Raw genomic sequence first — 57,671 nt, 5'->3', positions numbered from 1 at the left:
CGTCGTTGGTGAACCAGTAGTCGCTGTCGGTGTGGTGGAACCGGAGGGTTGCGATGCCACTGCCTTGCTCGATGCGATCGGCGTTGAGAATGCCCGCGGCCCCATCATCGCCGATGGTCAGCGTCCCCCAACTGGTGGAGTTGTCAGCGAGGATGAAGTCGCCCGCGACGTTGACGACGCCACCGTTGGCGATCATCATTTGGCCGTCCGCATTCGATCCGTAGCTGCCGACGTAGAGGTCTTCGTTGACCGTCCAGGTGGAGTCTTCGCCGTGGATCACCGCTTGGCCGGTTGAATGGTTACCCCCGCTGACGAAGGCGTATCCTGATTCCACGGTCGCGCCGCCGGTGACGTAGAGCGTACCCATGCCATTTTCGCCGACGAACAAGTCGGCGGGGCTGATCCAGCTTGTGTCGGCCCCATCGACGATGACGGTTCCGACGCTGTCGGCGTAAACGCCGATGACGCTGTAGTCGGCCGCAATGTTGCCCTGGCCGGAGACGACGGTCGAGCCATCTTCGATCCGCAGGACAGCGTTGTCACCGTCGTCGACGCCAACGAAGAATCGACGGGTGGTCAGGTCGGCGTCGTGGATGCGCAGTGTGCTGTCGTCGTAGAGTTGCGTGCCGCCGGCGTAGTCGTGCGTGCCGGTGAGTGTGGTCCAGCCGGAGCCGAGGGTGTTGACCTCGGTGCTGCCGGTGATGCTGATGGCATCGCCGTCGGCGGTGCCGTCGCTGGTGAACCAGTAGTCGCTGTCAGTGTGATTGAAGTTGAGGATGGCTGGGCCACCGCTGCCAAAACTGCTGCCGCCGTGAACGCTGGCGGTGTCGAGGATGCCGGCCGCGCCGCCGTCGCCGATGTTGAGTATGCCGGTCGAGCCAGGGTATTGCCCCAGCAGGAAGTTGTTCCCGGTGATGACCAGCCCACCATCGCTGATGGTCAGTGTGCCGCTACCATTACTACCAACGTGTGTGTTGCCGAGGTTGTTCCAGACGGAACCATCGCCGTCAACAGTGATCTCGCCGGTGCTGTTTGAAAAACGGCCGAGGACACTGGTCCAGTTCGACCCGTCATCGGAGGTGGTCAACTCGCCACCGCCAGTGATTCGGATAAAGCCCGAGTTGCCATCGGTATCGCCTACGTAGATGTACTGCGCCGTTGCGCCGCCAGACTGGATATTGGCTGTGCCGTCGTTGTCGATGGTCACGGAGCTGCTTGCCGTGGGTTCGTTGTTGCTCCAGTTGGCGTCATCAAACCAGTCGCCGGTGCCGGCGTCCCACTGGGTGTCCTGTGCCACCGCCGGCGGAACCATCACGCCGAGCGATAAGACCGCCGCCCCAAGGGACCAACGGCGGAACGATGTGGCCCGTTGGCCAACGGAACTGAAAAGAATGTGATAATAACCAGGCATAACCAAACCCTTTTTCGTGTGGTAAAAAAACCGGAAAACTTCACACACTGCGGTGGCCATGTGGAGGTGCAAGTTCTCAAAACTGATGAACCGACACGTTGTTCTTCGGTGATCGGCCTGGGGATCCTGAGCAGGTTGTAGGGTTTTTGCTGATTTCCCGGTTATCGGGCTCCGGCATGCGAGACATGACAGATTGACCACACGATCGTCGGCAACATCAAGCACTTCCCCGCTCGGCATCGCCGAGGCGTCCGCGTGATGAACCCGGCGGATTGGGTGCGAACCGTCCAGTCCCCGTGATGGGGGAAGGGGCTAATCACCCCGCCGCTTTGACGATCCGGCTTTCCGCAATTTTCAATGCCGCGAGATATTCGTTGCGTTCCTGATCTTCCAGCACGGTCTTTTCGAATTTGTCCAGATAATACTTGCGACTCACTTCCGGGCTGTGGCCGATGGCCCGCGTGTAGAGCCGTTCACTGAGGCCGAGCTGTAGGAAATCCACTTCAGCACACGCCCGCAGAACCTGGAACGCGGGCGTCCATCGCGACACCTTGGCTCGCTTGAGGATGCGTTGCACCGTTTTGTATTCACTAAGGGCGGCTGGGCAGCAACCCCTTCACTCGCCTGCATTTCTTGGAGCAGTTCCGCCAACTTAAATTGAATGCTAATCGTACTCATCGCTTTCTCAGACGTTGACCTCAAAGTCGATGTCGAAGTCGAAGTCGAAGTCGAAGTCGAAGTCGAAGTCGAAGTCGAAGTCGAAGTCGGTCAACGATACGGCGAAATGCAAGACTACGTCGCACCGACGCAAGTATCACCGAGTTGCATTGCCGCCGTGCTGATGATGTGGCCACCGATGTAACCCGCCCTTTTACTATGTTTCAACAACCGCTGATATGTCGCCGAGGAATCAATGGGATTACAAACCGTGGATATCTTCTCACGCGTACGCGTACGCATTACCAATACTGTATAGGCAGACGTTTCTGGGGACATAGCATTTGCAAAAGACGTCCTGGGTAATGTGGATTTTGGTAATCGCTATTGCGTCGATGGTGGTCATCTGTCTTTCTTTCACCGATGGCCTTGTCATCGATAAGCATTTAGTGCAGTGATTGTCGGTATTGCAGTCAAAATTCTTACATTCTTGCCCAGTCACCCTCGTCGAATATCGGTGGATGTAGCAGGGAGCTCCTCTTGAGGCGGGTTCTTGCATCCCGTGACGCAGACCAATTACATAGACCGTCGCCTGCTCTTTGTTGATGGTGAACAGGATCAGGTGGCTGCCGTGGTTGAGCTTGCGGATTTCGAAGGGGCGATATGCGTTTTCCGGAGCCAGGCTGCAACGCGTGGGCCATGTCTCCAACGTGTCCACGGCATCCCATAACCCCTCAAGCCAACGCTGAGCGTTGAGCGGGGCTTTCTCTTCAATGGCGATTACCGAACGGCGGATCGAATCGCATCCAGCGTCGTCTCGGTGACGACCACCTTGTAGGGATGATCACCGCTCAAGCTTCACACCCTGTTCGTCGGCGATCTGGCGGAGGGCGTCTCGCATCGGCTGGGTGCGACCGGCCTGAATGTCCTGCATGCTCTTGTCGATCATTTCCAGGCTTTGCAGGCGTTCTTCCGCTTCAGCGAGTTGATCGTAGCGTTCGGGGCTGATCACGACGGCAGCGGGCTTGCCATTGGTGGTCACGATCAGGGGGTGGTTGCTGCGTTTCACCTGCTCGAAGTGTTCGCGTAGGTGTTGGCGGTGCTCGGTGAAGGGCATGATGTTGGCGGTTCGCATGGCGGACTCCAATGTACGCAATTCTGTACATATTGTCGGCCGTCCCGGCCCGCCAGTCAAGTGTCTTCTGGGGCAAGGTGTCTGGATGGTCGTTATCCAGAGGCCCTTCCACGGGAAGTGCAACGTTCGCCGAGAACCACATCGGCGGAGGATCGGCCATATCTCCCCCGTCTCCGCCATACTTCCCTTACCCCTCTCCCTACCCCCCCCCCAGGCAGGGCCCCGGTCTGCCTCTGCTGGCGATGCCCAGCAGCAACAACCACATTATCGCTGCCCCCGCGTCGTGCCATGGATGGGTAAGCAGGCACCGGAGACCTGCGAATCTTCCCAACGACGGAGGGCCCCATGGCCGAGACGCACCCCGAATCCGATCCGATCATCTATCGCTACACCCGCCAGCAGGCCCTGGCCGATGGCGTGCTCGTTGATCTCACCGAATGGGCGAAAGAGACCGGCTTCCACTGCCCGGTGGCCTGCACGGCGGCGGTGTGGCACGGCTACGTCGTCCCTCGCGAGGGGTTGCGGTCGCTGGGTCAATCCGAACGCGGGCGTGGGCATGACCTGTTGTGGATGCTCTACCACGCGATCCGTCGCTCCCGCCGCAAGGATCAGCTTCTGTTTCAGGTGATTTTCCTGATGGAGCCGGAACGCCAGGAGACCGTCACGCTCAAGGTCATCTGCGGACCTGGCGACGAAGGCGAGCCGGTACTCACCATCCTGCTGCCTAACGAGGATTGATGCCATGCTCGAACCACGCGATTATCAACAGCGGATCATCGAGCAGGCCCTGGCGGCGGTGGACGAGGGGCACCGCAGCATCCTGATCGAGAGTCCCACCGGCAGCGGCAAGACGATCATGGCCCACTTGATCGCCCAGGCCCTGCACCGCCGCTACGGGTGGCGGTCGGGGTGGACGGCGATGCGGCGTCATCTGCTGCATCAGGCCGAGGCAGACAACCAGCGATTGATTGGTTTCAAACCCATCCGATATTTCAGCCTGTTTGAGCAGAACCCGCCCACCGATTTTGAGGTGCTCATCGAAGACGAGGGACACCATGCCGCCAGCGACAGTTCCGCCTCGGTCTATGCCAAGGTCAAGCCGAAGCTGCACCTGGCCACGACCGCCACGCCGTTTCGCACGAATCAGCTGGCGTTGTGTTTCAGCAAGGTCATCCGCGACGCGGGCTTGTCACAGCTGATTGAAGCGGGCTATCTCTCGCCGTATCACCAGTACATCTTTGACGGGCCGTGGACGCCGGAGCAGTTGGCCCGGCTCTACCTCGAACAGCGGCGGCGGTGGGGCCAGAGCGTAGGCTATTTCCTCTCGCTCGATGAATGCTTCCGCTGTGCCCGGCTGCTTCGCGAAGGCGGCGTCCGCTGCGAGGTGGTGCACGGCCACAGCGAACAGGACCGCCAGATCGACGCGTTCAACCGGGGCGAGGTCGATGTGCTGCTCAACGTGCAGGTGCTTACCGAAGGGTTTAACAACCCGGCCCTGACAACCGTCTTCGCCCGACCGGCTTCCAAAGGACCCACCATTCAGATGGTGGGTCGGGCGTTGCGGCGTCACCGCGACAAGCCGCATGCCCAGGTGGTGCAGAACACCGCCAGCGTCTGGCCGTGCACACGAATCGCCGATCCGGCGGCGAAGTTCCGCTACACCGAAGGTCGCTGGCCAATCCTGCAGGACCGCACGCCCCGGCTGCACGCCGCCCACGGCAACACGCTCTCGGCGATGGCGCGCTGGATGTGGCGTTGCCGCGTTATCTCAAGCGGAAGCATCGACGACGGTAGCCCCCGCATACCCCTCGCTGTGCAATTGTGCCGCCGATTCGCCTGGCATCCAATGGCCGTCATGATTCAACCCCTGCATCCACCATCCGATGATTCGAACCCGGTGCGTCGACTGTCGATCGTTCGCCTGACGCTGCACGGTATGCGGGGAGCGGTGACGGTCGAACGCGTGCATCGCGGCGTGATCCGTCTGATCGATCATCAGGGCGACCGTGAACAAAAGCACGCCGTGGACCATCACCATGGTCATCCGCCGCAACACCGCCGCCGGCCTGGCTTCCGCCAGGGCGGCGGTGGCATTGCAGGGCCAAACGTATCGGGATCACGTCCACGCGGACGGGATCGGGAACGTCACGAGGGAGGAAGGAAGGCAAACATAGGGAAAGGAAGCACCACCATGGTTCGCAATTCTCGCCTGAACGATCTGCCTAGTCACCTGAACAACTACCGTCTTGGCTCGTGGTTTCGACAACAGAAGGTCAAAGCCAACCGCCATGGCGTCCTCGTGGACTGCACGTGGGAGCAGTTCCTTGACCTGATCATCGACCATCAAGGTCATTGTGCCTACTGCAACCGCCTGGCCGTGACCGCGTGCCGTCTGTTTCCCACAACCGAGATGGCACCGCTGGTGCCAGCCAACATCGTCCCTGTCTGCCGGGCCTGCTCCATGCAGCACAACCCGGCCTACCAGCCCCGCTCGATTCTCGATCTCTACTGCGACGGCCAGGTGGAGAAAGCCGTCGTCTTCCGAATCCTCAGCGGGGCGTTGAAGCGACCCGGAGCGGATTTCCTGCTGCGTCGCATCCGCCTCAGTGCCAACCGCCGAATGCCTTGACCGGCTATTCCCGAACGTTCCCCGGCGATCCTCATTCTCGACCTCATCAAATGGCCTTCGGCGTCGCCGTCGCCGGTATTCTCAGACGGTCGTTTGAGAATATGCATGCATGTCGTGCTGGATTATCATCGTTGACAATAGATGAACGTCACTCTTCATAATTTGAAGCAAAGCCGTGAATACGCACACGCCATAACACAGCAAGGATACCATCCTCATGCACCTTGGACCGCAAAGGTTCATATACAATTTGGCAGTAACGTGGTGAACTGGCTTGAGCGGGAGGGAGACCTGCATGCTCCGTAAGCACTGCTGAACTGATTGCGACAGAACATACCTGGAGCCAAGATTCGATTATGCGATTTATAACATGGTCATCGGGATAACGCTTTCGCAATTGAATAGGCAATAGCTGCTTTTGTCAATGCTGCGGGGCGATTAGGGTGATATGTGATATTGCCTTCAGGGTCGATCTGACGCCATTCACCATCCCAGTTTTGAAAGTAGACGGATAAATCGTCTTGCTCGGCACTGCTATAAAGTGTTGGATCGCACATCTTTCATAAACTCTCGAAACGTGTTGACGATTTGAACCGGACGCACCCTCGGATCCGTTAGCCTCATCCAGTTGCCAGCATCAACTCCGTTTGATCGCCTTGGCGGCAAAATCCACGCTCATACTTCCCCTATCGGCAAGATCGAATCTACGCTGAATGAACCATAACCTAGCCGAAATCGTCATCCTGATGTGGGTGATGCCCCGCGTTGTGAATCGTGCTTGCCTAGAATCAGCATGCACATTCACATGGTACATCCCAACGCATCGAAATTTGCTTCTGGAGCTGCTGGCCGTACATGATTTCAAGTGATCATGGATACGTGTCATGGAGGATGGAAACGGCTGTTCATCTTGCGGCCATCATGCACCATCTGTGATTGGAAGCCGTTCCGCAACATCCTTTCCCACGTAATCTGAGCAGAAAATAAAGGAAGAGGTTTCCATTCACCTAGACGGGGCACCTGCTGCCCCGTTGCGTGGGGCTTCACCGCTCGGTGAGCCTGAACAATCTGCTTGAGGGTTTGCACGATCCAGTCTGCGGTCCTGTAGATCGTGGCCACGCCTTGGCGAGGTGCCTGTGCGACGGTCTGCAACTTGTAGCGGCGAGCCAGTTGGCGGACGCGACGCTCAGTCGCTGCTCGCGACGCTGATCGACCAACAACAACCAGGCGAGGCTGACTCAGCTAAGTTCGTCCTGCCGACTGCCAAGCCAACGACCGACTGCCGCCCAAAGAACACCCGTCGCCATTCTCTGGCAGCCGTCGCCCAGCCGGTGGGCGTTGGCCAGTGTCTGAATTCGGTCCTCTGCTTAGCGTACAGCCGTCTCCTGGAGACGCTACGGCCTTGCTTGCGATGGAGGATAACCGTGATATCGTCTGAACGCCCGACTGAAATAGAGTGGGTCATCATATCCTACTTGGGCCGCAATATCCTGGATCGCTGTGTCGGTGTGCTGACATAACTCCAACGCCTGCTGCATGCGTCGTGCGATGAGATACGAGCGGATACCTTGGCCGGTCCACTGAGCGAATAATGTGTTCAGGTAATGGGGACTGTAACAGGTCAGTTCTGCAATGTGATCAACATTGATTGGTTGAGCGTAGTGTTGGTCTAAATAATGGCGGACCCAGTGCAGCACACGCTTGTGTCCCGCAGTGATGATCCCTTGAGGCGTCTGATTCTGCATGTGATTCTGATATGTCATGTCGCCCAGAACCGCCAGAAGCGTCGCTCGCATTGCGTCGAATGCCGAAGCATCAACAAGGCCGGTCGCCCATTTCGCCAAGCGATTCTGATGTTGTGTGGAGAGTGTGGTGGTCCACGGACAAGACCATCCTTCGCCAGGCTCGTAAGCATTCACCAGAAGTCGGACTCCCTCATTTCTCCAAGAAAACCAGATCGTTTCATAACGGTGCCTGTGATGGTCGAATCCCTCGCTGTGCAGCAAGCCAGGATTCAGGACGGCGATCGCCGGTTCGATCATGCGATACTTTCGATCTTCGATCTCCATGATGCCCTGGCCTTGGACAGTTACACACAGTTCCAGATAGTCATGGCAATGCAGACCGCTGAGATAGCGTCTTTGCTGCTGCACATGGCTGTGCGTCGGCTTGAGGTTCCACCCGCACAGGCGTGACGACGCCTTGATCGTCAGCTCAGCCTGGGCCAGCACCGCGAGGACCCGACGCAGCCAGTTGCTGACGCAATCTGCGGGTTCTTGTCGTCCCATTGCTTGCATTTCTCCGTCGTGACGGTGGGCAGAAATCCGGCCTACCACATTCATCGTACAAAAGTCCATGCCATAAGCCACTTTTCCATGGCTGGAACGGGACGAGGTGCTTAGGCTGATGCTCGTGTAAATACAAGGCATCCATGTGATGACCGTGTTTGAGAATCTTACAAAGGAATGCGCGATGTCCTCCAATTTCGAAACCTTGGCCATGCTTGGAGGTAGCCCGGTATCACCTGCACCTTTAGTGCCGCCCAACTGGCCGCCGGTCGACGAAACGACAGCCGATCGGTTGCGGGATCTGTACTTGTCCCGGCAGTGGTCGTTTCATAGCCCCGCCGAGCGGGCGTTCGCTGACGCTTACGCCGCACACCATGACGCCAGCCATGGGATATTCATGGCCAACGGCACGGTCACGCTTGAGTCGGCCCTGGCGGCCATGAAGGTGGGGCCGGGCGATGAGGTAATCGTACCGGCTTTGACATGGATGGCGACCGCCATGGCTGTTCACTATGTCGGTGCGACGCCGGTGTTCGTGGATGTGGAGCCAACCACGCTCTGCCTTGACCCCGCTGCCGCGGAGGCCGCCGTGACCCCGCGAACCAGTGCCATCATTGCGGTACATCTTTATGGCGGGATGACCGATCTTGAAGCGATTGCACGCGTGGCAAAACGGCATGGCCTGGCGCTGATCGAGGATTGTGCTCACATGCAGGGCGGCAAGTGGGCGGGGCGAGGCGTAGGCAGTTGGGGGGACGTGGGGTCGTTCAGTTTCCAGCAGTCCAAAACTTTGTCCAGTGGCGAGGGGGGGATATGCCTGACGAATGATGATCGACTGGCCGAACGGATCTTCCGTATCAAACACATCGGCTATGCTGCCGACGAACAGCAAGGCGTCCCGGGTGTCGGTCCCGGCGTCGGTCTGGTCTGCCACAACTATCGTGCGACCGCTTTTCAGGCAGTGATTCTCCATGAGCAACTTCACGGTATCGACAACCGCCTAAAGCGATACAACGCGACGCGCGACATCATCGAAGCGGAGTTGAGCAACGTGCCTGGATTCCGAGTTCAGTCGCGGGGACGGCAGGCGACCCTCCAAGGCTATTACAATCTGCTCATGCTGGCGGACCAGGAACCGCTGTTGGATGTGCCGCGACCTATTCTGCTGGAAGCTCTGGCGGCCGAGGGGCTTCGCGTGGGAGGGACGTACGGCCCCGTCTACCGGCATGCACTTTATAACCTGCCCATAAACGCCTACCGCGTAGCAGAGGGTCGATGCCCCGTTTCGGAGGAAACGGCAGTTGATCGCGTGTTCGGACTCAGTCATCCCTGGCTTGACGTCGATGCCGAGACCGCGCGAACAATCGGTCGCATTTTTGCGAAAGTCGCCTTGAATGCCGAGTTGCTTGCATCTCACGCAGTGCAGAAAGCATGAAATCTATGATCCCTTTTCTCTGGACGAACGACGACATCAGTTGCGGCCAGTACGACGACATGGCGCGCCAACTTGATTTTCTCACGAAGTACGACCTGAAGGGCACCTTCTTCGTTGTACCGATCCGTGGTGGTGATCGTCATCTGACCAATGACCCCAAGCTTGTTGAATTGCTCAAGCAGGCAATGGCGGACGGGCATGAGGTGCATCAGCACAGCGTCACGCACAAATGCATTGAAAATGGGACGGCGGATCTGCGCATGTTCGACCTTATGGGGGAGGCGGTAAAGATTGACTACAGCCAAAACCGCTTCGTCTATGAACGAATGTGGCAGGTCGATGCGCTTGAAGCGCACATCGGTTGGGGACGTGCGGAATGGATTGACGCGTTTGGCGTGCCGTCGGCAGGCTATCGACCAGGCTGTGGTTCATTCTGTGCCAACATGTATACCGCGGTAGCGAACCTCGGGTTCAAGTGGACCAGCAGCCGCCTGGTGAGCATGACGGGCTGGCGCTGGAGCGCGGGACAGTATGACTATCCCTTGCGATTGGAGGGCCCGAAATGTCCATACCGAGAGGGGGCGCTGGTCGAGATTCCGATTCTTGACGACGTGGCATTTAAAGTACCACGCGAGAAAGTTGAAGACTTTGCCGATCTGGGCTGGCGTTTATGGGAAGCCTGTGTCGAAGCAAAAGTCCCGTACAACCTGGTCTGTCATCCTCAGTATCTCGCGTTCAACAAGGGCACGGGATACGCCGTGCATGAAAAGCTGCTGCCTCGCGTCCTTGCGAGTGGTCGTGCTCAAGCGATGACAATGCACGTTTACTATCAGCAGCTTCAGGCGAACATGTGGCCCATGGCGCGCGATGAGGATCGCTACCCCGGGCCGAACGATCTACCCGAATGGCACGCTCTCGCGCGGCGCAACATGGTTACAGAGGCTTGAACACCTCTGAGTCTGGGAGATGCATAAGCATGGCAACTGACGGTATGGGATATCGATTTTCATTCGGCCCCTGGAACATCCACGAAGGCGCGGATCCATTCGGCCCGGCAGTTCGCGGCGATACGACTGTCGTCGATAAACTCACTCAGTACAAAGCACTGGGTTTCGACGGCGTTCAACTGCACGATGACGACGTTGTCCCCGAACTCGATTCACGGTCGTCATCGCAGATTGCCAACACTGCCAAGGAAATGCGGGATGTGCTGGACAGCGAGGGGCTGGTCGCAGAGTTCGTAGCCCCACGCCTTTGGGAAGCGCCAGAGGGGATCGATGGTGCCTTCACCGCCAATGATCCGCAAGTGCGGACATGGGCATTGAGCCGTAGCCGCCAGGCGGTGGATATCGCCGAAATACTTGGCACTGATTTGATCGTTCTTTGGTTCGCGCGAGAGGGTACATACATCCGCGAATCCAAACAGGCGATCGAAGCACACCATCTGCTTGTTCAGGCGATCAATGCCATTCTTGAGTACAACCCATCCATTCGGGTCGCCATTGAGCCGAAGCCGAATGAACCAATGGATCACACCTACATCCCCACGATTGGACACGCATTGGCGCTGGGATCCCGTACATGCGACCCGAGTCGAGTCGGTGGTTTGATTGAAACTGCCCATGCGATTCTTGCTGGCCTCGATCCTTCCGACGAAATGGCTTTCGCTTTGGCGGCGGACCGACTCTGGGGTGTCCACCTGAACGACCAGAACGGGCTGAAGTTTGATCAGGACAAGTCGTTCGGTTCCGTGAACCTTCGCGCAGCGTTCAACCAGGTCCGCGTGCTGGAGCAAGGGGGCTATGCTCAAACTGATCGATTCATTGGGGTCGATGTTAAGGCGATGCGAACGCAACGAACAGACACCGCCATACAGCACTTGGTCAACAGTCGTCGCATTTTTCTGATGTTGGTCGAGAAAGTGCGGTCACTTGATGAAGATGCCCTTAAACAGCATGTGGCCCAGCGTGATTATGAACAGCTGGAAATGCACATACTTGACCATCTAATGGGATCACCGGCTTAGCTGGCGGGCGCATCGAGCTGCGCACTCGGGCACAAATCATATGTCAATTGTTACAAACACTAAGTCCAGTGATGGACTGGAAAGGGCCAATTATGATTCGAACACTTCATTTGCATCGCATCGGCCACGGTTTCACATTGATCGAACTACTCGTAGTGATCAGTATTATATCGCTCTTAATCGCCATCCTGTTGCCCGCTCTGAGTAAGGCTCGAGAAACAGCACAAGCAGTCCAGTGCCTAAGTCAATTACGTCAGGTGGGATTGGCTGGTCGGAACTACGCATTCGACTCAAATGGCAAGTTTCCTTATAGCGTCTGGTGGCAGACGAGCAATCATCCCACTCAGCCGGGCATGAAAGAATACATTCCGCTGGACGACGCCTTCACGGGAGATACGATCCTTACCTGCCCAACGCTTGGCCCGGGAGCGTATTCGTGGCACAGAACATACACCATGAACAGATGGATGAGCTTCGATTTTGTCAGAACCAATCAACCGTGGGTCCCAAACCTGGCTTCGGATATTGACCAAATCAGGCAGCCGTCTCGGATGTCATTCTTTTTCGACGGCGACCAAGCGTCGTTCGAGGCGAGCGAAAACGCGTGGTACTACACCTCCTCTGTACACGCGAACATGCTCCCCAATTTCGTATATCCGCACAACGACGGTAACAACATCGCGTATGTGGACGGCCACGCCGGGCCGGTGCGACAAGACTTTATGCAAACACAATGGAACGCAGACCCATTCTGGACCGGCGGGAACTGGTAAGCCTCCCCTGCAGTAGGGCGTGGTGAAGTACGGCGGTAGCTACATCTGATATGACTTCAGGCCATCACACGTGGCATGCCTCGGCGTCAAGCGCCGATAAACAAGGGATTCTCGATATGAATAATCTATATTTAACACTTAAACTTTCGATTGGACTGACCATGGCAACAGGGATGTGGCTCGATGTAACACCTTCAAATGCGGAGGTCCCGGACTCAAGCCAATACGGACCAGTCTATCGATACCATGCGGAGGGCAAGAAGATCATCGCGAATGGATGGGATACGCCGGACACAGCGTTTGTGCGGAAACAATTGCACCAGATGGAGCATAATCCGCTTGATGGTACGGCGATTGTCATTCGTGGCCAGACTGGTACGGAATCGCTTGATGAAACATGCAATACACGCAAAATATGGCAGAAATGGACCTGGGAGCGGGATTGGTTCGATCAGGCAAGAGAGGATCTGCATGCCGTTGAGTTCGATCGCTTCAGTGACAATTTTATTCGTATCAACGTTACACCTGGCAATGTGGAGTGGTTCGATGACGAGGGATGGCACGCTGTCGCCAATAATCTCGCGTTGATGGCCGAACTCGCGAAGGATACCGGGCTCACCGGATTTGCGTTCGACCCCGAATCTTATCGACAGCATCAATTCAGGTATTCGATTGACGCAGCTCATTCATTTGCTGAGTATCAGGAGATGGCTCGAATGCGCGGGCGTGAGACCATGTCCGCCATTGCTGAACATTTCCCTGGCATCACTATCTTGGGATTTCGCTTTCTCAGCTACAACATGGCGGCTTTGACCGCCACAGATCCGAATGTGATTCTGGAGCATGACGACTACGGGTTATATCCCGCCTTTTTCAACGGGATGCTCGATGCACTTCCTCCAGACGCCACGCTTGTCGAAGGCGTAGAAGATACGTACCTGACGAACAGCACTCAAGAATTTCTGCGTGTATATCATGACATGCGTTTCGAGGCGATGCGTCTGGTTGCCCCTGAGAATCGCAAAAAATACCAGAACCAGGTGCAGGTCGGAGCAGCGATTTACCTGGACGCTTACATCAATCCGACAGGTGAACGGTGGCGCGTCAACGATTTTGGCCAGCCTCCAGTGGAACGACTTCGCCAGAACCTTACCAACGCCTTGGCCATTGCGGAAGAATACGTCTGGCTCTGGGGTGAAAGATCGCACTGGTTTGAGACATCATCCACGCAGTGGCATGCTGAACGTCAGAGCGGCGTAAGCTGGCAGGACGCGCTGCCGGGTATTGAGCATGCCTTTGCCTGGGCGCGCCATCCCATGCGTACGGCGGCGGACGCGGTCGGCGGACTGAAGGAGAAAGGGAAGCTTTCCAATCTGGCTCGTAATTCTGATTTCACCCAAACAGGTGAAGACCAGCCAGACGTAATGGCCTCCGACTGGGATAGCGAGGGCCTGCCCGCTCACTGGAGCAGTTGGCAAAGAGACTACTCTCACGGAACATTTAAGTGGGATCAAAGCAAAGGGCGAACCCGAGCTGGCTCAGCCAAAGCAGTGGGCGTGCAGCACGGCGCATTTATTCAGGTTCTTGATGTGAAGCCTGGCCAGCAGCTTATTGTCGAAGCTCATGCCCAGTTGCAGGGCGAGGTCACGCCCTTTGTACGGATTCAATGGCGTCAGCACACAGGCCACAGGATCCTGGCGTATTACGACATCACAGCGCAGTTCGATGCGGTTACACAGACCGATGATGATTGGCAGCGTGCGGTCACTGTCTTGACGGTCCCTGACCGAGCTCACGAAATGGCTATCATCCTTTTTGCGACAGGTCGTGCTGGCGAAGAGAATGTGACGTGGTTCGACGACGTTCATGTGTATGAACTTACACCTACCACGCTTTGGGAATAGCAGCGGCATGCGATGCTCGTCGTCCGCAACGCAGGGCACGCTGCTTGCGGCTGACGGCGGTTTGGACACGCTCAAGTGAATTGGCCTAACCCGTGACTGGATCCACTTGGGAGCTCTCCCTTGCCATGAATGTTTGGGGTGCCCAGCTTGAAGCCGTAGCGGGTTTCGACCTGTGGTCCCAAGGTCGCCTGTGTCCAAAACTAGAAGCTGACCCAGACCAGGAGACCGAGGAAAACAATGAAGGGTAGTGCGACGCACATCAGCACCAGCCCCACGAGAGCAAGCAGACCGCCTGGAAACGCTTCCGTCGCCTGAATGGTCACGAACTGATCGGCGACGTGATCGCCGGCATCCGCTTCACCGATGGAGAGAAACAAGCCGCCGCCTGATCATGGCTTCATCCACAGGATTTAACCGTTCCCCCAGCCTCACACCGGTGAATTTACAGAGGACATGTTGCACTAACTCGCCCATCGGAAACGCCGCTCATTTTTGACTCGGATTTCTACAGTTCCTCGGATACTTATGGGCCGCCAGGTTGATGGCTACGCATCATTCGTCTGGACTTCAACGACCAGCCCGGACATTGGACAATCGAATAAACGTCTGCCAACGAAATCACGCAGGGCGTTGAGCGTGCATGGACGCACGGCCCCGGTACTCGATCAGGTATCGCTGGCCCGTCGTCGGTGTCCGATGCCCTTCGCGGGGTCGGCGTCCGCTTCGATATGCTGCTGTCGGTACTGATTGGGTGACTGGCCGACCACGCCTTTGAAAGCGTGACTGAAAGCGTAGATGGAGCTGTAGCCGCAATGGATAGCAATCTGGCCGATGCTCAGGTTCGTGCGGCGCAACTGGTGCTTGGCCATCCCCATGCGGTGGTTGCGAATATATTGGCCAAGGCTGACGCCCATCTCGCTTCGAAAAACCCGCCTCAGATTGCTCGGAGACATTTCCAGTTTCTGAGCAATCGTTTTGATGCCCATCCCGTAGGTGGAAGGGTCATTGATCCAGCGTAGGGTGTCGGCCACCGCGAGCGAAAGCTTCTTCAGGGGAACATCGATCGGCCGGTTGGCGATATCCGTGAGTATCTGCGCCAAGGTGATCGAGCATGTCACCACATCCTGCGCCAGAAAAGCGTCGATCATCTGCCCGACCAGCGGAACCGCCCGCTCGCTCAACTGGTTCAAAGGCGAGTCAGGCAGGTAAGGCTGCGGGGCGGGAACTTCAAACGTGATGAGCAGTCGCTCACAGGATGACGTCTGATGCGGTACGGCGCGATTCTGATACGGCCGAAGAAATATCGCCTGCCCGGGGCTGACATCGATCTGCTGGTGATCCACATAGTACGTCAGCCGTTCAAAGGGAATGACGAGCACATGGCGAGGGTGGACCTGGGCGTGAGCGGTCGGCCAACTGTGGCAAAAAATCAGAATGTTGTTCGGCAGCGCGACCTGTTCAGGCAAAAGCTGGCCGGAAAAAAAACGCTGCGGCAGCGGCAGTTGACCAGCCTTTTTTTTCAACGTCAGAATCGAATGCATTCACTTGCCCTCTTGCCCGGCAACCTGCCCGGGAAGACGAACCTGCCCGGCTGGGCGACAGCCGAACGTGGTGTGCATTCATAGCGAACGCAATCACCCCGCTTGTGCCCGAGCCCTTCGCCTGACCATCCTATCCGCATCGTCGGCGATTGCGAGGATGGGGCGATGGCCGGGTCACGGCTCGGACGTTGGGGCATAGGTTAACGTCCAACTCGCTTCCCAGGTGCTGATCTGGTGCGGGTCGGTCGTGGGGTAAGCGTCAGGGTAAACATGCTCAAGCGTGGCGGTGTTCTCATATCGCCAGCCGAACACCTGATCTACGCCGTCCGCTTCCAGCGTGATGCTCGCGTCGGCCACGCGGTCGCGGGCGATGAACCGCCGACCAGTCAGTTCGTGATGCTCGTCAACATACTCTGACAGAAACGGCTCATCATTCGGCCACTTGGCATCGTCACGGACAAAGCTGACGTGACTGCTGCTGGTGTCGATCATGTCGCCCACCTGATATTCCATGCGCTCCGGCACGGTGCGGTGGTCGTCCACATCATCGCCGATGGTAAGTAACGTCACCGCCCGCAGCCGGAACATGCGGAAGCCGCCTTCCGGAATCACCTCGTAGCGCACGTGTACAGTCGGCTGATCGCGCATAACGGTGAACGTCTTCTGAATCACCAGTCCGTCGTAAGGGCTCTCGCGCACGGTGTACTGGAACGTCGCCTCCACGCGATCCGCAAGAATCTCGCTCGACACCACGTCGGCCTGTCGGCCGGTCAGCCGAAACGCGCCGCGATTCTCTTCCATGAAAACGCCACGCCCAAGCGCCTTGCCAGCCGGCTTGCCCTCAACCTGCCAGAGGCCTTCGGCACTGTTGTCCAGGTCAAAGAGAATTTCCTGAGTCGGCGTGGTCACTCGGTAGCCGGCTTCTTCCATGGCCACGCGCATCTGGTTCTCTTCCTGCGCGTAAAGCGATTCTTCCCACTGACGCGAACGACGACGTTCTTCCTGCGCCGCCTCCGCTGTCGAAACGCTCGGCCAATCCGCATGAACGCTGCCAGGCGAAAGCTGGATCAAGCGGTATTCCAGTGGGGCAATCCGAAGCGTCCAGCCCCCGTCGTACGCCTCCAACACCTCTTCCGCCAACAGATCCGCCGCCTCAGAAATACCGCTCATCGCGGGCAATTGCACATAGATGTCGTCCGAACGATGGTTGTTGAACACCCAGACCCAACGCTCGCCGTCAGGCGAGGTACGCGACAGATGATAAAACTGCCCCTCCGCCCGAAAGCGAGGCGACACGGGCACTTTGTTCTCGCCCTCATCCAGCGTCCCCTGCGTCCACAACTCTTCCGTGGCTGCCACATCCGCCATCATGTCCTTGATCGCCACGACCGTATGGCCCTGTGAAACGAACAACCCCTGACCGATCAACGGATGAGCGTTGTCGCAGAAAAAAGCGGCAAAGAGGTGTGCGGCCCGACGTGGCGGATTGATGTTGGAGGTGTCGTACCAGCCGACGGAAACAATCGTCGCACGCGGACGGCTCAGCAGATGCGCTTCACGCTCCAGGCTGGCGAAGAAACTCAGCGTCGACGTGTAGTTCATCGGCGTGTGAAGATCGGTGAACTCGTCGTATTGCCTCAGATCAATGCCATAGGTTTTTAAGTACTCCGCTTCCTCGTCCGGGTTCGGCGGCAGCGGCATGGAACAGAAGTGAAACGCGATGTCCGGATTGATCTGCTTAATGCCCTCCACCATCGCACGCACCGATTCAACGCGCTGTGCGACGCGGAACGCAACCCATTCGTTTTCGTGATGGCGAAGAATATCCATCCCGGTGACCGTGTCAGGCAGGTCATTCTGCTCCCGAAAAGAGGTGACGCACGTTTCACAAAAACAACTCATCGTGACCGGGCCTTCGACGTAAGGCTCGTAGTCAATTTCGAAATACTGATTCTGCTTGACCCGCTCCTCGGCGTTCTGTCGGCGGATGAGGTCGGCGAAATAGTCCGGCCCCGCGTCGGCCAGCGCGGAATCGCAATACAGGTTGGTCGGTGCGCCCGACACGCTCACACCAACACGAATATCAATGTCAGGCCCCCGCCACTGTCGAACCCGGTGCGGCACCATGTAGGTGGCGGGCAAAACATGTCGTTGCTGCCAGCCGCTGCGACGCCAGTTGTCGTCCAGCCTGCGGGCAAGCTCGTGTTCCGACTTGTCCAGATTGATTCGCGTGACCGGAAACGCCTGCCAGGCGCTGTACGCAAAACGATCGGGCACTGCACCGGCACGGCTGGCCTGAACCTGCTCCACCGGCACCTCATACGTTCGACTTTGCGATCGGTCCGGCGCGGTGATGGTCACGCGCAGGTTGAAGTTGTCGGGCACACGATCGTCGGCAGCGAAGAGCAGTGCATTGCTCCATGTCGTCCAGTTATAGGCTCGGTCGATCTCAAACACATGCCGATTGCCCTCCCGCGACACGGCCGGCACGAGTTCCACCTGCCCGGAAGACCCGTGCATGTAGGGCTCGATCGTGACGCCCGCCGGCGCCTCGACCTCCAGTTGAATGTTGCGACGCATCGCCGGGTTGGCTGTGTCCAGACGCAGGAAGCCAACCTCTCCTCGTTCGAGGTAATATGTTCGGCCGGCCGGGGTGCTGGTCAGGTTGTGAGGAAATATGGTTTGAGGAAGGTCGGGCACTTCGTTGGACGCAGACGAGGCGGCTGGCGTGCGCGTTTGCTCGCTTTGCCCGGCTTCTCTTTTGTCCTGGCCGGTGTACGGCTCCAACACCGGGTTGCGGAAATAGATGGCGTTGTCCGGATGATCGCCCTTCGCATACTTCACAAACACCACCTTGATCGCCCGCGTGTTGATCGGGTCGGGTGAAGTGAGCACGCGAGACAGCGTCGTCCATGAACCCTGGGCCAGGTTGCGGTGAAGCAGAAACTCTTCCGGCGCGAGGCGTTTGCCATCCTCATCCAGGTACGAGACAAACACGCCGCCCCGGTACTCCATCGGGTCCATGCGGTACTCAACCTGCAAGTAATACGACTGTCCCCCATCGATCGGGATGGTCTGCGAGACAGCGTTGTAATAGTTCACGCTCTCGCCCGCTTCGGTCATGCGCAGCACGCCGTTGCGGGTCTGGAAGACGCGGTCGTTCGGCCGATTCTGCTCACGCTCCCAACCGTCGGGAATGATCTGGTTACTGCTTTCAAAGCCGGCGTTGGTCAGCAGATTGTCGCTCCCCATCACCGCCGTGGTGAGCAGCAGGCCGGGCAGCATCGACAGGCAGATCAATTTATGGAACATAGCTTCTTCTATTTCCGCAAGCAGAGAAACAAGGTCATCAACGCACAATGAATTCACATACCGAGAAAAGTATGGAGGGATTACCAGGAATGGGGCCATTCCGATTGACTCACACGGCTGAACAGAATCCACCGCTGCATACGAACCGATTCGATGCTTTTGCTGTGACCATCCGCGAAGAGTGCATTCATGCGATCGTGATGCCGCAGATGAAACATTCGCCACTGGTCGGCGTATATGCTTGTCAAGTGATTCCAACTGCCATCAGCCAGGACCAGTGTCGCCGACGGACTGTGCAACGAGTCGGTCTGTTGGCCATACGCCAACGTGCCGTTGTTCGTACCATCGTTTCCACGCCCCACACCAAAGTGCTTCGAGCCTGCCGTCGCATCCGACGCGTTATGATTGGCGTTGTAAATATACGACGCATATTGCGGCGACATGGCGGCCGGCTCTATCGGGTCGTCCGATCGACCGATGCCATTCGGCTCCAGCGAAGGGCATTTCAACGCGCCCAGCACCGCATATTGGTTATTGCTGACCGCGAGGCCGGGGATGTTTTCCCCCACCGCGCCGGTGATGTAGTCGCCCATGTGCAGCAGTTGCGCCCAGTTGGGATAGCCGGCCTTGTACGTCACCCCGTTGACGGTTGTCGTACTGCTGCCCGAGCCCGTACGCGCACCGGGAAAGTACTGCTGCATGTCCGATGCGTAGATGTGGATGGCGATGCCCAACTGCCGGGTCTGACTCAGACAGGCCGACCCGCGTGCCGATTCCCGCGCCGCCCCCAACGCAGGCAGCAGGATGGCAATCAGAATAGCGATAATGGAAATTACAACCAGAAGTTCGATCAGTGTAAAAGCCGTACGGTAATTGGACATGCATACATCCTTTCAACAACAGAATCATCGCCGAGCGGCTGTTTTGACTCAGGTCGGCAGTCCGATTAGGCCGAAGCCGACCCCGGACAATCCATGTCATCTCACAGGGGGCAGCCACTCATTCCAGACGCCCGACATAAATGACCCGAATTGATCATAGTGATCGCGATTACGGCCAACAATGATTTAAACGCCAAACTATTTGCGATTTTCGACTATTCGAAGGATGTCATCGCCAGTTTCAATCGCGATTGCCTTCCCCGACCGCGCCGGCGCTTTCCAGTCGAACCGGTTGGCGAGCCTGTATGCTGTCATAGCACGCGTTCATCGTCTCGATCGTCGGCCGATGCCATTCGAGATTGATCAAGGGTTGCCGCTGGTGACGGATGCAATCAACGAACTCGTCAATCATGCCGATCCACTCGTCGAAATAGGTGTACTGCACGGTGTAGCGATCGTTCGGGCCGCCGTTGTGATAGACGTTGGGGCCGAAGCAATCGCAGGCGATCGTTCCCTTTTCGCCCACCACGGTCACATTCACTTCCATCCGCTTGGGGAACACCTCCCACCCCGGCCCGGGCACGGTCAGTCGCTCTTCCATGCGCGACCAGGAAGGGTCGATCAGAAACACACTGCCGTCGGTCATTCGACCGTTGGCCAGCATCATGTCTTCGACTTCCAGGTCCTGCCGAAGGTTCGGACCCACCTCGGCATGAATCAACTCAAACTCCGCCCCGGTGAGGTGCCGGATCAGGTCGAACGCATGCGGATGATCGCATAGGGCGCCGCCTCGGAAGCGGGCATCGCCGTCGCGCAGCGGCATCCGAGATCCGTAGCTGACTTCAGGCACGCCTTGCCACGGGAATGCCCAGACGGGCGAGAGGGTGATGTTCGTCGCCTGAATTGAAAGAACGCGCCCCAGTTCGCCGCTGGCGACCAGTTCCTTGAGCCTGCGAACCACCGGGTTGTAGTGCAGTTCGAGTTCCACCTGGCAGACGATGCCAGCGTCGCGCACCTGGGCGATCATCTGGTCATACTCAGCCAGGTCGAAGCTGGGGATCTTCATCATCAGGATATGAATACCCCGTCGGGCGCAGTCGCTGAGTTGATCGAGGTGACGATCGTTGCTCGAAGCGATCACCACCGCTTCGATTTCGGGATGCTTTTCGAACATCTCCTCGGCGCTCAGATAACACGGCACATCCTTTTCATACAGCCGAAAGACGTTCAATGCCTGGTCATCTTCAGCGCAGGCTGCCACCCAGTCCAGCTTCTTGTTTTCACGCAAAGTCTGGTAGTACTTGCGTGAATGCCCGTGCGTCAGTGACATCATCGCGATTCGCAACGGTTTCATACAGCCACCTCCTTCAGTTCCACCCGCCGCCCGGTGTCGGCCGACTCAACCACACCGCTTACCGCCCGCTCCAGCGCAACATGTATTTGATTCCACTGATCCACATACTTCGGCTGCTGAAGCAGATGGAAGGCCGCACGAACCAGTCGCCTCTCGTCGGCGGGCAAATCGTAAAGCTCCATGTCATCATCCTGAAAACGCCGCTCGCCCTCCCCGGCAAACACGTAAATAGAAGACTGCGGCACTTGCGTATCGACCACGCGGTCACAGGCAATGCCGCGTCGGGCGATCAGCTCGTGACGATCCAGATCGCCACTGCCAGCAGGCAGGCGGTTGGAACATTCGAGGCTGGCGATCTTGCCATCCGCCAGCCGAACAATCACATTCACCACCGACGAGCCAGCCATCACCGAAAAGACCTCAACCGGCGGCGAGCCCCCGAGAAAGGTGCACAAATCCAGCTCACGATAAAGCAAACGCTGCAACGGGGTATCGGCACGCATCCACGCGAACCGCAGGGTTGAAAGCGATTCGAGCGTGCCCCCCTCGACGATGTTGCGCAGTTCAACGAACCGCCGTTCCACCCGCCACGGCAGCAGCGAAGCAATCTGACCATCAGCCTGCCGCAGCGCGACCGGCACCCCCGCCTCCTGGTCCGGCTGGGCAATCAGTTCGCCTGCCTCGCCCACAGGGTACTTCGCGACCAGCGCACCGAGGCCGGCGTTCATGCGTGAAAGATCCATGATGCAATTCCTTACAGCGATTTGACGCGGGGCTTATATTTTTCAACGTATCGTCGGTTCTTTTCATCACCGCCTGGCGCATTGGCGCTGTTCCAGACCGGCGGCTCAATCCCGCGCTCGACACACTGACGAACGCACTCGATCTCCAGCAGATGGGCGATCGCAAAGTCCACCAGGTTCGACACCGGACCGATAGGCGCTTCGCAGCCGGGAACTTCCACAACCGCGTCGCCCACCGGGTTGTAGTCGTCGATGCAGACGTCCGCCAGATCGAACAGATTCTTCCCCGACGGATGTCGAATGAAATGGTCCGAAGGCATTTCATTCTGCCAATAAGAGCTGGAGACAGCGATGATCTTTACACCGCTTTCTTTCGCTTCCATGGCAGCGTCGATCGTGGCGGCATTAATGCCGATATTGTGAAAGAGGATCATCAGATCCCCCTGCTGCAGATCGTAATACTTCAGAATCGATCGGCCGTAGTTCACGCAGCGCTCCAACTCCAGATACTTGAGCGCCTGATTAAACACCGATAGCCCGGTTTCCATCAGTGGGTTGATGTTGCTCAGCCCGCCGGCACGAAAGAACATTTCGCCCATGACCAGTGTCGTATGCCCGCCGCCGCCATAGACGTGGATCAGACGGTCCTGCTCGATGGCGTCCGCCATGAGTGCCGCCGCGCTCTTGATGTTGTCGCCTTGCTCGTCGGTTACCTTTTTAAGGTTTTTAAAAACCGCTTGCACGTATCCGAAATCATTCAATGTTGCCATGAGTCACCTCCTTCACGCGGTTTGCGATATCGATAATCGCCTCAGTTCCATCCGCCATTGCATTCAGACACTTTGAAAGGCCTTCAACCGCCTTCTGCTGATCGGGGGCCATATCTTTCAGGGGGCGCTCATAAAACGAATCCGCGACGCGCTTCTGCCATTCGATGATTTCCGCTTCGGAATACGTCGGCCATGGACGATGGCCCGCGTCGAGATGCTCCTGAATCTTCTGCGTTGCCACGTCATGCTCCGGCAGATAGACCGCCTTGAACAACTCGGTGACATAAGTCCGGCAATAGTTGTTCTCGACGTTCCCCTTCAGCGTCTTTTCAAATTTTGGGTTGCACGGATACTTCTCGCCAAGATCCTGCAATGAAGCGTAAAGCGAGTATGTGTTGTCCGCAGCCAGCAGGTCGCCCAGCAGCGAGACCATGGTTCGGTTGGCTGCCATCATCGCGAGAATGTGATCGCGGTTGCCCTCGCCATCGGACCATCCGTGAAGCTCGCGCACCACACGGAAGTAGCCGAAGCTCAACACCCGCGTCGCCGCCGTTCTTGCCATGTCGATCATGTCACGCTGAACAAACGCATGCGCGTCTTCGAAAGGCATCGCCGCCAGCGCCCGGAAAATCTCCGGAACAGCCCGAATCGGCTCTCGATGCGATTCAATGAACGCATCCGCATGATCGACGAGGGTTTCGCCGCGTTTGAACAGTTGATCCAGCGGTGCGAAAAACACCTCGGAGAACTGATGACTCCAGTAGCGGATACTGATGATCGGAAGCATGGCCCGCCAAAGGCTCGCCATCTCTGCGCCCTGCGTTGGATATCGGCTGCTGCAGAACGATTCGAGGAAAGAGCGGATCGTGATGTTGTCCGCACTCGGATCCCACGCGTTCGCAGCCAGATACTCCAGCATCAGCGTGTCGCTGTGCGAACACTCCGGCCATAGAACCATCCCCTTGCACATCGGATCGTCAGCAGCAATCGGCAGCCGACGCTCAAGGGCGTCATAGTTCCCTCGCAATTCCGTATTGGGCGCGTAGGCATGGAATATCCCGAATATCCACGGAAACTTTCCGACCACGCCCCAATCCTGAAACGTGTTCTCCTCATCGCCGCTGTCAGAGGTGTAATCAAACAACAGCGTGTTCAGCGGATTCAGCTCTGCCAGCAATTCACGCACTTCAGGCGACGTCCACCGCATCGGGAAATCCCAACTCGCAACGAGCAATGGCGCATTGGGATACTTGCTTCGCAGATTGCTGATGATCCTTCGGTAGGCGTATCGCTTGAGCTGCTGGTTTGACTTGCGGTCAGCGTAACAAAGACGTTCAGCCAGCCCGATGGTATGAAACATCTCCGGCGATCCGTATTCACGGATATGCGCTTCCGTCAATTGAAAGTACGCATCGAGATGTCTGTCCTGCCGAATGTCCCAGACCAGGCCGGTGTCTTCACTATAGCTGGACGTGGTCTGCGGCAGGAAGTCCGGCTTTACCTTCTCCAGGTAATCCTTCGGTGTTCGGCTGTACCAATGCGTCATCGTCCCGGTGTCTTCCGGATGAATCAGATCGCGCTCACGCGCATAAGCAAGAATCTTTCGACGCAACTCGCTGCGTATTTCCATGCTCCAGAAAAGATCGCGATCGTTATAAGAACGCTCGATGGACTCGGGCACTTCATATCCCGGATCGCTGACAATATCTGGAAACGCCTTCTGGAACAGGTCGTCGAACCCAATGCGCAACATGAAAAGGTTCATGCGCTTTTTGATAATCCAGTCAATTTCCTGCTTCCACTCGTCGAAACTCCAGTGCTCTGCCTGGAAACGGTTCAAGCCCCGGTGAGCGAAGTATCGCAACCCGCGATATTCGAACCGTGGTTTTTCGTGGATATGCAAATCGGATATGTCGATATGCTCCCGCTTGGGAACAATATCGCCATCCCAGAAGTATCGACAATCCGCCCGAAGCTCAAAGAAGCGGTAAACCGCATACAGCAGTGCACGCGGACGTCCGCCAGCGAGGAACAGGAGCTTTCTCCCGTTATCCGTCGCGGACACGATTTCGTAATCATCGGCATCCGTCGTGATCGAGAAGTCACGAATGGTGTTGTCAATGATTTTTTCGAATGCATATGCATTCACGGCGTCCGAACCCAGGACAATCAGATCACCCTGCGAGTCGGGTTCGGTGGTCACGGCAAGGCGCTGCCCTGTCACCTGAAACCAGAGCGACGAAAACGCATCTGCGGCGATACGGCAGATTCCGGTTTCGGACGGGATGAAGATCTTCAGCATGCCGCTCATCCTTTCTTGCGAAGAACCCGCTGGTAATTGTCACCGATGCGTCGCCATAGCTTCAGGGCATCCGGCGCAGCGAGCACCGTGCCGTGGCCGCCGCGGTAGGTCCAGGCGGACAGGCGGTCCACGCCGAGCGATTCGTACAAGTCAACCACGCGATCGATCTGGTCAAAGTCGGCAGGCTGCTTGTAATACCCCATCAGCCAGCGTTCGGAAGCCTTGCCGTACTTCTGAGCGATTTCCACCGTGCGTCGCGTGATGTGCTCGAAGAAATGGTCGGGCAGTTCCCAACTGATGATCGTGGTGGAGAACACGTCGAAATAGGGGCTGGCGGCGACCATATCCCAGTTGTCATAGCCGCGCTGTTCCGTGACGTAATAGGAATTGAGTGTTGCATGGACGCAGCAGGTGATTTCCATTTCAGGCTTGAGTTCCTTGATCTTCCGGGAAGTGTCTTCCAGAATGAAAAGGGCCTCGCGCCAACGGAATTGCTTGACGTCATCGGTCATCAATCGCGGCATTTCATAGCCGTAGTAGGCGTGGAACTTCTGCTGGCAGACCGAGCATCGGCAAGCCCAATCTTCGCCGGTTCCGCCGGTGATCGACGCAAACGATTTCGGCAAAGCGTAGTGCGGTTCATCCCAGAAGAAGCCGTCCGCATTGGTCTCACCTGCCAGTGTCAGGCAGAATCGCTGGAAGTAATCACGGAACGAAGGCGTATTAAAGCAGGCCGCAATGAGTTTCTCACCGGTCAACGCCGAGACCTGTCGGTTCTCAATGTTGTTCTGCAGAAACAGGCTGACCTGCTCGCCGCCGAAGTATTTTCCGATCCCCCATGGGTCGATCAAAACGCGCAGCCCCATTTCATGGGCTTTATCAACGATGCGAGAGATATTGGGTCGCCAGAAATCAAAGTCGAATTCTGTCACCGCCAGGATGACGGTGGTGCAGCCGTGCTCAAGCATTTCAGTGAAATCCTGCTCGGCATGTTCTACATAATTCAGGCCATAGTAGCTGATCGATGTCTGTGTCACCGGCATTTCAAACGACTCCGTGCGAGGGTACGAGGTTCACTCAGTCGCGGGTTAAAACTGAAACTCAGTCACACACCGCTCTGCTTCAGGGTTTGGACTTCAGCGCGATCATTTTTTCTCGGCAAGTTCGGCCGCCAGACGCTCGGCCACTGCGTTCCAGTCATCATTGGATGCTTCGAATCCGCTCAGTCGAACGCGATAACTGAAGCTCACGCCTTCTCCCTGCGGCGGCATCACGCGCAAATAAAGTTTGCTGTGATGCGGACGATTCCAAAAGAAATTGCGGTCCGGCGGATCCCCGGCGTACGCTTCGGGGTAGGCATAGACCACACCCATTTTCAGCTCCGGCGCATACATCGCCGCCCAGCGGATATCTCGACGCAGTGAGAAGCTGTTGTCGGAAAGAAACGTACCATGCTGCCGCTGGCCGTCCGCTCGTTCGACGTACCACTGTTCGAGTTGCTTGCCGAAGCAGTGCATGAAGACGTACATGAAGTTGATTGACATCTCCGGGCCTTGGAATTCAAAGTGCATGTCTTCACTTAGCCCGTTCTCATTCAATTCGACGCGTGCAGTATGGCGGTATGGGCCCAGGTCTGATTCCTTGACTAACGTGAAGCTGCGACCACTGCGTTCCCATGGGCCTGTCTCATGTTCGCTCAGAGCATACGGCTCCCCATCTACTTCGAGCGACAGAGAAACAACGACCTCCTTCCCGTGTCCCGTGCCGATCCAAGGGTCAGGCCGCTCGTCGCCGGTTTTCTCCACCTCGACATTGAGCACACTCTGATACGCGCCGGTTTCGTTGAGCAGCTCCTCGCCGCGATAGCTCACAGCGGCCAACGTCCACGCTGACGCCTTCGCGAAACGGGCCTCGTACTCACCGATCGCCACATGAAGGTACGACTCGGTAAGCCATGCTCGGCCCGTCGACGACGGCGCGGCCGCGGCTTCCGAGGCGACAAGAACTTGAGCGTGAACTATTGAGCACAACATCGCGATCAAGAGCGCAACGGCCGTCATGTTGGCGGACAGGAAGCAGGGGCGTTTTACATACATGATGTTCATCCATGCCTTCGCAAGGACCGCGAGGCTAGTTCCTTGCAACGTGAAACGGAGCTTCCAGAAACGAGTGCGGGCCCCCCGCATCTCCGGCCTCTTGAGGCTCAAGGCCAGCAGCAGTGCTACCGCGGACGATCAGTTCCGCTTCCAGATATCGAAGAATTTTTGATGTCTGACCAGGAAACTGGATTTTTGCGTGCAGGGCTTCCACCGCCATCTGCGCCATCGCCCGAATGGGATAGCGAACCGTCGTCAGCGACGGGAACGTTTCCCGTGCGATCGGCAGATTGTCGAAGCCAGCGATCAACACCTGATCGGGCACGGAGATCTTGCGTTGATGGCAGAGATTCAACACCCGCGTCGCCAACAGATCGTGATAGCAAAATACGCCAAGGCGACCGCGTTTACGGCGGGACAGCAACTCACCAACCATTTCTTCACAAGCTTCATGATCGGTGTGATCCACCTGGATCATGTCCTGAGGCTCGAGAAGCAGATCGTCAGCCAGAAGTCCAGCCCGGAAGCCGAGCAGACGTTCATCCGACTCAATACCCTGCTGACCGATGTAGGCGAAGCGCGTGGCCCCCTGCTCGATCAGATGGCCAGCCACCGCCTGGGCCGCCGGCTGATTGTTAACCATGATCGTGTCCACCTCCCATTGCTGGAGTCGACGGCCGATCATGACACAAGGCACTTTCAGTGCCTGATACCAGGCTTCATCCACTGCCTGCGCGCGAGGACAAATCAATAGCCCGTTCACGCCATGCTGAACCAGACTGGTGAGACGCTGCTGCTCCCGCGCAAAGTCGTAATGGCTGGTAGCCACCAGCAGGTTGGCCCCGAATCGGCTGGCCGCTTCCTCCAGATGATCCACCAGCCGTGCAAAGTAGGCGTTGTCCAGCGACGGGACGACACAACCAAGCAACAACGGCTTTTTTGTATTACTTTTTAGGGGAACAATCCGTTGGATCACAAAGCCGCGGCCCTCGCGGGCAATCCAGCCTTCCGCCTTGAGCGTCTCGTAAAGCAGAAACGACGTCTTTAAAGACACGTCCTTCTGACGGGCCATTTCTCGGATACTGACGAACGGATCGCCCACCTGCCCATAACGCCCCCGGGTCAGGTCACGACGGATTTCAATTTCGAGGGCGGATCGCTTAGCCATTTAATGTAATACTTTTGTTATACATACAGGTTTCGAATAAATACTACAATTATCACAGATCGCTGTCAATGAAATCAAGCGAATTATCCGTCCCTGCATGAACCGAACGCAACGACGCCACGCACCGCCGACCTTGATCAGCGGCTTGCCGCTGCGTCTGATGCAGCGGCAAGCCGCCATGCGTTCTCTTAAAAGCACGCTGAGATATGAGCGATCGTTTCGATAATCGGAATAAGCAAATAGATTGGCGATTAAAGCATTGGAACCCAATGCTGTGATCAGTATGCTTAACTTCGCTCCATTTAATAAGACGGGGCACAAGGCTCAAAGTGAATCATTTCAAGAAGATTGCATAAGCACAAAGGAGGATTCGATATGGGTACACCAATGAAAATGGGTCGAAAGAATATGAAGATCGCTCGTGCTGCACACAGCGTGTTGGCGGCGTGCCTGGCGTCCGGTCTGGCGGTGGAGACTGCAACCGCGGCAAACATCACTTGGGACGGACCGACCTCCGGGACGGTGAACTGGGATGACCCCAACAACTGGAGCGGCTCCTCGACGCCCGGAACCAGCGATCACGCGTTTGTTACGGATGAGCTTACCGGCGACCGCACGATCATCACGCCCGAAGGTAATTACACCATCGATCGTTTAGATTGGATTCACCAGGACGTGGATTTCATCAACACGCTACAACTTGGTGGCAATCTGACGGTTGCGGGCTCGGATACTGGAACATTTAACAATCGCGCGTACTTCCAGAATCAGACGGGAGACGCCAGCAAGTTCGTTGTCGATCTCAATGGGCACACCCTCGCGTTCCCAGACTGGGTGAATATCAATACGGGGAACAACCCCGATGGCAGCCCGCGCACCAGCATTTTCGCCACCCCTGTTTCATTCACCACAAGCAATGGGCCTGCGACGATTGAACTGCGTGATCATCGCCAATTTGCTGTCCAAACCAACATTGGTGCGGATGTCACCGTGCGAACGTCCGGCGATCAAAGCGGTAAGACATTCGTTGCCGGCAACTGGGACATCAACTCCACCTATCACTATGCAAACACGCCGGGCACCGGTAATCCCACAGCAGCGCTTTTCCCCTGGAACGGCTTGGGCCATTTCATTCTCGGCGACGACACGAATTCCAGTCGTTCGGTCATGAGTGTTCGCTACGGCCACTCGCAAAGCAGCGATGAAGTCTTTCGGATTCGTAATTCGTTCACCATCCACCCTTCCACCAATCCGAACAGTCCATCAACCCTGCGGTTTACGACAAATGCGAACCATGCAGATCCGCACATCTGGGTCGGCGGCGATTACCACGACTATGTGTCGGGCAATCACGATTACGAGTATCAGGACGGGACCCGCTATCTCGTCAACCTGCTCGATGGTGGGCACATCACTTTCCAGGGCAACCCCAATACCGCACGCGTGGTACATATCGAGCGCACGGGCATTACCGCCACGAATTTCAATGTCGGTGTGGATTCGGACAACGTCGGCAACATCGTGCTCACGCACAACCTCAGCACCGAAGCAACCTTCGCTGTGCGTGAAGGCTCAACGCTCGATATCAATGACAAAACGATTGTCGCAGGTGAGTTTGTCGGCGAAAGTGGCATCAACCTCAGCTACACGATCGGCTCAGGCGCGAGCGGTTTGATCGAACTGATCGCGACTGACTTCACCAACAACACGCTTGGCGAGGAAACGATTATCACCAATGGCACGCGCCATGGTGACGTGACCTTGAATGATTTTGTCCTCAACATTACACACGATGGCACGTGGAATGATGGCGACACGCTCGTCCTCATGACGTATGAAGGCACACTCAGCGGTACGCCGAACCTCTTGCTGGGTGATTTGCCTGCGGAAGGTTTCAGCTACGATCAGTTTCTTACAGACAACGGCGAAGTTCGCTTGACGAATGTGGTGATTCCCGAGCCGGCGTCGCTGGGCTTGCTGGTTGTAGGAGGGTTGCTGACGTTGAGCGGCCGCAGGCGTCCAATGCGATCTTAAGCAGGTCAACAAGCGCCAGCCCGTAGCGACGGGCGTCGTCGAAGACTGCTATCCCCTCGCCGGCATGATGTATATCGCCCGACCAAAAGCCCTTCGGCACGCCGCCGAGGGGCTTTTTTTGTGCACCGTCAGCCGGCAGCTGACGATGGTGAACATCGGCAGACGTTCAGCCCACCAGGGCGTCGGTGCATTGCGTCACACGGCCTTGCTCAAGCAGCCCACTTCGCGGTCGTCGAGGTAGCAGTTCGGGTCCATGCCCAGCCAGTCGCCCGTGGCGGCCTCGGCTCGCGTGCGGAGGTTGCCGTTGCACAGTTCGAGAAACCGGCATCCCCGGCAGCGGGCCGGCAGGTGCGGTCGGCGGTCGCGCAGCGCAGCCAGGCGGGCATCGTCCGCGTCGGTCCAGATGCGGCTGAACGGTTTATCACGCACGTTGCCGCAGTTGTAATGCCAACTGAACTGGTCATAGTGAACCTGCCCCACCGGATCGATCGAGGCGATGTTGCAACCCGAGCGGTTGCCGCCCGTGCCTTCCAGCCGACGGCGGACTCGCTCGGCCATGATCGGGTTCTCATGTTCGAGTTGCATGACCAGATAGGCCGCGTCTGCATGGTTGCTCACGGTGAGCACTTCCAGCGGGCAGCCTTCGTGGTGGAAACGTCGCGTGAGCGCGAAGATGCGATCGACGACCTTGCGTGTCTGCCGGCGCGTCAGATCCACCTTCTGCATTTTGCCGCCCCGGCCGGCGTAGGCAAGGTGATAGATGCACAACCGCTGCACATCGTGCGCTCGGCAGAGTTTGAATAACGGCTCGAGCTGGTCGGCGTTGAGTGCGTGCACCGTAAACCGCACACCAACACGAAGGCCGCGCGCCCGGCAACGGTCGATGGCCGCGAGGCTGGCGTCGAACGCGCCGCGCATGCCGCGCAGCTTGTCGTGGGTCACGCGCATGCCGTCGAGGCTGATGCCCACGTAGCGCAGGCCGAGGTCGGCCAACCGGTCGGCCATCGCGTCGTCGATGAGCACGCCGTTGGTCGACAGCGTGCAGTTGAGCCCGAGTGACTGTCCATACGCCATCAACTCCAACACGTCAGGCCGAGCCAACGGCTCGCCACCGCTGAACAACACAGCCGGCACGTCGAATTGCCGCAGATCTTCCAGCAGCGTCCGACCTTCCTCATGCGTCAACTCACCCGGCGCGGCGTTCGCATCCGCCGAGGCATAACAGTGCACGCACCGCAGGTTGCACGCCTTCGTCACCGCCCACACCACGACCGGCCGAGGCACGCCGTCGGCCGACTCAGCCGACCGCACGCCGGTGTGCCCGTAACGTAAAGTCTCATTACCCGCCTGATGATCGCATAGAAGATTGCTGACGCTGAGCATGTCGGTCCGTATCACTTTCGAGTTGCGCACCGTGCTGTAAATCGTTCGCCTATCGGCTTGCGGCGGCAACGGCCTCCGGTACGAAGCTGCAATCCGGCTCGGAAGCGAGCGGGTCGCCTGAGACGGCGTAGGCCCGCGCTCGACTCCCGCCACAGACATGCCGGAACTCGCACACGCCACACTTGCCACGGAAACCGTCAGGATTGCGCAGCTGCTTGAACAGTTCGCCATGCTGATAGACATCAACCACGGAGTCTTGTGGAAATCGGCCGCAGGTGATGGGCATGAACCCGCTGGGGAAAACCTGGCCCACATGGCTGACGAACATGACGCCGTTGCCGTCGCGTACGCCGGTCATCGGCGGCCCGGTCGGGCCTCCAACTCCGCCGGCCGCGGCGGTGACGCGCGGCAAGGTGTCGGCATGCTGGAGCACAAATCGTCGATAGTGCGGCGCTTCGGTGGTCTTGATCGCGTAGGGCTGCGTTTGCGACTGCCGCCAGAGTATCTCGAACGCCTGCTCGTACTGCTCGGCGGACAACCGCGGTTCGACGCGCCCTCGGCCGACGGGGACGAGGAAAAACAGCGACCAGAGCGCGATGTCGAACAGCGCAAGCTGGTGAGCCATGCGGTCAAGCTGATCAAGGTTACGCTGCGTGACGGTGGTGTTCACCTGCGTCGACAGGCCGAGGTCGCGGGCGTCGCAAAGGATGGACAAGGTCTGGAGGAAACTGCCCGAGACGCCGCGCATGGCATCATGCGTGGACGTGTCGACGCCGTCGAGGCTCACCGCCAGTCGGTTGAGGCCTTCGGCTTTGAGCCGGGCCAGGACGTCAAGCGTGACCAGCGGCGTGGCGGACGGCGTCAAGGCGACGCTGAGCCCGAGTTGCCGTCCGTGCCGGATGATCTCGAACAGGTCCGCGCGTTTGAGCGGATCGCCGCCGGTGAGGACGAGCAGCGGCGGGCGCGGAAACGTGGCGAGTTGGTCGAGCAAGGCGAACGCCTGCTGCGTGCTCAACTCGTTAGGATGTCGGCGCGGCTGTGCACACGCCCGACAGTGTCGGCAGACGAGGTCGCACGCACGCGTCAACTCATAGAACACCAGCAGCGGACTGGTGTCGAAGTCGAAACTCGGCGGCAGTTGATAAAGCGGCATGACCCGACCTGCCTGAACACGCCTTCGCACCGACGGCCGACGGAGCGTCTCGGGGCGAAAGCGGTTGCAATTGATATCGGCATGCTACGTCGATACGGACAGAATATCAAGACTAAGTAGTCTTTTTATAGTCCGTTTTCGCAATCCTCCCTCAGCCCTGCCATAGCGGAGCCGCCAGCTTCACAGCGGCCACGAGCAGAACCACCGCAAGCAACCGACGAATGGCGGGGGTTGCCAGGCGCTGGCTGCCGAGTCGTGCGCCGATGACGCCGCCGATCACCGCGGCGGGGGCGGTCCATGCGATCAACGGCCACGGCATTTCACCGCCGACGAGCAGATGGCCGGTCAGCCCTGTGATGGAGTTGACGAAGACGAACGCGGCAGCGACGGCGGCGGTCTGCCGCGCCGTCGCCCACCCGGCCAGCAGCAGCAACGGACTGAGATAGATACCGCCCCCCACACCGGTGAGGCCGGAGATCAAACCGATCAACGCCCCCGCTGTCAACGCCAGTGCAATCGGCACGCGCCGAGACGGATCCATCGTCACAGTGGATGTCGACGCCAGCCGCCACGCTGCCCAGATCAGCGCCGCCGCCACCAGTGGCTGATAGGCCCACGTCGGCAAAGCGATCATGCCGCCGACGAAAGCCAGTGGCATTGACGCGATGGCGAACGGGAGGAATCGGCTCCAGACGAAGTGCCCTGCCCGGGCGAACTGCACCGTCGCGAGCCCGGCCACAAGGATGTTCAGCATCAGGGCGGTGGGCTTCATGGACGCCGGTGCGACGCTGAGCATCGCCATCGCAGCCAGATAGCCCGACGCGCCGCCGTGGCCGACCGATGCGTACAGCGCTGCCAGCCCGGCCACGAGTACCGCCAGGATCACCAGTTCGATTCCGGTCATCCCGATCGCCTCATGCGTCACGCCTCTGGCAACGGTTACTCATGGCGTTCAATGTCGGACGGTACAGCCTACTTCGCGTCGACAGCGCGTTCAATTGCTACCCGCCGCTGATCATGCCGATCAGCGCCAGCTCATCGTCGCGGCGGATGCGATGGCCCTCGGCCACATATTCGTGGTTCACCGCGAATCGACTGCTCGGCAGGCTCGCCGCCAAGGTCGGCTCGGCCTCGGCCAACGCCTCACGCAACGCGAGGCAAGTCGGCTCAACACCATCAAGCGTCAGCGTGACCGCCTCTCGCCCGACCAGCTTCGCCTGCGGGCCAAACAGCTTAACCGTCACTTGCATCGGCATCGCATTGGACGCGTTGGACACGTCGGTCTCGTCGGTCTCGTCGGCCACGGCTCAACCTCCTATGTGGGTCATCACGACAAAACCATCGTGGGGGTGCTCTTGTCGTTTCTGCTGCAGGCCCATGGCGATCAGCTCGTCGAGTTGTTCGCTGTCAAACCGCGGCCGGAGCGCCGGCAGCAACGTGTGCGCTGGCTTATCCATCAGACACGGGTACAACATGCCATCGGCCGCGACGCGGATGCGGTTGCACGCAGCGCAGAAGTTGCAGCTCATCGGCGTGATGAAGCCGACCGTTGCTTCGCTGCCATCATCCAGTACCACACGATACCGTCGCGCCGCGTCGTGCCCCTGCTCCAGTGGTTGCCAATGACAGACGACTTCATCCATCTGCTCGCGCATCTGTGCCTCGGGCACGTAGCGGTCCGCCCACTGGTCGGCCAACGGTCCCATCGGCATCAACTCGATAAACCGCACTTCAAACCCGCGATCGGCGGCAAATCGGACAAGGCTCGGCAAGTCCTTCTCATTTTGCCCGCGCACCACGACACAGTTAATCCGGATGGGCACCAACCCCGCCGCCTCCGCCGCGTCGAGCCCGGCCAGGACGCGCTCCAGACCGTCCACGCCGGTCAGCTTCGCGAAACGCTCGGCGTTCAGCGTGTCCAGCGAAACGTTGATGCGATGCAAGCCCGCCTCGGCGTACTCACGTGCCCGGTGTGGCAGCGTCAGCGCATTGGTCGTCATCGCCAGATCGTCGATGCCCGGCACGCCACTGATTCGGCCGATGATCTCGGTCAGCTCCGGCCGACTCGTCGGATCGCCGCCGGTCAGCCGAACCTTGTGCAGGCCGTGATGCATCGCGAGGTGACGAACCAGGTTTTCAATCTCGTCGACGGAGAGGGTCGGCTCGTTACGCGGATGGCTGAGCTTGGCCGGCCGACAGTATGTGCAGCGCATCGCACACGCTTTGGTCAGCGAGAGGCGCAGGTGGCCGATGCGTCGTCCGTAAACGTCTTGAAACATAGTGGTGCAGCAACTTCCCGATTGTATTTATGACCTGGCGCGTCGGCTTTGTGACGGTAGAAGACAGTAACACATTCCGCGTCGAAGTCACGCATCGTTTCTGGCTGTGATCGTCGGCCCGCTCGCGGTCGGCAGGTCGAACTCATGCCGCACGTGGGACGCCTCTTCGCGCAACAGTCGCAGCACTGTCACGTGCAGCCACAACAGACTCAGGGCCGTCACCACGAACAAGGCGAAGAACGTTGCCTGCGGCACGCCGCTGAACGACTCAAAATAGGCAAACACCGGCGGCAGCAGGAACCCGCCCAGCGCCCCAAGCATGCCCACCAGTCCGCCGACGGCGCCGACGTCTTTCGGGAAGTAGTCGGGGATGTACTTGTACACTGCCGCCTTGCCGATGCCCATGCCCACCGCGACCACGAACAGTAGCGCTGTGAACAGCCAGACATTCAAACCAAGCGACAGTTGATAAACCTGCCCGCCGGCGGCAGGGACGGTGATGTGCATCTCCGGCAACGCCAGCAACAGCGTCGCCGCGGTCATCCCGCCGAACACCCAGTACATCACCCGTCGTGCGCCGAAGCAGTCTGAGAAGTAACCGCCCAGCGGCCGCAACAGGCTCGCGGGGAAGATGAAAAGCGCCGTGAGCAGCGCCGCCGGCCCCAGCGCGAGGCCGTACACATCCTGGTAATAGCGCGGCAGCCACACCGCCAGCGCGACATACGCGCCGAAGACGACGACGTAGTAGAGGCTGAACCGCCAGACGCGCATGCAGCGTAATGGCTGAAGCATGGCCGACAGCGCTCGCCCCTGGCCCGGCATCCGGTCGCGCGCCGGGCTCATCCACCACAACGCAGCCGCCATGCCCAGCAACAGGATGCCATAGAGGAACGGCACGAACCGCCATCCGCCGGGCACGACGCCGCCCAACCAGCCAACTGTCGGCACGATCGCGATCACCACCGGCGCGATGAACTTGGTCACCGACGCGCCGACATTGCCCGCGCCGAACACGCCGAGCGCGAAGCCCTGCCGTTTCGTGGGGAACCACGCCGCGTTCCACGCGATGCCGACCGAGAACGAGTTGCCCGCCAGCCCCAGGAGAAACGCGCAGAGCATCAGGTGGGTGTAGGTCTGGGCATAGCTGACCAGAAACGTCGGCACAGCCGTCAGCAGCACCAGTACGGTGAACACACGTCGGCCGCCATAGCGATCGGTGAGGATGCCGAACACCAGTCGCCAGAGTGAACCGTTGAGAATCGCGATCGCGGCGAGCCACGAGAACTGCACCGCAGACAATCCCAGCTCATCGCGCAACGGGATAGCCAGGATGCCGAACATCAACCACACGGCGAACATCAGCGTAAACGCCGTCGTCGACAACCAGAGCACGCGGTTGGCGGCGCTGGCCTCCGACAGGCTCCCCGGTGAGATGGATGTGGGCGTGGCGGTGGTCATGGCGACCCGTCTCCTGGTTGTCGGAAGGCATCATTGGCAATCGGACGTTGACCCTCGCTGCGCTAGCACGGCGCTTCCGCGCCGCGACGGGCGTAGTACCACCAGGTGATTCCCACGCAGGTCGCATAGAACACAACGAAGCCGTAGAGCGCCGCGGCGGGGCCGCCCGTGCCGGCGATGGCCCATCCGTAGCTGTACGGGATGACAAACCCGCCATACGCCCCCACCGCCGACGACAGGCCGAGCACCGCCGCGGCCTCTTTCGCGCCGCGCTGGGTGGCCCGGGCCTGGGCTTCGGGCGTGGGGTCGGCGTTGTGCTGCTGCTGGTTGAGGAAGATCACGGGGATCATCCGGAACGTGCTGCCGTTGCCGACGCCGGTGGTGGCGAACAGCACGAGAAACAGTGTGAGAAACAATGGGAAGTTGCCCGCATAGTCACCGCGCGGCAGCGTGAGCACGACGGCGAGGGCGGCGATGGCCATGGCGATGAAGTTCCAGAGCGTCACCCGTGCCCCGCCGAAGCGGTCGCTCATCCAGCCGCCGAGCGGGCGGATCAGCGCGCCGATCAACGGGCCGAGGAAGATGAACTGCGCCGCGTTGATGTCGGGAAATTGGCCACGAATCAACAGCGGCAGGCCGGCCGAGTAGCCGATGAACGAGCCGAACGTCCCGATGTATAGCCAGCACATCAGCCAGTTGTGCTTGCGCTTGAAGATGACCGCCTGCTCGCGGACCGACGCGCGGGCGCTGGCGAGGTCGTTCATGCCGAACCACGCCGCGATCGCCGCGATGAGGATGAACGGCACCCAGATGAAGCCGGCGTTTTGCAGCCAGAGCGTGCTCTCACCCGTGGCCTGTTGCGGTGAGCCTGCGAGGAAGCCGAACACGCCGATTGTGATCACCAGCGGCACGATGAACTGCGTCGCGCTGACGCCGAGGTTGCCCAGCCCGGCGTTGAGGCCCAGCGCCGTGCCCTTTTCTTTCTTGGGAAAGAAGAAGCTGATGTTGGCCATGCTCGATGCGAAGTTGCCCCCGCCCAGCCCGCACAGCAGCGCGAGCGTCGCCATGACCCAGAACGGCGTAGCCGGGTTCTGCACAGCCAGTCCGATGCCGATCGCGGGAATAAGCAATGAGCCGGTGCTGATCGCAGTCCACCGTCGCCCACCAACCAGGGGCACCATAAACGAGTAGAAGATGCGCAGCGTCGCGCCGGACAGCGCCGGTAGCGCCGCGAGCCAGAACAGTTGCGGCTGGCTGTACGTGAACCCGACGAGCGGCAGGTAGACCACCAGCACGCTCCAGATCATCCACACCGCGAACGCCAGCAGCAGCGCGGGGATGGAGATCCACAAGTTGCGTCGGGCAATGCGTCGGCCGGTCGACTGCCAGAACGCTTCGTCTTCCGGGTTCCAGTGTTCGATGACACGGCCGGTCGCGGCAGGTGGTGTTGCCCGCTTCGCACTCTCACGCAAGGTTGCAGCTTGATGTGTCATGGTCGCTCCAACGCGTAGAGGTAGCGAAGCAAGCCGAGATTCAGCGCGAGGCAGATGACGCTGGCCAGGCCGGCGGGGATGATCAACGACATGTCGCCGCCGAGGTACGCGTGCATCGTGGCGGTGAGCAGCCAGAGTTGCACGACCACCAGCGTGAGCACGAAACAGAGAATGCCGTACAGCACGGTCATTCGCTGCTCACGCGAAAGCGGCTGGCGGCGCTGCGCGCTCGGCGGTGATGTCGTTTGGCGATGGTTCATACCGGTTGCACCTCCACGCCGGTGGCGTAAATCACGTGGTCACGAATATCGAGAGTGATGCGATGCAGCGGGCGACGCGGCGGGCCGGCGAGCGGTCGACCGGTGTACAGGTCGAAGTAGCCGTTGTGGCAGGGGCAGTTCAGCCGACCCGTTTCCAGCTGCGGCCGTACGGGGCAATGCAGGTGTGTGCACTTGGAGTTGAACGCGACCAGCGTATCTTCGTCGGGCCTGATGAGAATGCAGTGCTCGTAGCGCGGGTAGCGGAAGCTCATGGCTGTGCCCACCGGCACGTCGTCGATCGAGGCGATCGGCTGCTCTGGCGGCTTGCCGCGAAAGCGTCGCATCAGGTTGTGCAGGCCGATCCACGACTGGCCGACCACGAACGCGCCGCTGGTGAGCACCATGAACTTGGTGAAATCGCGACGGGAAACGTAGTTGTCCTGCGGCACGTCAATGGGAAAGTCCTGCCGCCACTTGGGCTGCTGGTCCATCGGCTTGCCATCGGGCGCTTTGGAAAGTTCGTCAGGTTGTCGTGGCGGCATCATCAGGCTCCTCAACTGCGTCAGACTCGAACTGGAACAGGCTGTCCTCAAGCACATTCAGCCGTACGCGCTTACCGCTTCCTCCCGCGGCCGATTCGTCATGCATCGCACTGGTGACATCGACATACTCGGCCGAGCTGCTTCCAGGGGTGCCGCCAGGGCCGGCAGGCACCATCATGTTCACCTTCGTTGTGATGGTCTGGTGACCGAACTGAAACGTGTTGATCGGTCGCGACCGCGGCCGCAACTGCTCAACCTGCTCACGCGTACCGTAAAACAGTGCCCCGCTGGGGCAGACGGTCGCGCACATCGGCCGCTTGCCCACGCTCGTGCGGTCGTAGCACATGTCGCATTTCATCATCAACTCGAAATCGCTTTGCATCTTCGGCACACCAAAGGGGCAGGCGATGACGCAATTGTTACACGCGATGCAGCGCGGCTTACGCGCACTCTGCACCACGCCGTCGCCGGTCTTCTTGATCGCGTCGGCGGGGCAGACCTCGGCACACGTCGGCGAGTCACAGTGCATGCAGATCACCGGCACGGTCTGCGTCGATGTGCTGCGTTCGACATACTCAAGGTGAATCATCGGCCGCCCCTTGTGCGTGTCGCACTCGGCGCACGCCTGGACGCACGCCTGGCAGCCGATGCAGCGGTTCGGGTCGACAAAGAAATCAAAGTGTTCAGGTACAGGCATGGTTCGGCCTCGGCTATTCAAACATCAGACACATTCGCTACTGCTGCGCTTCCAACTCGGCGTCATACGCCGGCGGACCGTCCGCCTTCTTCACACGCACCGCGCAGACCTTGTATTCGGGAATCTTGGAAATCGGGTCCTGCGCCGAAATCGTGAGTTGATTCGCGCTCTTACGGCCGGCCCAGTGGTAAGGAATGAAGATCGTGTCCGGCCGAATCGTCTGCACCACCTGCGCCTTGAGCGTACACGTCCCCCGACGACTTTCGGCGGTGGCCCACTCACCGTCGGCGATGCCGAGCTTGCTCGCCAGACGCGGGTGCATCTCCATGCGCGGCTCGGGGTATTGATCGACCAACGGCCCGATCCGCCGCGTCTGCGTGCCGGAGAGAAACTGGCTTACCACTCGGCCGGTCGTGAGGATGATCGGATATTCATCATCCACATCCTCCGTCGGCGGCGAGTATGCAGCCACATTGAACCGCGCCTTGCCATCCGGGAAGTAGAACGGGCCCGCTCCCTTGGCGATCGGATTCCACGTGCCCGGCTCGAACAACCGTAGCGTGCCCGGATGGTCGATCGGCTTGCCTTCGGGATCTTCACTCGGGCAGGGCCAGAACACGCCGTAGTTCTGCTCGACCTTCTCCCACGTGATGCCGGAGTAGTCCGCGACGCCGCCTTTGCTGGCAGCGCGGAGTTCTTCGAAGATAGCGCGCGGGCCGGAAAAGGTCATGCCATGCGTTCGGCCGAGCGCCTTGGCGATGTCCTGAATGATCCGCCAATCCTGCTTCGCATCGCCCGGACACTCGACCGCCTTGTTGATCTTGATCACTCGGCCTTCGATCTGCGTGACCACACCCTCGTCTTCTTCCTGCAGCGAACCGGGCAGCACCACGTCGGCATGCCGGGCCGTCTCATTCAGGAAAAAGTCGATGGCGACATAAAAGTCCAGCTTCTCCAGACAGCGCTGCACGAACGCGTTGTCCGGCAGCGAAACCTTGGGATTGAAGCAAAGCGAGATGAGGCCCTTGATTTCGCCGCGGTCGATCTTGCGGAAGATTTCGTACGCGTCGACACCCGGGCCGGGGATGCTGTCAGGGTCGACGTCCCACACCTTGGCAACGTGGGCGCGGTGCTCGGGGTTGGCAATGTCGCGGGCGCCGGGGAGCTGGTCGCATTTCTGGCCGTGCTCGCGACCGCCCTGTCCGTTGGCCTGCCCGGTGATGGTGGCGTAGCCGCAGCCTTCGCGGCCGATGCGGCCGGAGGCGAGTACGATGTTGATCGCACCGAGCACGTTCTGCACACCGTGGCTGTGATGCTCAATCCCGCGGGCGTGCATGAGGAAGCTGGTCTTCGCCTGGCCCCACCACTCGGCCGCCTGGCGGATGTTCTTCTCCGCAATGCCAGTCACCTCGGCGGTGCGCTTCGGCGTCCACTGCTGCACGTGCTCAGCCAGCGCGTCGAAGCCGACGGTGTGGTTCTCGATGAAGTCGTGGTCGAGCCAGTCGTGCTCGATCATCAGGTTCAATATGCCGTTGAACAGCGCAATGTCACGCCCCGGCTTCACCGGCAAAAACAGATCGCAGGTGCGGGCGATCGGCGTGATGCGCGGATCGACGACGATGATCTTCGCCCCGTTCTCGCGTGCCTGCCAGACATAACTGGTCGTGATCGGCGAACATTCGGCCACATTCGAGCCGGCAATCCAGAGGACCTCCGCCTTGGGAATATCGCTCCACGGGTTGGCAGCGCGATCGATGCCGAAAGCCTTCTTGTTACCCGCCGCAGCACTGACCATGCACAGTCGGCCGTTGTAGTCGATGTTGCTGGTCTTCAGACACACACGAGCAAACTTGCCCATGAGATATGTCTTCTCGGTGGTCAGGCTCGCGCCGCTGAGCATGCCGAACGCATCCGGCCCATACTCGCGCTGAATACGTTCGATTGCGCCTGCGACTTGCTTGATCGCCTGGTCGTACCCGACGTTGCGGAAGCCGCCCGCCGCCTTGCCGTCGCGGACCATGGCGCTGAGCAGGCGGTCGGGGTGCGACCCTTGCAGGTAGCGCTTCACGCCCTTGGGACAGAGCATGCCCTTGTTGAACGGGAAGTCTTCCCAGGGTTCAAAGCCAATGACTTCGTTGTCCTTGACCTTTAATTGAATGCCACACTGCTGACCGCAGAAACAGCAGTGCGTCTTGACCAGTTTGTCCGGCTCCGCGCCGGTGTCCAGCCGAACGCCGGCCATTCGGGACAGGTGCGGGCCGAAGCGATCGATGATAGGCAGTTCGGTGGTGGGTTCAGTGGCCATGGTGACTTTCGCCGTGTCGTAAGGCAGGGCTTGCCCTGCCATGGTGTTCGTATGTCTGATGCACAATCCTGGCAGGGCAAGCCCTGCCCTACACCGATTCCGATCGCGCCGTCTGCCACAACCGGCCCTGGGCCAGGGCCAGCATCGCCCGCCGGCACTTGGGGCAGATGCGTTGGTAGTGATCAACTCCGGATTCCGCATCCATTTCGTAGCGATAGCCGAGTTGTCGCTCGACGGTGATCAGGTCGTCCACGTGAAGCTGCGAGGCGTAAGGCTCGTTGCATCGGGCACAGCGGGCCTGCTCGCCGCGCTCGCCGGCGTCTTTGTAGAAAGACACGCCAAGCTGCGCGGGTCGTTGGAAGATGTGGAAGAACTTGCCGAACGGCAGCCAGAGCAGCGTGAAGATGACGGTGACGGCGTGGATGATGGCGAGGAACTCGTAGGCGTAGCCGTGCATCCACTTGTAGCTGGCCCAGATCGCCAGGCCGGTGATGCTGATGGCGAACAGCAGGATCAACGGCAAAATGTCTTCGCCGAACTGCTGGACACTGATTGCGCCGTGGTCGCGCATACGTCGGCGAAAGGCGAGCATGACGCCGGCGATGACCAGGAATGCGGCCCAGACGAGGCCCTGGAAGATGAACTTGGCAAACAGCGAGTCGACGTGGAACGTCACCGTCGGGAAGCCGAAGAGGTAGGCAATGTAGTAGTCGAACTGGTCTGGCGGGCTTTCAAAGTGCACCCAGCCGAACACGAGCGGGAAGGTGATGCTCGCGGCCATGAGGCAGCCGACCATGATCAGCCAGTGTGCGCCCCATCGCATCTTGCCGCGTCGCCAGATGAACTGGTTCAGTGCGAAGGCGGAGGTGACGCGCTGGCCCCACACGAGCAGGTTGCGTGCGAGAAAGCGTGGCAGGAGGAACATCTGCCAGCCGCGTTTGAAGTAGAGGGCCGTCGGCGGCCGTTGCAGCCACATCGCGTAGCGGTACGTGATGCCGAAGATGGCGAACAGCGTGGCGAAGGTATAGCCGACCAGCGCGGCGTCGAAGTTCTGCAATCGTCGCGAGCCGACGACGCACATCACCGCCACGATGCCGGCCGTGAGCACGCCCCAACCGATGGATTTAATCACTTCCGGCTTCATACGTGGGCTCCGACAACTGGACTCTTGGAGGCAGGGGCGGTGTGCTCAGTAGAGCAACTGCACTGGTGACAAAGACCGGAACACGCGGCCGCGGGAGCGGCGTCGCTCTCCGGCGGCGCGTCAATGGCGTCGTTGAGCACTTCAAGCAGCGTCGCCAACGGCACACGCCCAATCATGGCTGCCTGGGCGAGCGTGATGCGCCGCGCGAGCGTGGCTCGCAACAGCGCGCTGCGAATGGGCGTAAAACCAACGCGTGCGAGCACCTCGATCGTCTGCGGATACCAGCGCACCACGTCGGCGACAAAGTGATACGACGCCAACCGGGCGGGCACGGCTTCGCCTTCATCGCTCAGCCCATCGGGGCGTTGCTTCGCTGCACGCCAGCCGCGCCACGAGATGGCCCCCAGGAAGTACCGGCGATAGACGGTGCCGGCGAGGCTTGATCGTGACGATGGCGCGTCATGGTGGCCGTTTGTGTTCACAGTGGCGTGCGGTTGGCTCATCGTTGCAGTTCCTTCATGACTCGGGTCACCCACTCACGATTCGCCACGGATCGGCGGTCGGACGACTTGCCGAACGTGCAGGCGCTGTTTGTTCGCGGTTGTGTCGGCTTCGCACAATGGTGGACTGTCCGTCGGCTCGTTCAGCAGGTCCGCAAGGGTCGAACCCGCGAAGGCCTGCTCGATGCTGGCCAGGGCATCATCCAACTGGCGATGCAGCGGACACAGGTTCGTGCCGTGTGACTTGAGGCCCAGCGGACAGCCGCGGATGCGCGGCACGGGGTCGACCGCGTTCAGTACGTCCAGAATCGTCATCTCCGCCGGTGGCCGAGCCAGCGAAAAGCCGCCGTGCAAGCCGCGCTGGGCCTGCACCAGACCGCCGCGGCCCAGTTGCTGGAGCACCTTCGAGAGGTAGCCCGCTGGGACACGGGTCAGCTCCGCCAACTGGCTGGTCACGATGGGCTCGCCGTGATGGCTGGCCAGGCAGACCACCGCTCGGAGGGCGTACTCGGAGGTTTTGGAGAGGAGAAGCATGGCCGGCCCAACAAGGTGGATATCAAGACATTTAACTCTTGACAGGCAGATTAACGAGTGCTAGGCTGCTAGTCAAGGGATATGTGTATGTATTTGTCCTGTTTTAATCCGGGCACCACGAAACGAGCAACATCATGGCTGTGACACTGGGGCAGGGGGCGTTAGCCGGGTTTGACGAGCCGATCCGCGTGTTGATGGACTGTCATCGCCGGATTGAGAAGTTCCTCTCCTTGCTGCTGCGTGTCGCCGACGAATGCCGCGGCGAGGCGATGGGCAGTGAGTATCGCGAGGCGGCCGAGTCTGCCTTGCGTTACTTCGCCAACGCCGCGCCGCATCACACTGCCGACGAGGAGCAGTCGCTTTTTCCGGCGCTTCGACGTCACGCGGACGATCCGCGGGTCGCGGAGGCGTTGCGTCGGATTGCCCTGCTTGAGGCCGACCACGACAAGGCAGACGCCGCGCACGCCCGCGTCGCCGAGTTGATGCAGCGCTGGCTGGACGAGGGCACGCTGCCTGCCGCCCCGCTGGCCGAGCTGCGCGAGACACTTGCCACGCTGCACGCGACCTATGTTCGCCACATAGCCGAGGAGGACGAGGTGATTTTTCCCCTCGCCGCCGAGGTGCTCGCCCGCGAGGTGCTCATCGACGTCGGCCGATCGATGGCGAATCGGCGCGGCATCGAACCGAACACCACCGGCCCGCGCTGCAAGCACGCCCAACCGAATCATCACGCAAAACAGGACCATTCGTAAGCCGACCCCTGTTTGCGCCCCCACCCCCGCGTTTTATTTGCAAACACGCTCTTGAGCACCTTTACCCCCCGGAGACTTGCCATGACCGCCATCGACATCAACACCACCATCGGCCAACTCGTTGCCGACCGCCCCAGCCGATCGCGGCTGTTCGAGAGTCTGGGCATCGACTACTGCTGCGGCGGCAAGCAACCCTTGGCCGACGCGTGCCAGAAGCATGGCCTCGACGCCAACACGGTGGCCAAACTGCTAAGCGCCACCGAACAACAGGTCGGCCGTGAAACCTCGCGCGACTGGACGCAGGCCCCGCTCACCGAGCTGGCGGACCACATTGAACAGACCCACCACGCCTACCTCCGCCGCGAGCTGCCTCGGCTCACCGCCATGGTCGACAAGGTCGCCAACGTGCACGGCCAGTCGTACGGATGGCTGATCAGCCTCCGCAACGTCTTCAACGGTTTCGTGCCGGAACTGAACGCCCACATGCTCAAGGAAGAGCGCGTGCTGTTCCCGATGATCCGCCAGCTCGAAGCCGGCGAGGCCGATGCGGCCAACCATTGCGGCGGGCTGAGCAATCCCATCCGGATGATGGAACACGAACACGATCAGGCCGGCGACGCGCTGGCGAAGATGCGCGAGCTCACCGCCGACTTCACCCCGCCCGAAGGCGCGTGCAACACCTTCCGCGCCATGCTGGACGGCCTGGCCGAACTGGAGCACGACATGCACCTGCACGTGCACAAGGAAAACAGCATCCTCTTCCCACGCGCCAGCGAACTGGAAGTCCGTCAGCAGGGCACGGCTGCCTGACGCCGACTCAAGGCTCAGTCGGTGGAAGCGGATCGAGCGTAATCCATGGCTTGATCCGCTCCACCGTCCGTGGACCAATGCGGTGGACCCGCTCCAGCGCCTCCCGGCGATCGAATCGCCCCCCCTGCTGCCGATCAACCAGAATGTGATCGGCCAGCCGCGGGCCGATGCCCGGCAGCAGTTGCAGCTGGATCGCATCGTCATCATTCAGATGAACACGGTAGTCCGACGGCGTCGGCGTAAGATCGCCAGCGGTCGCGGGCTGGCGGTGATAGGCCAACCCCAGGCTCAGCCAGGCCGACACGAGCAGGCCGACCACGATCGGCGGCAAGTACCGCCAGCGGGGTCCGTCGGCAGCAGGCTCGGCAGGGCTGTTGGGCATGACGAGGGCCTGGTCATGTGGGGCATGAGCCAAACGGTCAGATGTGCTCGCCCCGGTCGTCCGGAGCGTCCGCCGATTTGCTGGCCGCAGCCTCGGCCTCGGTATCCGGCGTGGCAGCCCCGACCGGGTCCGGCTGCACAGCGGCCGCGGCGGCGTGCTGCTGGCTTAGGTTCTGCCGAAACGCAACCAGCCGTTTGAACGACCCCTTCGGCTGAAGCGACTCGCTCACCAGACCCGACAGCGGCAGGTCGATCCGCGGGTGGTCGATGATGTCCTGCCACGCCACCGCTTCCACGAACGGCTTGCTCACCGCGATCTGCAACACCGCCTCCAGCCAGTGACTCTGCACCAGCGGCGACCACGGCCGACGCCAATGACCAGCATTATCATCCGCCGGCTCGCTCGCCTCCGGCTGGGCGATCATCATCGACGTCACCGGCTCGCTCGGCGCCGCCAGCGTCAGATGCACCGGCTTGCCAAACCCCGCATACTGATCGAACAGGTCGCTGATCTGCATCAGGTCCCGCGTATATTGCCCCGACACCGCCTGCCCCATCGCCAGTCGAACGCCAAGCCCGTCGAAGTTGATCCCCGACTGCACCAGCAAGTCCGAATACATCTGCGGCGGAATCGAGCGAGGATTGCCCGAATAATACTCGCCAAACGGCTGACGCAACTCAATGATGCTCTTGCCACTGGGCGCGAGCTTCTTCACCTGCAACGTCGTCATCCGCGTCAGGTCCATGAGCTGGTCAAAGTTGAAGCTCATGTGCGTATTCACGTGCAGGCCCGACACGACGATCCAAGCGCTCACGTGGTCCTTGTACCGCTTGACTACACGCTCCACATGTTCGTACACCAGGTCGCGAACCGTGTCGTAGTCGTGCTCCCAGATGTATAGCCAATCCGGAAGGTTCGCCGGGTCAAAGCTGATCAACGGCCCGGCCACCACGGGCAACCGCGCCCGGCTGGCCCACTGCATCCAGTTGTCCATCACCTGCCAGCGGTAGTTGTCCTCCTCCGGCGCCAGCGCTCGCCAGGGCATGGGCATCTGCACGAAGTCGAAATTCGCAAGCAACCCCGCGCGAAGCAGGTCCTGCGTCTGCGCCAGGTCCACCCCACAACCCAGCGGGCAGCGTGGCCCGTTGGCGCTGTTCTTCCGACGATTCAGCAGCAACTCCGAATGCGCCAGTGCCAACTCTTCGCTGCCGTCCAGCGACGCGGCGAGGCATTCGTGGGCCATCCGGTCCGCCTCGGCAGGGTCTTCGCCCTGCTGGCTGAGCGCTTCAACGAACAGCTGTCGGCTCTTCTCCGTCCGCTTCGTGACCACGTGCTCGCTGTCCAGCTCGAACATGCCCCAGTCTTCGAGCTTCGTGTAAAGCGTCATCAGCCGATGCCGGGCAAGCTCCAGCGTCAGCAGGTACGGCTCGACCCGCTCGGGCAGCAGGCAGGTCTGGATGGTCATCTCACCCAGACCCTTGACCGGGTATTGCAGCGCAAGGGCACACGAGCCGGCCTCACGCTTTTCGCAGATGACATGCCCGTCTTCGTAGCGAACCTCGCCACGCATCGCGCTGCCGTCGGCGCCGATGAGGTAGGCGTTGCGCAAACGCCAGCGTTCCGCGGGCTTGCCATTGTCGTAAACAAGAAATTTCAGCATCTTCGGCAGCCTCGGCCGCAACGGGTGGGTTTATGCTCTCGTACGGCCCGATCCCTGCATTATCGCCCCGTGAGCGGGGATTGCAACGCGAGCATACACGAAAGATGCCCTAAAGACCGGAACGATCCCCACTAACCGATAAAGCCCACGGATATAGCGCAGCGAATCCGTGGGTTCCCCCAACCAGAAACCAAAAACCAAAAACCAGTAACCAGAAACTAGAAACTAGAAACCTCCCCCTCACACCGGCACGTCCGCCGTCTCCAGGTTCAGCCAGGCCAACTCATCCGGCGAAAGCTCCACATCCAGCGCCGGCAGACTCGTCCGCATCTCCTCCAACGCGCGCGGCCCGAACAGCGCAAAGCTCGGGAACGGCTGACACAGCACATACGCCGCGGCGATGTTGATCGGCAACACCCCGTACTTCTTCGCCAGTTCGATCGCCCGCTCGCGACGCTGCATATTGTCATCGCTGTACCAGCAGCGCACGAGATCCTTGTCCGACTGCTCCTCCGCAGGCACGTCCGCCCGCCCCGTAAAAAAGCCGCGGGCCTGGCTGGACCAGGCAAGGTTGGGCGTCTGCGTATTTTCATGCCACGCACGCGACTCGGGGTCGCTCGCGGCAATGCAGCCGACCCAGACCGGGTCGACCATGCGGGCGAGGCTGAAGTTGTTACTCAACACCGTCATCGGCTGCTTGCCCTGCTCGCGGGCGTACGCGTTCGCCTGCTCGAAACGTTCGATCGACCAGTTCGAGCCGCCGAACACGCCGATGCGGCCGGCCTTGTGATGCTCGTTGAGCACGTCGATGAATTCACCCACCGGCACCTCAAGGTTGTCGCGGTGCATCATGTAGATGTCCAGATGGTCGACGCCCAGGCGGTCGAGCGTTTCGTTCAACTGGTCCGTAATGCCCTGCGGTGTGCAGTAAGGCGTATGCGCGCCTTTGCCGATGACCACAGCCTGATCGCGCACGCCGCGTGCCTTCAGCCACCAGCCCAGCAGCCGTTCCTGCTTGCCGCCGCCGTAGAGGTACGCCGTGTCAAACGTATTGCCCCCGCGTTCGAAGTACGCGTCGAACATCGCCGCCGCGTGCGTGTGCGTCATCTGATTGTCGCAACCCATGATCAACCGTGACACGGGCTGTTTGACGCCGTCGATGCTGGCGTGCTTCATCGGCGCGTTGCTTGATCGCTTGAGCGGTCGGCCGTGTGCCGGCGTGGTGAGGCGTTCGGGCTTTTCCTGCTCGTAGACCAGGCCCACCGCGCGACGCCAGCGGTCGAGCGTTTGAATGTTGCCCAGCGAGTCGGCCCAGTCCATCGCCGGGGCCTCGGCCTGCAACTCGCCTGCCGCGAGCGCCCGCGCGACCACTTCGATCTCATACGCATACGCCGTGCGATCGGTCGTCACCATGACCGTCTCCGGCTCAGCGCCTTTGCGACGCACGTGCAGCTCGAACGCGCCGCCACTTGTGCGGTCATGCGTCCACGGGTTGGGCACTTCGATATGCCCCTTGTCGCCGAAGATGCGGACCTTGTTTTCGAGATTGGTCGTGACGCTCGTCGCCACTTCCGCCAGCACGCCGTTGGCAAAGCGGAGCGTGCCCACCGCCCGCGCGTCGACGCCGGTCGGCGCGAACACCGCCGAGCCCGTGCCGTCGACCGGGTCGGCAAAACGCTTGCCATCCACCGCGCCCGCCACCAGCCGAGCGAACGAAACGGGATAGCAGCCCACGTCGAGAATGCCCCCGCCCGCCAGGTCGTTGTTGAACACTCGGCTATCAGGGTTGAAGCCCGCCTGAAAGCCGAAGCTCGCCTGCACCAGATGCACCTCGCCGATCGCGTCGCTTCGGATCAGCTCCACCAGCTTGATCGTCTGCGGATGGCAGCGGTACATGAACGCTTCCATGAAAAACACTCGCCGCTCAGCCGCCTCGTTGATCATCGCCATCGCGTGCGCGTGGTGCACCGCCAACGGCTTCTCGCAGAGCACCGCCTTACCCGCTTCGATCGCGCGGATCGCCCACGCCGCATGGAACGGGTGTGGCGTGGAGATGTAGACCGCCTGCACGTTGCCGTCGGCGAGCAGGTCTTCATAGCTGCCGTGGGCCGTGCCTCGCCCGGCGTTGTTCTCATCGAGAAACTTTTTCGCCGACGCCTTCGCCCGACTACCCACAGCGACCAGCTCGCCCGCATCCGTCTGCGTCAACGCGGTGGTGAACGCCTTGGCGATGGCTCCGCTGCCGATGATGCCCCATTGGACAGGCTGGCTCATGGTTGGCTCGACTTTCTCGTATCAGGTTTGCTGTGAACGTCGACCGCGGACCGCGCGTCGGCAGGGTCGATCATTAAAAGTGAATCATCCGTCCGTCCGTGCCCAACGCCGCTTCGTGCACCGCTTCGCTGAGCGTGGGGTGAGCGTGAATCGTTGCGATCACCTCGTCGGCGGTGGCTTCGAGTTTCTTCGCCAGGCCGAGCTCCGCGATGAGCTCGGTGACGTTTTCGCCGATCATGTGCACGCCGAGGATTTCGCCATGCTTCTTGTCGGTAATGAGCTTCACAAAGCCCTCAGCGTTACCCAGCGCCTGCGCCTTGCCCGACGCGGTGAACGGAAACTTGCCAACGTTGTAGTCGAGCTTCTGCTCCTTGCACGCCTGTTCGGTGAGGCCCAGCGAGGCGACCTGCGGGTTGCAGTAAGTGCAACCCGGGATCGAGCTGTAATCAATGTCGTCCGCGTCATGGCCGGCGATCTTCTCAACGCAGACGATCGCCTCTTCGCTGGCAACGTGGGCCAGCCACGGCGGGCCGATGACGTCGCCGATCGCATAGATGCCGTCGACGCTGGTCTTGTACGTTTTCTTATCCACCTTGATGTGGTCTTTGAAAATCTCAATGCCGAGCTTGTCATCAAACAGGCCGTCGTACTTGCCTTTCACGCCGATGGCGACAATGACCTTGTCCGCCTCAAGCGTGAACGGCTTGGCTTTGCCCTTGTCATCGATCGGCGAGATGTGGGCTTTGATGCCCTTGTCGGTGCGCTCGATCTTTTCAGTCTTATGGCCGGTGTAGGACTTGATGCCCTGCTTCTTGAACGCGCGGGCGATGGCCTTGGACACTTCCTCGTCTTCGATCGGCAGCAGGCGGTCGACCATTTCAACGACCGTCACTTCCGTGCCGAAGGCATTGTAGAAGTAGGCGAACTCCATCCCGATCGCGCCGGCCCCGATGATCAACAGCTTCTCGGGCTGCTTCTTGAGTGCCATGGCTTCCTTGGAAGAGATGACGGTCTCGCCATCGAAGTCCGCGCCAGGCAATGGGCGCGGGCCTGCGCCGGTAGCGATGAGGATGTGCTTGGCTTTGAGGGTTTCCTTGGCCTTGCCTTTGCGGCTGGTGTCTTCCGGGCCGAAGACTTCGATAACGCCTTGCTTGGGGATGTGGGCGTGGCCTTCGAAGTGGGTGATTTTGTGTTTCTTGAAGAGGAAATGGATGCCTTTGTTCATCTGGCCGGCGACGTTGCGCGATCGGCCGATGACTTTTTCCCAGTTGTGGCGAACGTTGTCGGCTTCGATGCCCCAGGCGTCGGCCTCATGCTTGAGGTGATGGTAGAACTCCGCGCCGGCGAGCAGCGCCTTCGTCGGGATGCAGCCCCAGTTGAGGCAGACGCCGCCGAGCTTGTCGCGCTCGACGCAGGCGGTTTTCATGCCAAGCTGGGCGGCGCGGATCGCGGCGACATACCCGCCGGGGCCGCCGCCGATGACGACGAGATCGAAACTTTGTTCTGCCATGGTCTGGTGTCTCAAGGTTGGGTGTTGCGAATAGAAGCCCGATTTTAGCGGATCGGACGCCGACGTTCAGGAAGCCGACGATGACAGTACAATCACCGGCGATCCGAGGCTTGGCGTGGCTCAGCCCTCGGCTTGTGTCAAGACAGGAGCAGATGTGGCATGGCAACACCCGTCAAAGCAGTGGTCAGTGTGATCGGCCGGGACCAGAAAGGCGTCGTCGCACGCTTCGCGACGTACCTGGCGGAACATGGCGTGAACATTCTCGACCTGGAACAGCAGGTCGCGCATGGCCAGTTTCTCATGGACATGCTCGTCGACCTGGTCGAGCTGGACCTGTCGCTGGACGAGTTGATCACCGGCCTGCTGAAGCTGGGCGTGGATGTGGGCATGGACGTTCGCGTGTCGCTGCACGATCAACGTCGACGCAAGCGCGTCGCGGTGCTCGTCAGCAAAGAGCCCCACTGCCTGAAACAGCTCATCGACGACTGGCAGGCGGGCCACTACCGCGGCGAACTGGTCGGCGTGCTGGGCAACCACCCGGACCTCGAACCGGTGGCGAAGGCGGCGGGCCTGCCGTTCGCGTACAAAACTGCGACGGATAAGGGCGCACACTTCGAATGGATGCTGGAGCAGCTCAAGGCGATGGACGCCGACCTGGTCGTGCTGGCCCGATATATGCAGATCGTGCCCCCGCAGATGGTCGAAGCGTTTCGATACAAGATCATCAACATTCACCCGTCGTTGCTGCCTTACTTCCCCGGCGCTCGGCCGTACCACCAGGCGTGGGAGCAGGGCGTGCGCGTGACGGGGTGCACCGCGCACTTCGTAACTGAAGCGCTCGATGAAGGGCCCATCATCCTGCAGGACGTTTTCCACATCGACGTGGGCAAAGACTCGGCGTCGGACGTGCGGAAAAAGGGCGTCGAACTGGAAAGCCGAGTGCTCTCGCAGGCGGTGCAGATGTTCCTGGATGAAAAGCTTGTCGTGGTGGAGGACAAGGTCGTGTTTCGGCCGGGGTTAACGCGGTTTCTGGAACACGCGGAGTGATCGCGCCCCCACGGATTGCCCCACGGATTCGCTGCGCTACATCCGTGGGCTTTGCCTGAAAAAGCATTTTCCTTGACTTGACATTGCTTGGAAAGATTCTAATCTATGGCTCGTGCCGTCTTGCGGCGGCATCCCGCATTGTTGGTGTTTCCGAACAAAATTTTTGTGGTTTTTTGTGAACCCGCCTGAGAAGGCGAGAGAGGTATGAACTCATGCTGACCGTTGGCGAAAAGTTCCCGGAATTCAATTGCAAAGCGTGCGTCGGCCTTGAGAAGGAAGACCTTGTCGATATCAACAGCGGCACGCACGAAGGCAAGTGGAAAGTGTTCGTGTTCTATCCCAAGGACTTCACGTTCGTCTGCCCGACGGAACTGGTGGAGTTTTCCAAGAAGGTGAAGGACTTCGCCGACCGCGACGCCGTGGTGTACGGCGCGAGCACGGACAACGAGTTTTCGCACCAGGCGTGGCGGAAGAGCCACGACGACCTGCGCGACTTGCAGTATCCGCTGCTGGCGGCGCAGAAGCTGGCGGGCGAACTGGGCGTGCTCTGCCCGAACGAGACAGTCTGCCTGCGAGCGACGTACGTCGTCGATCCGCAAGGCGTGATCCAGTGGGTGACTGTGAACAACCTCAGCGTCGGCCGAAGCGTCGAAGAAACGCTCCGCGTGCTCGACGGCATCCAGTCGGACGAGTTGTGCCCCTGCAACTGGCAGTCGGGCGACCCGTACCTGGAAGTGTGATTTTTATTTGGTGATTTGGTGATCTGGCGATTTGGCGATGTGAAGTCGCCGAACGCCGAAGACGACATACGTGTTGTCTTTCTGATCACCAAATCGCCAGATCACTAAATTTGGATTTCCCATGAGTGACACCATCACCACCCCTGCCATCGACGCGCTGCGAGACAAGCTGCCGGACCTCGCGAAGGATCTACGGCTGAATCTCCAATCCGTGCTTCGGCCGGAGAAGCTCACCCAATCGCAGGTCTGGGGCACGGCGCTGGCGTCGGCATACTTCGTGCGATGCGAGGAACTCAGCGACGCGCTGCTCGCGGACGCGAAGGCGGCGGACGTCGGCGAAGATGTCATCGAAGACGCCAAAGCCGCCGCGGCCCTGATGGCGATGAATACAACCTATTACCGCTTTCGGCATCTGATCGAGTCGGAAGCGTACAAGATGCCGGCCCGCCTGCGCATGTCGCGGATGGCGCAGCCAGCGACCAGCAAGGTCGATTTCGAACTGTTCGCGATGGCATGTGCCGCCCTGTCCGGCTGCCAGATGTGCGTCAACGCCCACGAAGCGAGCATCAAGAAGCACGGCCTGAGTGAAGAGCATGTGCACGACTCGGTGCGCATCGCTTCGGTGATCAATGGCGTCGCGACAGCTTTGTCGCTATGATGATGATTTAATCGACTACAACCCAGCCCCACCCCGCACGCCCAGCTGTTGATGACCTTGTCGTCCGGCTGGGCGTCTTTTTGCGCGCATCGCGTGGTATGACATGACATGGCATGACGTCGCGTGACATCACCGTCACGGCACGGGCGGCCGGGGCAGCTCCGGCTCATACTCGTGATCGGGCGGGTAGGGCTCGGGCATCGGCGCACGCTGCGGCGGCGGGGGCACGGCGCCGCGACGGTAACGGCGCAGATATTGAAACTCCGGGTCGGCCCGCAGGCGGGTGGTGCGGTTGCGGATCTGTCGAAGCGGAGCGCGCGGGTCCCACACCGCTCGGCCGGACACGTCGACATACGCAAAGCTGTTGTCAATCGAAACGCGTGCGAGGTTGCGGAAAAACGGTTGGGCGTGATTGAACTGGAGTGCGATGCGGTGATCGCCCATGCGGTTGACGTAGCCGTGCTCGTCGCCGAGTCCGACCATCGCCAGGCCGTCGGCGAAGTCGCTGGCGTCGTCGTATCGCGTGTCGACAACCAGTCGGCCAGCCTTGTCGATATAGCCCCATCGCCCGTCGCGCATCACGCGGGCGAGGCCGTCGTGGAAGTCGCCTGCCTGCTCGTAGCTGGGCTCGATGCGCAAGCGGAAGCTGCGATCGAAGTAGCCCCACTTGCCATGCACGCGGACGCGAGCGAGGCCGTCGTGAAAATCGCCCAGGTGTGAGAAGTCGCCCTGCGTGTCAGCGAAGATCAGCTCACCGCGTTTGTCGATATAGCCGAGCATGCCGGGGTTGGGGCCATCTTCGGGCAACTGCACGACCGCCCTGCCCTGGTGGAACGAGCGGGCGCGGGCGAAGGCGAGCGGGATCGCCAGTTCGCCCCGGCGGTCGATGTAGCCGACGCGATCGCCCTGCTGCACCGCCGCCATGCCTTCCTGAAACCGCAGCGCCCCATCGAGCTCAATCGGCAGGAACACGCGTCCCGCCTTGTCGAGATAGCCGAACCGTTCGCCGTCGCCGATGACGGCATACCCATCGGCGTAACGGTCGGCGTAGGGGTAGATCGGGTCGGTCAGCCAGCCGCCTGCGCCGTTGATGAAGCCGGTGCGTTCGTCGCGGACGACGCGGATACGGCCGTCCCATGTGTAGTCGGCCCAGTCGAATTGGGGATAGACGACCAGGTCGCCCTGGCGATTCATCAGGCCCCACCAGTTGTTGATGTTGACGGGGTAGAGCGCTTCGTCGAGGCGGGGGTCGACCCACTGAACGCCGGAGAAAACCGGCCGACCTTGCAGTAGCTCGCTGGCGTCAGGCTGGCTGGCGTTTGCCGGGCTCGTCAGCAGCAGGCCGACGAGCAGGATGACCTGTAATTGCCGTAACCGTTGGCCGAGCGTTTGGAACATGCTGCACCCCGCCTAGAATAAAAACCCCGGGCCCCTGGTTGAGTGTATCACGCCCCACTGGTGCGGCGGCGAAAAACCGGCAGCAAAAGGTTCCGCCATGATTAACTTCCGTCGGCGTCGCTTCGGGCTGAACGCGTATGTGCTGTTGATCATTGCCGTCGGGGTGCTGCCGGCCTGCGAGGCCGACACCCGCTCGACTGCCGCGCCTGTCGAGGCGACGGGACACAGCCAGGCCTCGACGACGGCGGCGACGGCGACAACGTCGGCCGCGTCACAGGCGATCACCAAACTCGACTTCGGCCTGACTCGCATTACGATCACGGAGACCCCGCCCATGCAACGCGATATCGAAAAACATGAAGACCAGTGGCGCGAGCAGCTCACGCCCGAGCAGTATCGCGTCGTCCGCGAAAAGGGCACGGAACGGCCGTTCACCGGCCAATACAACGAACACGACGAAACAGGCACGTATGTCTGCATCGCCTGCGGCGCGGAGCTGTTCGCCTCGGGCACGAAGTTCGAGTCCGGCTGCGGCTGGCCGAGCTTTTACGATGTGGCGAACAACGACAATATCGAGTTGCAACGCGACACCAGCCACGGCATGAACCGCGTGGAAGTGCTCTGCAAACGCTGCGGCGGACACCTGGGCCATGTCTTTGAAGATGGGCCGCAGCCGACGGGGTTGCGATATTGCATCAATTCGGTGTCGTTGAATTTCAAGCCGGACGAGTAAGGCCGCCGACGTTGGCGGGCTTGCCGCGCGGGGCGGAATCTGCGACAACTTGACCGCATGGACGCATTCGTAATTCATGGCGGTAAACGGCTACGCGGAACGTTTCGTGTGCATGGCTCGAAAAACGCGAGCCTGCCACTGATGGCGGCCGCGTTGCTCAGCGACAAGCCGATCACACTGCAGGACGTGCCCGACCTGGCGGACATCCGGTCAATGGGTCGGCTACTGACCTCGCTGGGCTGTGAAGTCACACGCACCGGCGAAGGCAACCGCTCGCTGAAGCTGCACACCTCGGCTGACACCAACTCGCAGGCCACCTACGAAATCATGCGGACCATGCGCGCGGGCATCTGCGTGCTCGGGCCGCTGCTCGCTCGGCGGGGCGAGGCCCGCGTGTCGATGCCCGGCGGCTGTGCGATCGGCGATCGCCCGGTCGACCTGCACCTGCGCGGCCTGCGCGCCCTGGGCGCTCGCATCAGCCTCGACGAAGGCTACATCGTCGCCGAGACCCCCAGCGAAGGACTCGTCGGCTGCCACCTGTTCCTCGGCGGGCCCAACGGCTCGACGGTGCTCGGCACAGCCAACGTCATGTGCGCCGCCACGCTCGCCAAGGGCACGACCGTCATCGAGTCCGCCGCCTGCGAGCCGGAGGTGGAAGACCTGGCCAACCTGCTCAACGCGATGGGCGCAAAGATCACCGGCGCAGGCTCGCCGCGCATCACCATCGAAGGCGTGAAGTCACTTAAAGGCGCCGACCACGCCGTGCTGCCCGACCGCATCGAAGCGGGCACGTACGTCATCGCCTCGGCGATCACCAACGGCGACGTGGTGTTGGAAAACTTCCCGACGCTGGCGCTGACCGCGCTGCTCGATCGATTGAAGTTCGTGGGCATCGAAGTCGAGCCGGACGACGGCAACGGCGCGGTGAGCAAAGACCGCCTGCATGATCGTGTGCGTATCGCCACGCAGCGCCGCCTGCAGCCCGTACATGTGGTGACGCAGCCGCACCCCGGTTTTCCGACGGACCTTCAGGCGCAGATGATGGCGCTGCTCTGCCTGGCGGACGGCAATTCGATCATCACGGAAAAGATCTTCCCCGACCGTTTTCTCCACGTCGCGGAGCTGGCGCGGATGGGCGCGGACATGGTGCGCAGCGGGCCAACCGTGCTCGTGTCAGGCGTGCGTGAGCTGATCGCCGCGCCGGTGATGGCCAGCGATCTGCGTGCCTCGGCGGGGCTGGTGCTCGCCGGCCTCGCGGCACGAGGGACCACGACGATCAACCGTGTTTATCACCTCGACCGCGGCTATGAACGCATGGAGCTGAGCCTGCAACAACTCGGCGCGGACATCGAACGCGTCGACCGCGATGCGGTGTAATTGCGGATCAGACATGACTCTCAGGCACCCTCGAAGCCCACGGCGTCACGCCGTGGGCTTCAGCCTCCTATACAGAGCCCGAGTCTGATGGCTCATCCCTATTGTTTTCATTACTGCCGTAAC

Annotated in this window: 51 protein-coding genes (1 of these 51 running past the window's edge); 16 read left to right on the top strand and 35 right to left on the bottom strand. The window is 60.1% G+C overall.

The window, feature by feature from the left end:
* The 4 genes from ACERK3_10780 to ACERK3_10765 all read right to left on the bottom strand — a co-directional run.
* A protein-coding gene (locus ACERK3_10780) for an autotransporter domain-containing protein (GenBank protein MFA9478781.1) crosses the window boundary here: on the bottom strand, nucleotides 1-1,297 show its 5' end (the start). The gene continues 2,459 nt to the left of window position 1, outside the view; 1,297 of the gene's 3,756 nt are visible here — the first part of the coding sequence; its start codon is at nucleotides 1,295-1,297; its stop codon lies beyond the left edge, outside the window.
* A 430-nt stretch (nucleotides 1,298-1,727) separates the two neighbouring features.
* Entirely contained in the window at nucleotides 1,728-1,988 is a 261-nt protein-coding gene (locus tag ACERK3_10775) for a hypothetical protein (protein ID MFA9478780.1), read from the bottom strand.
* 363 nt (nucleotides 1,989-2,351) lie between these two features.
* Nucleotides 2,352-2,843 (bottom strand): type II toxin-antitoxin system RelE/ParE family toxin, encoded by a 492-nt coding sequence (locus ACERK3_10770; protein MFA9478779.1) that lies wholly within the window; start codon nucleotides 2,841-2,843, stop codon nucleotides 2,352-2,354.
* A gap of 69 nt (nucleotides 2,844-2,912) precedes the next feature.
* On the bottom strand, nucleotides 2,913-3,203 hold the full coding sequence (locus ACERK3_10765; GenBank protein ID MFA9478778.1) for a type II toxin-antitoxin system Phd/YefM family antitoxin: 291 nt from the start codon (nucleotides 3,201-3,203) through the stop codon (nucleotides 2,913-2,915).
* 345 nt (nucleotides 3,204-3,548) lie between these two features.
* Between ACERK3_10765 and ACERK3_10760 the strand changes: the two genes are divergently transcribed.
* Nucleotides 3,549-3,941 carry a DUF6573 family protein gene (locus tag ACERK3_10760; GenBank protein ID MFA9478777.1) on the top strand — a complete coding sequence of 131 codons (393 nt, stop codon included), beginning with the start codon at nucleotides 3,549-3,551 and terminating at the stop codon, nucleotides 3,939-3,941.
* 4 nt (nucleotides 3,942-3,945) lie between these two features.
* Nucleotides 3,946-5,832, top strand: coding sequence for a DEAD/DEAH box helicase (locus ACERK3_10755; protein ID MFA9478776.1), 1,887 nt, complete (start codon nucleotides 3,946-3,948; stop codon nucleotides 5,830-5,832).
* A 1,394-nt stretch (nucleotides 5,833-7,226) separates the two neighbouring features.
* Here the strand turns inward: ACERK3_10755 and ACERK3_10750 are convergent.
* A complete protein-coding gene (locus ACERK3_10750; GenBank protein ID MFA9478775.1) occupies nucleotides 7,227-8,333 on the bottom strand; it encodes an AraC family transcriptional regulator in 1,107 nt (368 codons plus the stop codon).
* Here ACERK3_10750 and ACERK3_10745 point away from each other — a divergent pair.
* From ACERK3_10745 to ACERK3_10725, 5 genes are all read left to right on the top strand, one after another.
* Nucleotides 8,269-9,555 carry a DegT/DnrJ/EryC1/StrS family aminotransferase gene (locus ACERK3_10745; GenBank protein MFA9478774.1) on the top strand — a complete coding sequence of 429 codons (1,287 nt, stop codon included), beginning with the start codon at nucleotides 8,269-8,271 and terminating at the stop codon, nucleotides 9,553-9,555. The genes ACERK3_10750 and ACERK3_10745 overlap by 65 nt on opposite strands.
* A gap of 5 nt (nucleotides 9,556-9,560) precedes the next feature.
* Entirely contained in the window at nucleotides 9,561-10,502 is a 942-nt protein-coding gene (locus tag ACERK3_10740; GenBank protein ID MFA9478773.1) for a polysaccharide deacetylase family protein, read from the top strand.
* A 29-nt stretch (nucleotides 10,503-10,531) separates the two neighbouring features.
* A complete protein-coding gene (locus tag ACERK3_10735) occupies nucleotides 10,532-11,581 on the top strand; it encodes a TIM barrel protein (GenBank protein MFA9478772.1) in 1,050 nt (349 codons plus the stop codon).
* Between the two features lie 92 nt (nucleotides 11,582-11,673).
* Nucleotides 11,674-12,354, top strand: a complete 681-nt coding sequence (locus ACERK3_10730; GenBank protein MFA9478771.1) for a type II secretion system protein — start codon at nucleotides 11,674-11,676, stop codon at nucleotides 12,352-12,354.
* A gap of 116 nt (nucleotides 12,355-12,470) precedes the next feature.
* Entirely contained in the window at nucleotides 12,471-14,258 is a 1,788-nt protein-coding gene (locus ACERK3_10725) for a hypothetical protein (GenBank protein MFA9478770.1), read from the top strand.
* Nucleotides 14,259-14,458: 200 nt separating this feature from the next.
* On the opposite strand, the gene ACERK3_10720 is transcribed toward ACERK3_10725, so the two are convergent.
* Both ACERK3_10720 and ACERK3_10715 read right to left on the bottom strand, forming a co-directional pair.
* Nucleotides 14,459-14,635 (bottom strand): hypothetical protein, encoded by a 177-nt coding sequence (locus ACERK3_10720; protein ID MFA9478769.1) that lies wholly within the window; start codon nucleotides 14,633-14,635, stop codon nucleotides 14,459-14,461.
* Between the two features lie 288 nt (nucleotides 14,636-14,923).
* Nucleotides 14,924-15,448 (bottom strand): helix-turn-helix transcriptional regulator, encoded by a 525-nt coding sequence (locus ACERK3_10715; GenBank protein ID MFA9478768.1) that lies wholly within the window; start codon nucleotides 15,446-15,448, stop codon nucleotides 14,924-14,926.
* A 75-nt stretch (nucleotides 15,449-15,523) separates the two neighbouring features.
* Between ACERK3_10715 and ACERK3_10710 the strand changes: the two genes are divergently transcribed.
* Nucleotides 15,524-15,883 carry a hypothetical protein gene (locus ACERK3_10710; protein MFA9478767.1) on the top strand — a complete coding sequence of 120 codons (360 nt, stop codon included), beginning with the start codon at nucleotides 15,524-15,526 and terminating at the stop codon, nucleotides 15,881-15,883.
* 90 nt (nucleotides 15,884-15,973) lie between these two features.
* Here ACERK3_10710 and ACERK3_10705 read toward each other — a convergent pair whose 3' ends face one another.
* The 9 genes from ACERK3_10705 to ACERK3_10665 all read right to left on the bottom strand — a co-directional run bounded on the left by ACERK3_10705 (nucleotide 15,974) and on the right by ACERK3_10665 (nucleotide 28,425).
* Nucleotides 15,974-19,111, bottom strand: coding sequence for a hypothetical protein (locus ACERK3_10705; protein ID MFA9478766.1), 3,138 nt, complete (start codon nucleotides 19,109-19,111; stop codon nucleotides 15,974-15,976).
* A gap of 80 nt (nucleotides 19,112-19,191) precedes the next feature.
* Entirely contained in the window at nucleotides 19,192-19,992 is an 801-nt protein-coding gene (locus ACERK3_10700; GenBank protein ID MFA9478765.1) for a DUF1559 domain-containing protein, read from the bottom strand.
* Between the two features lie 241 nt (nucleotides 19,993-20,233).
* Entirely contained in the window at nucleotides 20,234-21,346 is a 1,113-nt protein-coding gene (locus ACERK3_10695) for a Gfo/Idh/MocA family protein (GenBank protein ID MFA9478764.1), read from the bottom strand.
* A complete protein-coding gene (locus ACERK3_10690; protein MFA9478763.1) occupies nucleotides 21,343-22,089 on the bottom strand; it encodes a hypothetical protein in 747 nt (248 codons plus the stop codon). Before ACERK3_10690 ends, ACERK3_10695 begins: the two co-directional genes overlap by 4 nt.
* Nucleotides 22,090-22,100: 11 nt before the next feature.
* The gene (locus tag ACERK3_10685; protein ID MFA9478762.1) at nucleotides 22,101-22,859 is read right to left on the bottom strand and encodes a sugar isomerase domain-containing protein; all 759 of its coding nucleotides are present in this window, start codon (nucleotides 22,857-22,859) and stop codon (nucleotides 22,101-22,103) included.
* Nucleotides 22,843-25,161 carry an alpha-N-acetylglucosaminidase TIM-barrel domain-containing protein gene (locus tag ACERK3_10680; protein ID MFA9478761.1) on the bottom strand — a complete coding sequence of 773 codons (2,319 nt, stop codon included), beginning with the start codon at nucleotides 25,159-25,161 and terminating at the stop codon, nucleotides 22,843-22,845. The genes ACERK3_10685 and ACERK3_10680 overlap by 17 nt, the downstream gene beginning before the upstream one ends.
* A 5-nt stretch (nucleotides 25,162-25,166) precedes the next feature.
* Entirely contained in the window at nucleotides 25,167-26,204 is a 1,038-nt protein-coding gene (locus ACERK3_10675) for a hypothetical protein (GenBank protein ID MFA9478760.1), read from the bottom strand.
* Nucleotides 26,205-26,306: 102 nt separating this feature from the next.
* A complete protein-coding gene (locus tag ACERK3_10670; GenBank protein ID MFA9478759.1) occupies nucleotides 26,307-27,257 on the bottom strand; it encodes a hypothetical protein in 951 nt (316 codons plus the stop codon).
* Between the two features lie 34 nt (nucleotides 27,258-27,291).
* Nucleotides 27,292-28,425: a substrate-binding domain-containing protein gene (locus tag ACERK3_10665; GenBank protein ID MFA9478758.1), complete on the bottom strand. Its 1,134-nt coding sequence runs from the start codon at nucleotides 28,423-28,425 to the stop codon at nucleotides 27,292-27,294.
* Nucleotides 28,426-28,800: 375 nt separating this feature from the next.
* Here ACERK3_10665 and ACERK3_10660 point away from each other — a divergent pair, with 375 nt between their 5' ends.
* Nucleotides 28,801-30,459: a PEP-CTERM sorting domain-containing protein gene (locus ACERK3_10660; GenBank protein MFA9478757.1), complete on the top strand. Its 1,659-nt coding sequence runs from the start codon at nucleotides 28,801-28,803 to the stop codon at nucleotides 30,457-30,459.
* A 195-nt stretch (nucleotides 30,460-30,654) separates the two neighbouring features.
* On the opposite strand, the gene ACERK3_10655 is transcribed toward ACERK3_10660, so the two are convergent.
* From ACERK3_10655 to ACERK3_10590, 14 genes are all read right to left on the bottom strand, one after another.
* Complete coding sequence (locus ACERK3_10655; GenBank protein ID MFA9478756.1) at nucleotides 30,655-31,842, bottom strand: radical SAM protein; 1,188 nt, start codon at nucleotides 31,840-31,842, stop codon at nucleotides 30,655-30,657.
* A gap of 49 nt (nucleotides 31,843-31,891) precedes the next feature.
* Nucleotides 31,892-32,995: a TIGR04053 family radical SAM/SPASM domain-containing protein gene (locus ACERK3_10650; protein MFA9478755.1), complete on the bottom strand. Its 1,104-nt coding sequence runs from the start codon at nucleotides 32,993-32,995 to the stop codon at nucleotides 31,892-31,894.
* Between the two features lie 151 nt (nucleotides 32,996-33,146).
* The gene (locus tag ACERK3_10645; GenBank protein MFA9478754.1) at nucleotides 33,147-33,899 is read right to left on the bottom strand and encodes a sulfite exporter TauE/SafE family protein; all 753 of its coding nucleotides are present in this window, start codon (nucleotides 33,897-33,899) and stop codon (nucleotides 33,147-33,149) included.
* Nucleotides 33,900-33,996: 97 nt separating this feature from the next.
* A complete protein-coding gene (locus ACERK3_10640; GenBank protein ID MFA9478753.1) occupies nucleotides 33,997-34,299 on the bottom strand; it encodes a MoaD/ThiS family protein in 303 nt (100 codons plus the stop codon).
* Between the two features lie 3 nt (nucleotides 34,300-34,302).
* Nucleotides 34,303-35,274 (bottom strand): GTP 3',8-cyclase MoaA, encoded by a 972-nt coding sequence (gene moaA / locus ACERK3_10635; protein MFA9478752.1) that lies wholly within the window; start codon nucleotides 35,272-35,274, stop codon nucleotides 34,303-34,305.
* A gap of 87 nt (nucleotides 35,275-35,361) precedes the next feature.
* Nucleotides 35,362-36,732 (bottom strand): nitrate/nitrite transporter, encoded by a 1,371-nt coding sequence (locus ACERK3_10630; GenBank protein ID MFA9478751.1) that lies wholly within the window; start codon nucleotides 36,730-36,732, stop codon nucleotides 35,362-35,364.
* Between the two features lie 62 nt (nucleotides 36,733-36,794).
* On the bottom strand, nucleotides 36,795-38,225 hold the full coding sequence (locus ACERK3_10625; GenBank protein MFA9478750.1) for a NarK family nitrate/nitrite MFS transporter: 1,431 nt from the start codon (nucleotides 38,223-38,225) through the stop codon (nucleotides 36,795-36,797).
* Nucleotides 38,222-38,485 (bottom strand): DUF6755 family protein, encoded by a 264-nt coding sequence (locus tag ACERK3_10620; protein ID MFA9478749.1) that lies wholly within the window; start codon nucleotides 38,483-38,485, stop codon nucleotides 38,222-38,224. Before ACERK3_10620 ends, ACERK3_10625 begins: the two co-directional genes overlap by 4 nt.
* Nucleotides 38,482-39,030: a ubiquinol-cytochrome c reductase iron-sulfur subunit gene (locus ACERK3_10615; protein MFA9478748.1), complete on the bottom strand. Its 549-nt coding sequence runs from the start codon at nucleotides 39,028-39,030 to the stop codon at nucleotides 38,482-38,484. The genes ACERK3_10620 and ACERK3_10615 overlap by 4 nt, the downstream gene beginning before the upstream one ends.
* Nucleotides 39,008-39,724, bottom strand: a complete 717-nt coding sequence (locus ACERK3_10610; GenBank protein MFA9478747.1) for a 4Fe-4S dicluster domain-containing protein — start codon at nucleotides 39,722-39,724, stop codon at nucleotides 39,008-39,010. The genes ACERK3_10615 and ACERK3_10610 overlap by 23 nt, the downstream gene beginning before the upstream one ends.
* Nucleotides 39,725-39,761: 37 nt before the next feature.
* Nucleotides 39,762-42,029: a molybdopterin oxidoreductase family protein gene (locus ACERK3_10605; GenBank protein MFA9478746.1), complete on the bottom strand. Its 2,268-nt coding sequence runs from the start codon at nucleotides 42,027-42,029 to the stop codon at nucleotides 39,762-39,764.
* Between the two features lie 88 nt (nucleotides 42,030-42,117).
* Nucleotides 42,118-43,173 (bottom strand): MFS transporter, encoded by a 1,056-nt coding sequence (locus ACERK3_10600; GenBank protein MFA9478745.1) that lies wholly within the window; start codon nucleotides 43,171-43,173, stop codon nucleotides 42,118-42,120.
* Nucleotides 43,170-43,676 (bottom strand): DUF1858 domain-containing protein, encoded by a 507-nt coding sequence (locus ACERK3_10595; GenBank protein ID MFA9478744.1) that lies wholly within the window; start codon nucleotides 43,674-43,676, stop codon nucleotides 43,170-43,172. Before ACERK3_10595 ends, ACERK3_10600 begins: the two co-directional genes overlap by 4 nt.
* Before the next feature lie 33 nt (nucleotides 43,677-43,709).
* The gene (locus ACERK3_10590) at nucleotides 43,710-44,207 is read right to left on the bottom strand and encodes an Rrf2 family transcriptional regulator (protein ID MFA9478743.1); all 498 of its coding nucleotides are present in this window, start codon (nucleotides 44,205-44,207) and stop codon (nucleotides 43,710-43,712) included.
* A gap of 134 nt (nucleotides 44,208-44,341) precedes the next feature.
* Here ACERK3_10590 and ACERK3_10585 point away from each other — a divergent pair, with 134 nt between their 5' ends.
* Both ACERK3_10585 and ric read left to right on the top strand, forming a co-directional pair.
* Entirely contained in the window at nucleotides 44,342-44,959 is a 618-nt protein-coding gene (locus ACERK3_10585) for a hemerythrin domain-containing protein (GenBank protein ID MFA9478742.1), read from the top strand.
* Between the two features lie 81 nt (nucleotides 44,960-45,040).
* Nucleotides 45,041-45,769 carry an iron-sulfur cluster repair di-iron protein gene (ric, locus tag ACERK3_10580; protein ID MFA9478741.1) on the top strand — a complete coding sequence of 243 codons (729 nt, stop codon included), beginning with the start codon at nucleotides 45,041-45,043 and terminating at the stop codon, nucleotides 45,767-45,769.
* A gap of 7 nt (nucleotides 45,770-45,776) precedes the next feature.
* Here ric and ACERK3_10575 read toward each other — a convergent pair whose 3' ends face one another.
* The 4 genes from ACERK3_10575 to lpdA all read right to left on the bottom strand — a co-directional run bounded on the left by ACERK3_10575 (nucleotide 45,777) and on the right by lpdA (nucleotide 51,595).
* Nucleotides 45,777-46,151, bottom strand: a complete 375-nt coding sequence (locus tag ACERK3_10575) for a ComEA family DNA-binding protein (GenBank protein MFA9478740.1) — start codon at nucleotides 46,149-46,151, stop codon at nucleotides 45,777-45,779.
* A 37-nt stretch (nucleotides 46,152-46,188) separates the two neighbouring features.
* The gene (locus ACERK3_10570; GenBank protein ID MFA9478739.1) at nucleotides 46,189-47,811 is read right to left on the bottom strand and encodes an endo-1,4-beta-xylanase; all 1,623 of its coding nucleotides are present in this window, start codon (nucleotides 47,809-47,811) and stop codon (nucleotides 46,189-46,191) included.
* 240 nt (nucleotides 47,812-48,051) lie between these two features.
* Complete coding sequence (locus tag ACERK3_10565) at nucleotides 48,052-50,085, bottom strand: aldo/keto reductase (GenBank protein MFA9478738.1); 2,034 nt, start codon at nucleotides 50,083-50,085, stop codon at nucleotides 48,052-48,054.
* A 73-nt stretch (nucleotides 50,086-50,158) separates the two neighbouring features.
* The gene (lpdA, locus tag ACERK3_10560; GenBank protein MFA9478737.1) at nucleotides 50,159-51,595 is read right to left on the bottom strand and encodes a dihydrolipoyl dehydrogenase; all 1,437 of its coding nucleotides are present in this window, start codon (nucleotides 51,593-51,595) and stop codon (nucleotides 50,159-50,161) included.
* A 159-nt stretch (nucleotides 51,596-51,754) separates the two neighbouring features.
* Here lpdA and ACERK3_10555 point away from each other — a divergent pair, with 159 nt between their 5' ends.
* The 3 genes from ACERK3_10555 (at nucleotide 51,755) to ACERK3_10545 (ending at nucleotide 54,040) form a co-directional block, all read left to right on the top strand.
* Nucleotides 51,755-52,642 (top strand): formyltetrahydrofolate deformylase, encoded by an 888-nt coding sequence (locus ACERK3_10555; GenBank protein MFA9478736.1) that lies wholly within the window; start codon nucleotides 51,755-51,757, stop codon nucleotides 52,640-52,642.
* Between the two features lie 212 nt (nucleotides 52,643-52,854).
* Nucleotides 52,855-53,382, top strand: coding sequence for a peroxiredoxin (locus tag ACERK3_10550; protein MFA9478735.1), 528 nt, complete (start codon nucleotides 52,855-52,857; stop codon nucleotides 53,380-53,382).
* Between the two features lie 121 nt (nucleotides 53,383-53,503).
* Nucleotides 53,504-54,040, top strand: a complete 537-nt coding sequence (locus ACERK3_10545) for a carboxymuconolactone decarboxylase family protein (GenBank protein ID MFA9478734.1) — start codon at nucleotides 53,504-53,506, stop codon at nucleotides 54,038-54,040.
* A gap of 135 nt (nucleotides 54,041-54,175) precedes the next feature.
* On the opposite strand, the gene ACERK3_10540 is transcribed toward ACERK3_10545, so the two are convergent.
* The gene (locus tag ACERK3_10540; protein MFA9478733.1) at nucleotides 54,176-55,438 is read right to left on the bottom strand and encodes a WG repeat-containing protein; all 1,263 of its coding nucleotides are present in this window, start codon (nucleotides 55,436-55,438) and stop codon (nucleotides 54,176-54,178) included.
* Between the two features lie 334 nt (nucleotides 55,439-55,772).
* On the opposite strand from ACERK3_10540, the gene msrB reads away from it, so the two are divergent.
* Both msrB and murA read left to right on the top strand, forming a co-directional pair.
* Nucleotides 55,773-56,171, top strand: a complete 399-nt coding sequence (msrB, locus tag ACERK3_10535) for a peptide-methionine (R)-S-oxide reductase MsrB (GenBank protein ID MFA9478732.1) — start codon at nucleotides 55,773-55,775, stop codon at nucleotides 56,169-56,171.
* A 57-nt stretch (nucleotides 56,172-56,228) separates the two neighbouring features.
* The gene (gene murA, locus ACERK3_10530) at nucleotides 56,229-57,548 is read left to right on the top strand and encodes a UDP-N-acetylglucosamine 1-carboxyvinyltransferase (GenBank protein MFA9478731.1); all 1,320 of its coding nucleotides are present in this window, start codon (nucleotides 56,229-56,231) and stop codon (nucleotides 57,546-57,548) included.
* Nucleotides 57,549-57,671: the final 123 nt, after the last annotated feature.

This window comes from Phycisphaerales bacterium AB-hyl4 (assembly GCA_041821185.1).
GTDB classification, from domain to species: Bacteria; Planctomycetota; Phycisphaerae; order Phycisphaerales; family Phycisphaeraceae; genus Natronomicrosphaera; species Natronomicrosphaera hydrolytica.
Note: the sequence above shows the minus strand (reverse complement) of the source record. Positions and strands in the feature narration are given on the sequence as shown.

What these genes read in the sequence shown, in the direction of transcription:
- ACERK3_10765 (MFA9478778.1), bottom strand. Translation starts at nt 3,203, where the DNA reads ATGCGAACCGCCAACATCATGCCCTTCACCGAGCACCGCCAACACCTA.
- ACERK3_10760 (MFA9478777.1), top strand. Translation starts at nt 3,549, where the DNA reads ATGGCCGAGACGCACCCCGAATCCGATCCGATCATCTATCGCTACACC.
- ACERK3_10755 (MFA9478776.1), top strand. Translation starts at nt 3,946, where the DNA reads ATGCTCGAACCACGCGATTATCAACAGCGGATCATCGAGCAGGCCCTG.
- ACERK3_10745 (MFA9478774.1), top strand. Translation starts at nt 8,269, where the DNA reads ATGACCGTGTTTGAGAATCTTACAAAGGAATGCGCGATGTCCTCCAAT.
- ACERK3_10750 (MFA9478775.1), bottom strand. Translation starts at nt 8,333, where the DNA reads ATGGCCAAGGTTTCGAAATTGGAGGACATCGCGCATTCCTTTGTAAGA.
- ACERK3_10740 (MFA9478773.1), top strand. Translation starts at nt 9,561, where the DNA reads ATGATCCCTTTTCTCTGGACGAACGACGACATCAGTTGCGGCCAGTAC.
- ACERK3_10735 (MFA9478772.1), top strand. Translation starts at nt 10,532, where the DNA reads ATGGCAACTGACGGTATGGGATATCGATTTTCATTCGGCCCCTGGAAC.
- ACERK3_10730 (MFA9478771.1), top strand. Translation starts at nt 11,674, where the DNA reads ATGATTCGAACACTTCATTTGCATCGCATCGGCCACGGTTTCACATTG.
- ACERK3_10725 (MFA9478770.1), top strand. Translation starts at nt 12,471, where the DNA reads ATGAATAATCTATATTTAACACTTAAACTTTCGATTGGACTGACCATG.
- ACERK3_10710 (MFA9478767.1), top strand. Translation starts at nt 15,524, where the DNA reads ATGCGGTACGGCGCGATTCTGATACGGCCGAAGAAATATCGCCTGCCC.
- ACERK3_10705 (MFA9478766.1), bottom strand. Translation starts at nt 19,111, where the DNA reads ATGTTCCATAAATTGATCTGCCTGTCGATGCTGCCCGGCCTGCTGCTC.
- ACERK3_10700 (MFA9478765.1), bottom strand. Translation starts at nt 19,992, where the DNA reads ATGTCCAATTACCGTACGGCTTTTACACTGATCGAACTTCTGGTTGTA.
- ACERK3_10695 (MFA9478764.1), bottom strand. Translation starts at nt 21,346, where the DNA reads ATGAAACCGTTGCGAATCGCGATGATGTCACTGACGCACGGGCATTCA.
- ACERK3_10690 (MFA9478763.1), bottom strand. Translation starts at nt 22,089, where the DNA reads ATGGATCTTTCACGCATGAACGCCGGCCTCGGTGCGCTGGTCGCGAAG.
- ACERK3_10685 (MFA9478762.1), bottom strand. Translation starts at nt 22,859, where the DNA reads ATGGCAACATTGAATGATTTCGGATACGTGCAAGCGGTTTTTAAAAAC.
- ACERK3_10680 (MFA9478761.1), bottom strand. Translation starts at nt 25,161, where the DNA reads ATGCTGAAGATCTTCATCCCGTCCGAAACCGGAATCTGCCGTATCGCC.
- ACERK3_10675 (MFA9478760.1), bottom strand. Translation starts at nt 26,204, where the DNA reads ATGCCGGTGACACAGACATCGATCAGCTACTATGGCCTGAATTATGTA.
- ACERK3_10670 (MFA9478759.1), bottom strand. Translation starts at nt 27,257, where the DNA reads ATGTATGTAAAACGCCCCTGCTTCCTGTCCGCCAACATGACGGCCGTT.
- ACERK3_10665 (MFA9478758.1), bottom strand. Translation starts at nt 28,425, where the DNA reads ATGGCTAAGCGATCCGCCCTCGAAATTGAAATCCGTCGTGACCTGACC.
- ACERK3_10660 (MFA9478757.1), top strand. Translation starts at nt 28,801, where the DNA reads ATGGGTACACCAATGAAAATGGGTCGAAAGAATATGAAGATCGCTCGT.
- ACERK3_10655 (MFA9478756.1), bottom strand. Translation starts at nt 31,842, where the DNA reads ATGCTCAGCGTCAGCAATCTTCTATGCGATCATCAGGCGGGTAATGAG.
- ACERK3_10650 (MFA9478755.1), bottom strand. Translation starts at nt 32,995, where the DNA reads ATGCCGCTTTATCAACTGCCGCCGAGTTTCGACTTCGACACCAGTCCG.
- ACERK3_10645 (MFA9478754.1), bottom strand. Translation starts at nt 33,899, where the DNA reads ATGACCGGAATCGAACTGGTGATCCTGGCGGTACTCGTGGCCGGGCTG.
- moaA (MFA9478752.1), bottom strand. Translation starts at nt 35,274, where the DNA reads ATGTTTCAAGACGTTTACGGACGACGCATCGGCCACCTGCGCCTCTCG.
- ACERK3_10630 (MFA9478751.1), bottom strand. Translation starts at nt 36,732, where the DNA reads ATGACCACCGCCACGCCCACATCCATCTCACCGGGGAGCCTGTCGGAG.
- ACERK3_10625 (MFA9478750.1), bottom strand. Translation starts at nt 38,225, where the DNA reads ATGACACATCAAGCTGCAACCTTGCGTGAGAGTGCGAAGCGGGCAACA.
- ACERK3_10620 (MFA9478749.1), bottom strand. Translation starts at nt 38,485, where the DNA reads ATGAACCATCGCCAAACGACATCACCGCCGAGCGCGCAGCGCCGCCAG.
- ACERK3_10615 (MFA9478748.1), bottom strand. Translation starts at nt 39,030, where the DNA reads ATGATGCCGCCACGACAACCTGACGAACTTTCCAAAGCGCCCGATGGC.
- ACERK3_10610 (MFA9478747.1), bottom strand. Translation starts at nt 39,724, where the DNA reads ATGCCTGTACCTGAACACTTTGATTTCTTTGTCGACCCGAACCGCTGC.
- ACERK3_10605 (MFA9478746.1), bottom strand. Translation starts at nt 42,029, where the DNA reads ATGGCCACTGAACCCACCACCGAACTGCCTATCATCGATCGCTTCGGC.
- ACERK3_10600 (MFA9478745.1), bottom strand. Translation starts at nt 43,173, where the DNA reads ATGAAGCCGGAAGTGATTAAATCCATCGGTTGGGGCGTGCTCACGGCC.
- ACERK3_10595 (MFA9478744.1), bottom strand. Translation starts at nt 43,676, where the DNA reads ATGAGCCAACCGCACGCCACTGTGAACACAAACGGCCACCATGACGCG.
- ACERK3_10590 (MFA9478743.1), bottom strand. Translation starts at nt 44,207, where the DNA reads ATGCTTCTCCTCTCCAAAACCTCCGAGTACGCCCTCCGAGCGGTGGTC.
- ACERK3_10585 (MFA9478742.1), top strand. Translation starts at nt 44,342, where the DNA reads ATGGCTGTGACACTGGGGCAGGGGGCGTTAGCCGGGTTTGACGAGCCG.
- ric (MFA9478741.1), top strand. Translation starts at nt 45,041, where the DNA reads ATGACCGCCATCGACATCAACACCACCATCGGCCAACTCGTTGCCGAC.
- ACERK3_10575 (MFA9478740.1), bottom strand. Translation starts at nt 46,151, where the DNA reads ATGCCCAACAGCCCTGCCGAGCCTGCTGCCGACGGACCCCGCTGGCGG.
- ACERK3_10570 (MFA9478739.1), bottom strand. Translation starts at nt 47,811, where the DNA reads ATGCTGAAATTTCTTGTTTACGACAATGGCAAGCCCGCGGAACGCTGG.
- ACERK3_10565 (MFA9478738.1), bottom strand. Translation starts at nt 50,085, where the DNA reads ATGAGCCAGCCTGTCCAATGGGGCATCATCGGCAGCGGAGCCATCGCC.
- lpdA (MFA9478737.1), bottom strand. Translation starts at nt 51,595, where the DNA reads ATGGCAGAACAAAGTTTCGATCTCGTCGTCATCGGCGGCGGCCCCGGC.
- ACERK3_10555 (MFA9478736.1), top strand. Translation starts at nt 51,755, where the DNA reads ATGGCAACACCCGTCAAAGCAGTGGTCAGTGTGATCGGCCGGGACCAG.
- ACERK3_10550 (MFA9478735.1), top strand. Translation starts at nt 52,855, where the DNA reads ATGCTGACCGTTGGCGAAAAGTTCCCGGAATTCAATTGCAAAGCGTGC.
- ACERK3_10545 (MFA9478734.1), top strand. Translation starts at nt 53,504, where the DNA reads ATGAGTGACACCATCACCACCCCTGCCATCGACGCGCTGCGAGACAAG.
- ACERK3_10540 (MFA9478733.1), bottom strand. Translation starts at nt 55,438, where the DNA reads ATGTTCCAAACGCTCGGCCAACGGTTACGGCAATTACAGGTCATCCTG.
- msrB (MFA9478732.1), top strand. Translation starts at nt 55,773, where the DNA reads ATGCAACGCGATATCGAAAAACATGAAGACCAGTGGCGCGAGCAGCTC.
- murA (MFA9478731.1), top strand. Translation starts at nt 56,229, where the DNA reads ATGGACGCATTCGTAATTCATGGCGGTAAACGGCTACGCGGAACGTTT.